Here is a 57,131-nt window from a genome sequence, read left to right on the forward strand (position 1 = left end):
GGGGCAGCTCCGTAAACGGGAGCTGCCCCAACAGTTACGCACTATTCGCCGGTCTCGACCTGGCGCCCCGACTGGTACCACGCCATCGTTCCACCGGCCACCGAAACGGCATTGATGCCGCGAGCCTGCAGATACTCAGCGGCTTGCAAGCTCCGACCACCGACGGCGCAGATGATGTACACCGTTTCCGCGTCCGGAATTTCACCCACGCGAGAGACGAATTCGCTGAGCGGAATGAGCGTCGCACCGGGAACTCGGACCTGAGCGAACTCGTCGGCCTCACGGACGTCGATCAACGGCTCACCCGCTGCCAAAGCCGTGTCCAGTGCATTCAAATCGACTTCCAACATTTCTTCTGCGCCTGCCTTCGTGTTCGCTGCTGTCCGAATAGACGGTACCCGCGCGTTTTCGTGCAGCTCCCTTTACGATCTGACAATGACCAATACGGTTCCCGAAAAGTCCGGTTTTTGGAGTCGCCCCACCGTGTGGAAAGTGCTCCTGCTGATCGTCGTCTACCTGGCGTTCTATCTTGCTGTCGGGCAGGTTACCTCCAGGGTTTTTACAGACCAGATCGAGCCGGACAATGTCGTGGCAAGCGCCTCCAGCATCCTCCTCGGCGTCGCATTGCCCATCGCGATCGGCGGGATCGCCCTGCTGGTTTTCACGACAAAGGTCGGCTGGCTGCGCGGCGTCTTCGGCCCACAACCCATTCGTGGGCGGGGTTGGATGTGGATCGGTCCGATCATCGTGGTCGCCGCCATTGTTGCGCATCTGGCGGGAACCGATTGGAGCGCCTGGACCACCGGCGAGGTAATCGCCCTGCTGGTGCTCGGTGCGTGCGTCGGCCTGACCGAGGAATTGGCCACCCGTGGCCTGGCAGTGAAGATGTTGCGCGACGCCGGCCACCGGGAACGCTTTGTCGCCGTCGTGTCTTCACTGGTGTTTGCACTCATGCACACCGTCAACCTCATCGCCGGGATGAAGGCGTCAACCGTTCTGGTCACCGTGGTCTACACCTTCGGTTTCGGTATGTGCATGTACCTGACAATGCGTGTGACGGGCACGATCTGGGCCGCAATCGTGTTACACGGCCTCACCGACCCCACCACAATTCTCTCGACCGGCGGGCTGGACACTTCGGTGACCACGGAAGTGAGCGGCGCCGCCGCCATCACCTCTCTACTGACGGTCCTCTTGGTCGTCTTCGGGGTGATCGCCGTCTTCCTCATTCGAGATCGAATCGGCGAAGATCGGCACACACCCGTCTCGGCCTGACCGACCGCGACCGTACAAGACATACTTGTGCCCATGCCTTCTCGAACCACGTACTCGTTCGCCGTCGTGACTGCATCGTGTCTGCTGGCACTCTCCGGTGCCGTCACTCATGCCACCGCGGGGGTTCCGACAACTCCCGAAGTCGCGACCACCGAATCCATCGCGTCGGAATCGATCAGCGATCTGTATGCAGCCAAGGGTGCGCATGAAGTGGCTGCCGATTCAGTTCCCGGGTACCAACTGTTCTACCCAGCCGACTTGTCGTCTGATGGCAATCGGCATCCCGTCGTCACCTTCGGCAACGGCAGCTATGCGACTTACGAAGAGTACGAAGCGCTCCTGCAGCATCTCGCTTCTTGGGGTTTTGTCGTTGTGGTGGCCGACAGCAGCGTCACCGGCGACGGGACGGAGATCTTGGGGGCTGCCCAGTACGTCGTCGATCAGAACACCAACGCTGAGAGCATTTTTCACCAGCGGATCGACACCGACAACATTGCCTCGGTCGGACACTCCCAGGGCGCCGGTGGCGCGATCAACGCGGCAACCCAGTCCGCGAATCTGATCACCGCCACGGCGGTACTCGATTTGCCTGACCCGTGGTGGGCCTCGCGACCTGTCGACGTGATCGACGTGGCCCAGTTGACCGGACCGACGTTCTTCATGACCGGCGCCGACGACCCGGTCTCCACCGCCGATCCGCAAGCTGAGTACTTCGACAAAACCGCCGGACCGGCGGTCCGCGGCAGACTGCTTGGCGTCGGCCACAATTGGGCCGCAGATGGCGAAGGATTCCGGGGCTACCTCACCGCGTGGCTGAGATTCACCCTGAGCGGCGACCAGACTGCCGCACGTGCATTTGTCGGCGACTCGGCGGAAATCCTCACCGATCCCCGTTGGGACCGGCAAGCGATCAAGGGTTTGTGATGACGATCTTGCCGTAGGCCTGCCCGGATTTCTGCTGCTCGAAAGCGTCAGCGAGGCGGTCGAGGCTGTAGGAAGAATCTATGACGGGACGAAGCGCCAGGCTCTCCAGCCCGGCGACCATCTCCTCCTGATGTGCACGACTGCCCACCAGAACACCTTCGATGGTGACCTGTTTGGTCAGTAGCGAAGTCAGGTCGATCGACGACGAGGGGCCGTTCATGATGCCAAGCGCGCAGATTCGCCCGCCTGGTCGGACTGCCGCCAGAGATTGGCCGAGGGTGGACGGCCCGCCGACGTCGAGGACGAGGTCGATCCCGCCGCTGAGCCGCATCGCTTCCGAACCCCAGTCCGGGCGCTCACGGTAGTTGACCACGTGATCGGCACCGAGCTCGACCAATCGTGCCATCTTGTCGGGGGCCGACGACGTTGCGATCACCTGAGCTCCAACAGCTTTGGCCAGCTGGACGGCAAACAGCGCCACCGTGCTGGTCCCAGGGATCAACACCGACGACCCTGGGATGATCGGGACTCCGGCAAATAGTGCGCGCCACGCTGACAAACCTGCGGTGGGCAAGGTAGCGGCTTCCTCGTAGGTGTAGTTTCGCGGCATCACTGTCACAGCAGATACCGGCACGGTGACGGTGTCGCGGGCGAACCCGTCGACACCGTCACCCGGCGAATTTCCGAATCCGTCGAAATCCGGTGTGCCGCTCCGCCAATGCGGCAAATAGGTGCTCATCACGCGATCTCCGACGCTGAACTGCGTTACGCCGTCTCCGACCGCAACGACCTCCCCGGCAGCATCGGACAACAGGATCCGCGGACCGTCGGTTGCTATCTCTCCGGTCGCCACGAGGTAGTCATGGTGGTTGAGCGAATTCGCGTGGATCGCGATCGTCACCTCACCCGCACCCGGGCCCGGGGTCTCGATCGTCCTCGATTCGAGGTTGTTCAATCCTCCAGGCGGGAGTACGTACACGGCGCGGTTGGTCATGGTGTGGATCCTCGCACGAATGGTGATCGGGTGACGTTCGGAAAGGGTTCTGCTGCTCAGAGGAGAGAAGCGGTGAACCCTCCGTCGAGAACCAGGCTGCTGCCGTTGCACCACGACGACTGGTCGCTCGCAAAGAACACTGCGGCGGCGGCAACTTCCTCGGTCCGGCCGTAGCGCGTCTGCTTCGTGACCATCAAGTCGTCGAATCCCCCGGACTCGAGGCCGAGGGCATTCTCGAAATCCTGCTGGTGACTCTTGACCAGGTCGGTATCGATGAATCCGGGCAGCAATGCATTCGCGCGGATTCCGTGGAAGCGAAGTTCGGCTGACAGGGTTTCGGTGAGATTGCGAACTGCTGCTTTGGCTGCGGCATAGCTGCCGATCAAAGGCGAGCCGGTGGTCGACGAGATCGACGAGATGTTCACGATCGAACCGCCACCGGATGCGACGAGAGCGGGCAGCGAATGACGCACTGTCAAGAACACTCCATCGAGGTTGACCGACATCACTTTCCGCCAGTCCTCGAACGAGGTCTCGATCAGCGGGGTCGTGGTGGCGATACCGGCGTTGGGTACTACGACGTTCAGTCCGCCGAACTCTTCGACCGCTCTGGCGACGAGATCCTTGACCTGCTGTTCGTCGGTGACATCAGTTGTGACAGCGATAGCTCCGTCGATCGAGTCCGCCACTGCCTGTGCTCCGCCACCGTTGATGTCGGAGACCACGACCCTCGCGCCCTCCGCCCCGAACGCCCGGGCAATGGCGGCGCCGATTCCGGCACCTGCGCCGGTGACAATTGCAACTTTGTTCGCGAGAAGATCGGACATGTCAGCGTTCCCCTTCAATTCTCGGTCGGGACGTAGAAAAGCAATTCGGGTCCGGTGTCGCCGGTGGTCGCGATGGCCTCGGACATGTCGAGAGTTCCGTCGTCCAAAGCACTTCCCAACGCCTGCGCGGTGCCCGCGAGATCTTCCGTGTCGAGTTGATAGATGCTCAGGTAGCGGCGCGCGGGCAATGCATCCTCGGGCAGCAACTGCACATCCGCCAGGAAGAATCTGGAGGCGGAGACAACTCCGGGCACTCGTTCGACGACCTGCGGAATATGCACGTCGTCGTACCAACGGTTGAACGCATCCTCCGAAGACGGATCGGCGGGGTGTACGTGTGCGACGAGAATCGCTGTGCTCATGAAGTTCCTCTTCGACTCGAAGTGCTTTTGGTTCAGCGCGTTTGGAAGGCGACGATATTCACGCGCAAGGCAACTGACCGCGGCTGCGTGTGGTGAATCGATCGCGCTCAAGCGACAACCCTAGGGAGCAAATGTGACCCGCACCATATGCTCGGAGGTCAGAGTTGAGCTCCACATTTGTCCTCTCGGCACAAAACTGTCTCTCGGCACTAACACGGTGGCCAGAATCAGGCGTTAACGGAAGTCTCGCGATTTGGCCGTTACTCGCAGATCCATCAGCTGCATCCGGTCTGCCACGACGGTGACAGCGCCTTCTGCATTCTGCACCTTCCCTCGAATAAGCAACGCCGGCGCCGTATTTGCCAATTTTCGGTACTTTGCCCACAACCCCACCGAACACACGACGTTGACCATGCCGGTTTCGTCCTCGAGGTTGATGAACGTGACGCCCGCAGCTGTGGCCGGACGCTGCCGGTGTGTGACTGCTCCCCCCACCAGCACACGGTCACCGTCCGGGATGTCGAGAAGTCTCGACGCCGGCACCACGCCGAGCGCGTCGAGCTGTGGGCGGAGGAATTGTGTCGGGTACGTGTCGGGAGATACTCCTGTCGCCCAGACATCCGCCGCCGCTAATTCGACGTCGCTCATGCCGGGCAGGGTGGGAGCTGTGACCGACGCACCGATACCGGGCAAGCGGTCGGGGCGCTCCCCCGCCGCAGCGCCCGCTGCCCACAGCGCTTCTCTACGCGAGATACCGAAGCTGGCTAGCGCACCGGCGGTCGCCAGCGATTCAGCTTGTGCGGTAGTCAGTTCCACCCGCCCGGTCAGATCGAGAAACGACGTGAACGGTCCACCGAGGTCGCGCTGTTCGACAATTTTCTCGGCGAGTGCATCGCCGATGTTGCGCACTTCCCCCAGCCCCAGCCGAACCTCGAATCCACCTGCCTCGACGGTGGCATGCGCGAGGCTGACATTGATGTCTGCACCGTGTACCTGCACTCCGTGCCGGCGCGCATCGGCAACCAAGGACTGCGGCGAGTAGAAACCCATGGGCTGCGCGCGCAGAAGTCCGGCGCAGAACGCAGCGGGATGATGAAGTTTGAACCACGAGGAGTAGAAGACCAGCGCGGCAAAACTCTGTGAATGGCTTTCCGGGAAACCGAAATTAGCGAATGCATACAGCTTTTCGTAGATCCGGTCGGCAACCTCGTCACCGATGCCGTGTAGGTCTCGCATGCCCTGATAGAACCTCGCGCGCAGTTGTTCCATCTTCTCGGTGGAGCGTTTCGATCCCATTGCCCGACGCAATTGATCGGCCTCGGACGGCGTGAAGCCCGCAACGTCGACGGCCATCTGCATCAACTGTTCCTGGAACAGCGGAACCCCCAACGTGCGTTCGAGTGCCTTCTCGAGCGACGGATGGTCGTAGGACACAGGTTCGAGTTTGTTGCGCCGACGAATGTACGGATGCACTGATCCGCCTTGGATCGGCCCCGGACGGATGAGCGCGACCTCGACTACCAGGTCGTAGAAGTTTCGAGGCTTCAGACGCGGCAGTGTCGCCATCTGCGCACGTGATTCCACTTGGAACACACCCACCGAATCTGCCCGCTGCAACATCTCGTACACCGCTGTTTCCGACAGATCGAGTTGCGCCAAATCGACTGTGATGCCTTTGTGTTCGGCCACCAGATCCATCATGTAGTGCAAAGCTGAGAGCATGCCGAGGCCGAGCAGATCGAACTTGACCAGCCCAGCGGCAGCGCAATCGTCCTTGTCCCATTGCAGGACACTGCGATTGGCCATCCGCGCCCACTCCACCGGGCAGACGTCGGCGATGGGACGATCGCAGATGACCATGCCGCCCGAGTGGATACCGAGGTGCCGCGGATAGCCTTCGATCTGCGCCGCCAGTTCGAGTACCGGACGCGGAATATCGGTATCCGCATTCTTGTCGATACCACCCCACCGGCCGACCTGCTTACTCCACGCATCTTGCTGGCCCTGCGAAAAGCCCAGCGCCCGAGCCATGTCCCGCACCGACGACTTTCCTCGATAGGTGATGACATTGGCTACCTGCGCGGCATACGTACGCCCGTACTTCGCGTACACGTGCTGGATCGCCTCTTCCCGGCGATCCGACTCGATGTCCACGTCGATATCCGGCGGGCCGTCACGTTCGGGCGCAAGAAACCTCTCGAACAGCAGTTTGTTGCGAACCGGATCGACATTGGTGATGCCGATCGCGTAACACACCGCCGAGTTCGCAGCGGAACCTCTTCCCTGACAGAGGATGTCGTTCTTCTTGCAGAACGACACGATGTCATGCACCACCAGGAAATATCCGGGAAAGTTCAATCCCTCGATGATGGCAAGTTCATGTTCGAGCTGTTTGTATGCCTTCGGTGCACCTTCCGGCGGTCCGTAGCGTTCCAGCGCCCCCACCATGGTGAGCTCACGCAACCACGACGCCTCGGTATGCCCGGCTGGCACGTCGAACGGTGGCAATTTGGGCGCGATGAGCTTGAGATCGAAAGCGCACTCACGACCAAGATCGGCGGCACCACTGACAGCCTCGGGATAGAGCGAGAACAGTGCCGCCATCTCCGCGCCGGACCGCAGGTGCGCTCCGCCGGTAGGGGCCAACCATCCTGCTGCCTCGTCCAAGCTTTGACGCGACCGCACAGCCGCCATTGCCATGGCGAGGCGTCGACGCGGAGGAGCGGCGAAGTGCGCGGCGGTGGTCGCCACCGTACGTAGTCCATGCTCTCTCGCCAATTCGGCCAGAACGGCATTGCGCTCGTCGTCCTCCGCCAACCCATGATGAGTGAGTTCCACCGACACTCGCTCCGCCCCGAAACGCTCGACCAGATCCCCCAAGGCATCCGCCGCTGCTTCGCGACCACCCGACGTCAAGGCTTGCCGCACATGACCTTTCCGGCACCCGGTCAGGATCTGCCAGTGGCCACCGGCCGCTTCGGTCAGCACGTCGTAGTCGTACTGCAGTTTGCCCTTCTCGCCGCCCGCCAGATGCGCGGCAGCGATCTCCCGCGAGAGCCGGCGATACCCTTCCTGCCCACGGGCAAGTACCAGGAGGTGCGTTCCACCGGGATCTGCCGTGCCGGTTCTGGGTACCGAATCCAGAGACAACTCGGCCCCGAACACGGTGCGCATTCCCCATTCACGTGCGGCTTCCGCAAACCTCACCACGCCGTAGAAGCCGTCGTGATCGGTGACGGCGATAGCTTCGAGCCCGAGACGCACTGCTTCCTCGACCAGCTCTTCCGGCGGTGATGCACCGTCGAGGAAACTGAAGGCCGAGTGAGCGTGCAGTTCTGCGTAAGGAACTACACCGGCACCACGGGTGAGCTCGCCCGCGTGGTACTCGCCGCGCTTTCTTGACCAGGCGGGGCTGTCGCTTCCATCGCCCGGAAACAAATCCTCATGTTCCACACGGCCGGGTCGTCCGGAAAGCACCCGTTCCATCTCGGACCACGTCGGCGGCCCATTTCCCCAACCCACACTGACCTCGCACCTGATCGAGTCGGCCGTCAGGGACGACCGACTGCTCGAGGATGCCGAAAGGGAAGACGCACCACATGCATCGAACTGATGTTCGATGTAGATTCAGTCTGACAGGTCACTCACCCACAGTCAACAGAGCGAATCTCAACCCTCACCGTCTCGTCACATTCAGATGTACGCATGTCTGCACTCCGTTCACTTTCGCCCCAGATCATTAGCGGCGTTCATAATCTCCATCCATACTGTTTCCAGGAGTACTACTCGTATGTCGTTCTCGCGCAACACACGTAGGTTGACGGCCGTCGCCGGCGCCGTCGCCGTTCTGGCCGCTGCCGGCTGCAGCAGCAGCGCCGACGAGGCCACCGGCTCGAACGGCGCGACCGTCGATCGCGCCGCGACCGGCGAACTGTCCTCGAACGGTGGCGCTCGTCGCATCGACGGTGATCAGTCGGCCGCAGTGCGCGACGCCGTCAATGCCTCCGGCGCGAAGAACGTCATCCTCCTGATCGGGGACGGCATGGGCGACTCGGAGATCACCGCCGCACGCAACTACGCCGAAGGCGCTGCGGGCAGCTTCCCCGGCCTCGACGCCCTGCCGATCACCGGCCAGTACACGCACTACGCACTGACCAAGGACGGCAAGCCCGACTACGTCACCGACTCCGCAGCCAGCGGATCGGCATGGTCCACCGGCACCAAGACCTACAACGGCGCGATTTCCGTCGACATCAAGGGGCAGGCCCAGTCGACCGTCCTCGAGATCGCCAAGGCGAACGGCAAGGCCACCGGCAACGTCTCCACCGCCGAGGTGCAGGACGCCACCCCCGCAGTGCAGGTCGCGCACGTCAGTGGCCGCAAGTGCTACGGACCGGAGGCGACGTCCAAGTCCTGCCCGGAGAACGCCCTCGAGAACGGCGGCAAGGGATCGATCAGCGAACAGCTCCTCGACACCCGCGCCGACGTCACCTTTGCCGGCGGCGCCAAGTCCTTCGCCGAGACTGCGAAAGCCGGTGACTGGCAGGGCAAGACACTCAATGAGCAGGCCGCCGCCCGTGGCTACCAGCTGGTGAAGAACGCCGCCGAGATGAACGAGGTCGGCAAGGCCGATCAGGATGCACCCGTGCTCGGCTTGTTCGCCGACGGCAACATGCCCGTCCGCTGGGAAGGCTCTGTCGCCACCCGTGACGGTTACCTGCAACCCGCCGAAACCTGCGTCGACAACCCCAAGCGAACCTCCGACGTGCCCAAGCTCGCGGACATGACTCAGAAGGCCATCGACCTACTGAAGGTCAACGACAACGGATTCTTCCTCCAGGTCGAAGGTGCCTCGATCGACAAGCAGGATCACGCAGCCAACGCATGCGGTCAGATCGGTGAAACCGTCGACCTCGACGAAGCTGTGCAGAAGGCACTCGAATTCGCGAAGACCGACGGAGAAACCCTGGTCATCGTCACAGCCGACCACGCTCACACCAGCCAGATCGTCACCAATGTCAGCGCCGACGACATCGCCACCATCGCCAAGGACCAGAACATCCCGGTCGAGCGCGCCCAGGAAATCGTCTACCCCGGCCTGACCCGCAAGCTGACCACCAAGGACGGCTCGGAGATGACGATCAGCTACGGAACGTCCGAGGATCCGGCCGTCGAGTCCGAAGGACACACCGGAACTCAGTTGCGCGTAGCAGCTTTCGGCCCGCATGCGGCCAACGTCAGCGGTCTCACGGACCAGACCGACCTGTTCTTCACGATGACCGACGCGCTGGGACTCGACCGTTCCAAGGTCGCAGCTCACTGATCCGATAACACCTGAATCCGCCCACCCACAGTCACACCAGAGCAGCCAAGGCGCGCACCCGATCTTCGGGTGCGCGCTTCGGGCAACTGGTGCATTTGCCTTCACCGGGTACCTCGTAGATCAGGCAGCACGACGCCCGCTGCGTGAATCTGCGTCGCCCGAATGCCACCGGCGTCAATGGATTACTTACGCGCACAGCAGATTCTCTGCGATCCACATCCACGAAACGCGGGACCGGAATGCCCGGGTTCTCACCGCGGAGAACTTCGATCAGACCGGCCGCAAATGCACTTCCGCGCTCCCGCGCATTACCGGCGGCATCGAGGCTGCGATTGGCGATGGAGTCCGTTGTGATCGCCCACAGCGCCTGCTGCCGAACGCCGGACACCTCCGCGAGTACCTCGATCACGGGATTGAGCGAGCGGAACATCGCGTGGCCCAACTCCGCCACACTCCGCGAGATCGGAATGACCGATCCGGCAGCAAAACCGCCCAGATAGCCGTTGTCACGCAAGAAGATCCGCCCACCGTCCAACGATGGATCGGCCGCGAACCCGGTGACCATCCCGGTTCCGATCGGAATGCCGGTCAGCGTCGAGCTGGCCGAGTACCACCACAACGTGCCGTTCACTCGACTGTCCGCACTCCCCCATCGCTCTGCCGTATCGGCGACACGTGCTGCCAACCACTGGGGGTCGGTCATCAACACCGCGGGCACCGTATCCGGATACGCGCTCAGGTTGTCGAAGAACGGCACAGCTACTGCCATACGGGCGTAGATCCCGGCCACCGATTCCGTCATGCCAGCCCCAATATCTCCATCCGCGGACGTACTCCGCGTTCGACTCGCGCCCTGATGCCGAAAACCTCGGCCAACAACGGCTCGTCCAACACCTCGACCGTAGACCCACACGCGCGGAGTTCACCTTCGGTGAGCACGGCAAGGTTGTCGCAGTACTCGACTGCCAACCGTAGATCGTGCATCGTGACCACAACTGCGAGCCCCGCCGACGTAAGTTCGGTAAGCAGTTCCATCACGATCAACTGGTGACGAAGATCGAGATGATTGGTCGGCTCGTCCAACAACAGAACCTTGGGCTCCTGAGCCAATGCGCGAGCTATCGAGACACGTTGCCGCTCACCACCCGACAGGGTCGATACGTCTCGTCCGGCAAGCTCGACCAAACCGACCTGCTCGATGCACCGGTCCACGATGGTGGTATCGCGCTCCGTGCTTCGGTCCAACCAGCTGCGGTGCGGAGTTCGTCCGAGCGCGATCGATTCACGAACCGAAAGTCCTGCCGAGACAGTGGGTTCCTGAACACTTGCCGAGACAGTTCGGGCGATGTCCTTACGCGAGAGCGTCGTCGAGTCGACTTGATCGATCAGAACTGCGCCACCTGTCGGCGTCAAAGCGTTGTAGCAGCAGCGCAGCGCCGTCGTCTTGCCACTGCCGTTCGGCCCGACCAAGCCCAATATTTCACCGGACTTGACTGCGAAAGTGATGCCGCGCAACACTTCGCGATTTCCGAGCCGCGCCCGGGTCTCGACGAGTTCGAGCAGGGGCGCAGTTTCGGAGTCTTTCGGGAGTGTCACTGTTCTGGCCTGTGTCACTGTTCGAGCCTCCGATACTGCCGGTAGAGCATCCAGACGAAGATCGGTGCACCCACGAGGGCCGTGATCACTCCGACCGGAACTTCAGTGGATTGTGCCACCGAGCGCGCAGCGGTATCTGCGGCAACCATCGCGACGGCGCCCAGCAGGGCTGCAGCAGGGAGCAGTCGAATTGCTCTGGTGCCGACGATGAAGCCGGCCAGATGCGGGATCAGCAGACCGATGAAACCGATTCCACCGGCAACGCTGACTGCTGCGCCCGCCAGTACGGAGACCGCGAGCAAGGACAACACACGGAACCGTCGGACGTTCATACCGAGTGCAGCAGCCCCGTCGTCACCGGTCTGCAAAACGTCCATCCATCGCGAACTGAACAGAAGGGCTGTGCCGACGACGGCCAGTGTGATCGTCGGGAAGATCAGCGTCGACCATCGTGCATCACCGAATCCGCCGGCAATCCAGTGCATCACCGACGTCACGTGCCGATCATCGGCCAATACCAGGATGCAAAAGGTGATGAGCGCCGAGAATATCTGGGCGAGCGCGACACCCACCAAAATGATCGCGGTCGGCTGCGGATACCGGCCGCCGATCAGCAGTGCGAGAAACAACGGGATCATCGCCCCGACGAATGCTGCGACCGGAATCGTGAAAACCCCGAGGAGGCCTGCGCCGAAACCCAGCACCGACACGAGCACCACCATGAATCCCGCGCCCGACGAGACTCCGAGCAGATACGGATCGGCAAGCGGATTACGGGTGACAGCTTGAGCAACTGCACCTGCCATGGCCAACGAAGCACCCACCACCGCGGCAGTGAGTGCACGTGGCAGGCGGGAGTCGATCACGATCGACTCCCGCGCCGCGGTCCACCACGTCTCGAAAGTCCCTGGCGCCAAACGGGCTCCGACTATCGCCCAGACGTCACCGACGGGAATGCGAACCGATCCCAAGGAGACGGCCAACCCCAGGACGATCGCCAAGGCGACCGCCAAGCCGACAAGCAGGGCGCCGTACCCGTAACGCGTGCGGGTCACTTCGCCGCGTCAGCGCCTGGATGGAAGGCTGTTGCGATGGTCTGTGCCGAACGCACCAACCGTGAACTCTCGAACAGGTCAGCGAGAGGAACCACGACGAACCGGTTCTGCTGCACAGCAGGGGTGGTCGCCATCAACGGCTGGGCACGGAGGAAGTCGATCTTCTGCTCGGCTGTCTTGTCGCCGTAGTCGATGACCACGATCGCCTGGGGTGCACGCTCGGCAACAGCTTCCCACGATGCGTCGATGTAGGGCTTTGTCCCTTCGGCGAAGATGTTCGAGACGCCGGAGTATTCCGCGACCAATTGACCGACGCCGACTCCGCCGATGGTCGTCGGAACCTGGTCACCGCTGTCGTAGAAGAAGGTCGGTACCGGCGCCGCGTCTCCGACCGAAGCGCGGACGGAATCGAGACCATCGCTGATCTCCTCTGCGACCTCGCGGGCGGAATCTTCGACGCCCAGGACTCGACCGAGTTGCGTGTAGTCGTTCTCGAGCAATCCGATGTCGGGGAACCCGGTGCCACAGTATTCCGAGAAGAGGAAGGTGTTGATTCCGCGCTCGCCGAAAGCGTCTCGGGAACGGCCTTGCTTCTCGTTGAAGGCACTGGTCATTCCTCCGACCACGAAGTCCGGATCGACGTCGAGAACCTGCTCCATGCTGGGGAACGTATCGGAGAGGCTGGGAATCTTGTTGAATACATCGGCGGTCTCGGCAGTTGGCGGGTTGTCGCTGTACGCCCGCCCGACAATCCGATCACCCGCGCCGATCTCGATGAGGGCTTCGGTGACGTGTCCGTTCAAAGACACGATGCGCTGCGGCGGCGAATCGAAGGTCATCTCGCGATCGCAGTTGGTCACGGACACCGGCTGTGCGAAGGATTCCGCAGCAGACGCCGACTCTGATTCCTGACCTTTGGAACAACCTGCCGAAACCAAGGCGACCGCGATGAGAACAGCGGCGGCGCGGGACGGGGAGAACTGAAGTGACACGGGGACCTCGTAAGGGCTCTGAGCCACGAATGAGAATCCGACAGACAACTCCGCCCGCACGCTGATCCTCGGCCAGAGCTCCTGCTGGACTTCCTTTTCGTAGACCACGACGAATGGATGTCGCACACCGCGCGGCGGGTAATCGGGCTTGCCGACACTCGGTGACTACCGAGAATCGACCTACCGTTGCGGGTCAGCGCCGGATTCGGACCGGCTTCCCCCACACGCGTGGCTTGCAAGTGCTTCGAGCAGTATGCATGACGTTTCCGATTCAAGACCAAACGCCCACTACAGTCGATCTGGCCAGACGCCCCCACACACCGGAGTTGATACATGACACGCTGGGCCCAAACCGTCGTCGCCCGGAAATGGTGGGTACTGAGCCTCGCGGTTCTGATAGTTCTCATCAGTGGGGTGTGGGGACTCGGAGTGTTCGGCAAGCTCAGCCAGGGCGGCTTCATCGATCCGGGCAGCGACTCCGCGAAGGTCGCCGACATCATCGAAGACAATCTCGGACCGCAGACCCCGGACATCATCGCGATCTACTCGCCCACGGACGGCAAGACTCTGGACGACATCGGGCCGGCAGTGACAGCCGCCGTCGACCAGTTCAAAACCGAAGTGCCGACCGCTTCGGTGAAATCGTATTGGGGAACAGACGCCGCAGCGAAGGCCAGCCTGCTCTCGAACGACGGATCCATGGCGGCCGTTGCGATCACGTTGGCACCGGACTCGGGCGTCACGCCCGCCACTTTCGCCGATCTCCTGCCGAAGCTCGAAGTCGAAGGTGCCGAGGCACAATTCGCGGGTAACACCGTCGTCGGCGTCGCATTCAACACCAAGCTCGAGAAGGACCTGGTGGTCGCCGAAGCCATCGCCATTCCGATCACTCTGGTGCTGTTGGTCTTCATCTTCGGCGGCATCGTCGCTGCTGCCGTGCCCGTGTTCGTGGGTGTACTCAGTGTCCTGAGTGCTTTGGCGGTTCTGCGAATCCTCACGCTGATCACCGATGTGTCCTCGTTCTCGATCAACGTCGCTTCTCTTCTCGGGTTGGGACTGGCCATCGACTACGGACTGTTCGTGGTCGGTCGGTTCCGTGAAGAACTGAATTCGGGCTCGAACCCGGGAGCGGCTGCTCAGCGGACAGTTCTGACGGCGGGTCGCACCGTCATGTTCTCGGGTCTACTGCTGATCTGTGCGTTCAGCGGCATGCTCGTATTCCCCCAGGCCGTCATCCGGTCTCTGGGCTTCGGCGCGATCGCTGCGGTATTGAGCGCGGCCGTCCTGTCGCTGACCGCTGTGCCTGCGCTGCTTGCCATTCTGGGGCATCGCATCAACGCCCTGACGTGGCGCAAGGATGCGGCGCAACGCGGCGAGGAACGCTCGCGCAAGTTCTGGGGCCGCGTCGTCACGTGGGTGATGAAGCGTCCGGTCGCAGTCTCGGTGACGATCGTGGCTGTGCTGCTCGTGATGGCCTCGCCGCTGCTCGGCGCCCGGCTGGGAGAACTCTCGTACACCGCACTACCGGACAACGACCCCGCTCGCGTCGCAATGGACACGTTGGTCAACGACTTCCCGCAAACCGGAAACGGCGCAACGATGATCCTTCAGGCCGAGGACGGGAACACTCTCACCCCGGCCGAAGGTGCAGCGATCGCCGAGTCCGCCGGTCAAGTCGAGGGCATCGGTCAGGCGACCGTCGTCGCGAGCACCAATCAACTCGTCGCGGTTCAGGCTCTCTACAGCGAGGGCTCTACACCCCAATCACAGAGCGCCGCAGTGACAGATCTGCGTGCGATCTCCGCTCCCGACGGAACGGTGCTGCTTGTCGGCGGCGGTCAAGCCATGGTCGACGACGGCAACAACGCCGTCCTGCACTGGCTACCGGTGATGATCCTCATCATGGTCGGATCCACCCTGATCCTGTTGTTCCTCGCGTTCGGTTCGGTGGTGCTGCCGATCAAGGCGGTGCTGATGGCAGCCCTGAGTCTCGCGACCACCTTCGGTGTCCTCACCGTCGTCTTCCAGGACGGACACGGCGTCGAACTCCTCGGGGTCAGTCAAACTCCGCTGGAGGCGACGTTCGTCGTGCTCATCCTGGCGGTGGTCTTCGGATTGTCCACGGACTACGAGGTTTTCCTGATGTCACGGATGGTCGAGGCCAAGAACGCGGGAGCGACGACAGAGGAAGCGGTCAAGTTCGGAACCGAGCGCACCGGCCGCATCGTGACGGCTGCCGCCTTACTCCTGATAGTGGTGACGGGGGCCTTCGCAATGTCAGGGCTGTCAGTGATGAAGTTCCTGGGCGTCGGCATGATCGTCGCGCTGATCGTCGACGCGACCATCATCCGCATGTTGCTCGTGCCCTCGCTCGTGAAGTTGATGGGCGAAGCGAACTGGTGGGCTCCTGTGTGGATGAAAAAGGTTCACGCGAAGGTCGGCATCGGCCACTGATCGCGACTGGATCATGTCGCTGAAGAGTCCCTGGGATCCTGCGGAGAGCCGTGTTTGACTAGGGGTCGTGGATGACTTACCTGAGAGTGTTGTGGTCGGCTCGGCAGTGTTTTCGCGTGTCGACTCGGACGATTCGTTGGCGTGCTGGACATCGATCATCGATGTCCAGGGGGTCGGTGACTCCAGGCCGGTGAGTCTGGTTATCGAGCCGGCCACCGTGCCGGAGTCTGCGGTGTGTGAGCTCGCTGCGACCGTGATGGCCCGGTTCGGTGAGTTTGCCGAAGTCGCCGCCGATTACCTGCGTCAACAGCTGCGTGGGCCACAGTTCGGCCTCCGCCACTCCGAACTCGTGGAGTTGGACGCCACGGAGTCACTGTTCGGCGAACCTGAGGCGGTGATCTGGGCTGACGGAACCTGGCTGCTGCGGTTCGCTGAGTCAAAGCTCGAGATGGCCGATCCTTTCGGGATCGGTGTTCTGTTCGAAGGAACGACTCCGTATGCGGTCGAGGACTTGTCGGGCGCTGAACCGGCCTAGGGTTTGCCGGCCTGTCCACGCCATCGCCTCGACGATGGTGCGCCGGTCTACTGGCGGACGGCGCATGGCCTTCACACCCTCGGAACAACGGCCGCCCACATCTCATCCGAAATCACGTCACGCGACGCAAGGACGAGCGCGCACCCCACTGCGCCCGAAACTCTTCAGCAACAGACCTAGTGGATTTCCCTGATCGGGCAGTCGTCCTCGAGGATGACTGCCCGAACGTCTAAATCGCTCCGCAGGGCGATGTTCTCCGAAGCTGATTTCGTCAGACTTGGAGCATGACAATTTTCGAATGGATCCTTGCAATCCCCGCTCTTGCGCTTGCCGTCGCGTTCTTGTTCTCCGGAATCATCTCCGCAGGCATCGACTTCGACGCCGAGGATGGTGTCATGACGCACTGATGTTCGTTTCCCTCTAGCCGCTGATCTTACTTTGGAGTAAGTTACCGACTATGGCCACTTACATCGTCACTGGCGGTACCGGATTCCTCGGACGAGCTGCACTGCCACTCCTGCTCGAGCGTGATCAAACTGCTCAGATCCATGTGCTGGTCAGAGCCGGTTCTGTCGCCAAACTCGAAGAACAGGTGTTGGCAATTCCCGGCGGCGATCGCGTGCATCTACTCATTGGAGATCTGACCGAGCCGGGACTGGGCATCGACTCTCCCCCGCCTGCCGACCACGTCCTTCACCTCGGCGCGATCTACGACATCACCGCCGGAGACGAGCAGGCTTCGACGAATGTCGAGGGCACACGCTCCGTGGCCGACCTTGCTGCGAAACTGGGAGCCACCCTTCATCACGTGTCATCAGTCGCAGTTGCGGGCGACTACCCGGGAACCTTCAGCGAAACCGATTTCGATTGCGGTCAAGGCTTTCCCACTCCGTACCACCGAACCAAGTTCGAGGCCGAGAAGCTCGTTCGAGAACGAGAAGGCCTCACCTGGCGTGTTTATCGGCCGTCTGCCGTGGTCGGCAACTCCGTCACCGGGGAGATGGACAAGATCGACGGTCCGTACTACTTGTTCCCAGGACTGGCGCTACTCGCGAAACTACCTGCAGCACTCCCCGTCCCGATCCCCAACCTCGGCGCAACCAACGTGGTGCCCGTCGATTATGTGGCCGCCGCCCTCGTCGAATTGATGCACGCGCCCGGCCATGACGGCGAAGCATTCCATCTCGTGAATCCGAAACCTCAACCGGTACGCGAAATCTATGCCGGACTCGCCAAGGCCGCCGGAGCGCCCCGGCCCGCACTCAGCCTGCCGGGCGTGATCGCAAAACCCTTTGTCTCACCCTTGCCGATGGACTCGGCAGAATCGGCACGGAAGGTCTTCCTCGATCGCATCGGCATGCCTGCAGCATTACTCGACAACATGACGATGGCGCCGACCTTCACCTCGGAGAGAACCGTTGCCGCCCTGGCCGGATCGGGACTGGCGGTCCCCGAGTTCGGGTCGTACTCCACTGTGTTGTGGAAGTACTGGCGCGCAAACCTCGATCCCAATCGCGCACGACGTAACAGTCCCGAAGGACCACTCGTGGGTCGGATCGTTCTGATCACCGGAGGCTCTTCCGGAATCGGCAAGGCATCGGCCATTGCCGCCGCTCAGAAGGGCGCCACCGTTCTCCTGATCGCACGCCGCACCGACGAACTCGATGCCGCAGTACAGGAGATTCGATCAGCCGGAGGCAAGGCGTTCGGTTACCCCTGCGACATCACCGACGACGAGTCGGTCCAGCACACGATCAAAAGCATTCTGACAGAACACGATCACGTAGACATGTTGGTAAACAACGCCGGCCGATCCATCCGGCGCGGCATTTACCACTCCACTGATCGTTTCCACGACTACGAACGAACGATGGCCGTGAACTACTTCGGCGCTGTGCGATTGGTGCTCGCCTTGTTACCGACCATGCGTTCTCGCCGCTTCGGCCACATCGTGAACATCAGCAGCGCGGGAGTCCAGGCGGCAACGCCTAGATTCTCGGCCTACGTGGCGAGCAAGGCCGCCCTCGACGGTTTCTCGGACGTAGCCGCCTCTGAAACCCTGGCGGACGGAATCACTTTCACGACCATCCACATGCCGCTGGTCGAAACACCGATGATCGCTCCGACCGGCGAATACAACAACGGCCCGATCACCAGCCCGGAAAAGGCTGCGGCAATGGTGATCCGCGCGCTGATCGACCGCCCCAAACGCATCGACGTACCACTGGGAACCCTGGGTGATCTGGGAACCCTGTTCGCACCGCACACCAAGGACCGAATTCTCAACCAGATGTACCAGGCCTTCCCCGATTCTCCGGCGGCAAAGGGTCAGGTAGACAAGGAAACTCCGGCAGACGCTCCGGCAACACCGGCGCGACAGCACCACTCGCGCTCGCGCATCCGCAAACTCGGCCGTCGGGCCGCCCGACTCGTGCCCGGTACGCACTGGTGACCGGTGGTGTGACTTCGCCTCGGAGCGTTTCGGCCAGCGGAACGAGTCTGCAATGCTAGTCATCAGAATCTATCCAGACCATGGTCATCCCAGTTCGCTGTGGCCTTCGTGTGAACTGGTCATCATTCAGGCGGATCAGCCCTTTGTTCTCCCGAGCCAAATGGGGATCAACGATGAACTCGGAGAGAAAATACTGGCGTGGACTGATCGCTTCCAAAAGTTCTTTGTGACCGAGATCGACGGCTTCGCGATGCGACCGCGGTGGAATCCAGGGATCAACGTTTTCGACTGGTACGACGAGGGCTATCAGATCGTGGGCGAACTTCGGGCACAGTTTCCGGACGTGCATGTCAAGCCTGAATTTGCCCAGTACGTCTTTTCGGTCAACGAGCGTCGGGAAAGCATGGGGCTTGCGCCGGTCAGCCTTCCGAACGAACCCAAGGCCGGGCATATGAGCATCACTGAACTCCTGCACCCCAAGTGAGTTTCAGAGCCATGGCAATGAATGCGATCGATACTGCGGCAGTGATCGAGTTTTCCCATCCGAGCGCGAAGTAAACTGCGGAAGAATCGAAATCCACTGCCTTGCAAGAGGCTACGGGAAACGGGATCCAAGCCCATCCTGCTTCTTCGAGCAATCCGCTTCCATACGAACTTGATCTACAAAGCTCCGATGCGGACGCTGGGAACCCCCAACGTGAGGTCACTCCGAAACTTGCGATCAATCCAATGACCCCGACTACCAGCATGAGTGCGGGAACATTGCGAGTGATAGGTGACTTGTCTCGGGGTGAAGTCATTGGAACACCGTACTTCGGCTTTCCGTCAGTTCGCTGACACTGCACATTGTTCCGAGTACGAGATGAATTAGCCGACGACCCTGCGGATCTCATTCTCGGAGGCATTGGCGCCCGTGCAGACAACAGCAACGCGCTTGCCAGCGAAGGCGTTCGGATGCGCATAGACCGCAGCAAGTGCGGCCGCACCGGCGCCTTCGCTCAAAGTGTGAGCGTCGTAGAGCAACGCCCGCTGCGCGAGGGTGATGTCGTCATCCGTGACGAGCAGGAAGCCTCCTAGCCGTTCACGCAAAACACGTTGTGTCAGTGCGAACCCGGCACCGGTCGCAAGCCCTTCGACACGGGTGGTGTTCGGGCGCTCGACGCACGTGCCGGAACTCCACGAGTCATGTGCGGCTCGTGCGGCCTCAGACTGCACTGCGAACACCTCGAGGTGCGGTGCAAGCGCACTGGCGACGAGACACGCCGCCGCCGCACCGCTGCCGCCACCGACTGGGACCACCACCGCGTCCAGATCAGGTTGTTGTTCGAGGAGTTCGACGTAGGCCGTTGCAACACCGGCGAGGATTGCCGGCTCATTGGCGGCGCTAACGAGACGCAGGCCGTCACGTTCGCTGATGAAATCGGCATGAGCACGTGCCTCGTCGAAGTTCACACCGTGCTCGATGAGCTCGGCTCCGAGCATGCGGACAGCGTGAGCCTTGACTGGATTCGCCCCAACCGGCATGACGATCACACACCGCACGCCCGCACCCGCCGCGGCATACGCCAAGGATTGAGCATGGTTTCCGGTCGAGTAGCCGACAATCCCCCGCGCCCGCGTCGCCTCATCCAGTCCTGCCACCAGGTTCAGTCCGCCGCGAACCTTGAACGCACCCGTGGGGTGCACGTTCTCGTGTTTGACGAACAATTGGCTGCACGAGCCCGCACCCAAGGTCGGGTGCGATATCAGGGGCGTGACCGGTAGATGCCGACGGACGACCTGACTGGCACGCTCGATGTCTGCCCATACGGGTGGATGTAGCTGGTTTGATGCCGTGAGATCAGATGCCGGTGCCATGTGATTCACCCTGCCAAACACCGATTCATAGATCCAATACGTGTTTTCGTCCAAAGCATCGAAATCTTCTATGATTTTGGCATGCTCGATCTAATTCGGCTGAGGGTCCTGGTCGCTGTTGCACAGGAAGGGTCGGTGACAGCCGCCGCCGATTCTCTCGGTTACGCGCAGCCCTCCATCAGTCACCACCTTCGACAGCTCGAATCGGAAGTCGGGGTTCCACTGTTCCAGCGAGCGGGTCGTGGACTGCGCCTGACGGACGCCGGCGCAGTGCTGGTTCGGCGAGCCACCGAGATCCTCGGCCACGTCGACGCAGCGGCAGCCGAAGTCCAGACGTACGCAGGACTGAGGGCCGGGCGGGTACGACTGGCCGCATTCCCGTCAGCCCTGGCGAGTTTGATTCCGCAGGCGATGGCAGCGTTCACGTCCCAGTACCCCGATGTGTCCATCAGCCTCGTTGATGCAGAACCACCCAAAGCACTTGCACTGCTTCGTAACAACGATGTCGACGTAGCTGTTGTCTTCGCGCACGAGGACACCCCTGAAGTCGGGCTCAAGCATGTCGCGCAGACGGCTTTACTGGAAGATCCGTTGTACCTGATCACCTCTGCGCGGAATGCAGATGCCGCCAACGAGATCACGGACTACGCCGGTGAGACCTGGATTGCCGGTTGCCCGAGCTGCCGAGCCCACCTCCTCACCGCTTGCAATCGAGCTGGATTCATTCCGCGGATCGAGTTCGAGACCGACGACTACGTCGCCGTCCAAGCCCTGGTCGCCTCCGGAAGCCGGGTAAGCACCCTTCCGGCCCTCGCCCTCCAGGCACATCAGAACCCGAGTATCCGCGCACACCGCATTCCCGGCGAGCGACGCACTGTCTCCGTCGCAACCTACGGCAAACCTCCACTTGCTCCCGCGATCGACGCGTTCGTCAGAACTCTGACAGCGATATCCGAATCCATGCGTGAGCGCGTCGAATTGGATGGGCACCAAGATAACCGGTGACCTCAGGTCCGGCCGACCACCGCGACTATCAGTGCGGCAAGTTCGCTTCGAGCATCGTCGGGCGAGAGCGCTCCCGCTACCGCCGCATGCGAGAGTGCCTCTGCAGCACCGAATATTGCGGTCATCGAAGGTTGCGCAAGTCCTCCGCCCGCACCAAAGGGAGTCAGCACCTCCCGACATCGTTCGGAATAGGCGTGTTCCGATTCACGCTTGACCCGCTCCAGCTCGGGCGAACCCTCCAGCGCTGCAAGCACACCCGTCAGTTCACGCCCCTGCGCCAGCGAACATCCGACGTAGGAGTCGGCGATGGCATTCGCGCGTCCGTTCAGAGACTCATCCGCGGCATCGAGATACTCCTCGAGCATCACCGTCTGACGATCGTCGAATTCCTTGAAGAGCGCTGCCAACAACGCGGCGCGAGAGGCGAAATGGCTGTATACAACTGGCTTTGCAACGCCGGCACGTTCAGCCAACCGACCAAGGGTCAGCGCGTCCGCACCCTCCTCTCGCACCAATGCCCACGACACCTCCACGAGTTGTTCGTACCTGCCGGCTCGCGACAGTCTCGTACGTGCCATCGGACACCTCCTTGCGCTATATACCAATAGTAACCTACTCTTAGTACATAAGCGCACCATCTACCGAAGGACGCTCATGACCACACTCGTCGTAGTCTCCCACCCCGATCCCCAGTCACTTACCCAGCATGTCGCCCGTTCTACTGCCGACGCGATCCGCGACCTGGGCGGCGACGTCGACTTCGCGGACCTATATGCCGAGAATTTCGATCCCCGATTCGCCGAAGCCGATGTGAACCTGTTCCGCGGCAAAGGGACTCCCCCGGCCGACGTTGTAGCCGAGCAGGACCGAATCGATCGTGCAGACGATCTGATTCTCGTGTTTCCGATGTACTGGTGGTCGATGCCCGCACTACTCAAAGGTTGGATCGATCGAGTCTTCGTCAGCGGATGGGCGTACGAATTCACCCCGGGAAGCGAATTCGTGAAGAAACTGGACCGACTCACCGTCCACCTGATTCCAGTCGCAGGTGACGACGCCGAGAGTTTCGACCGACACGGCGTGTACGAGGCCTTCCGGACACAGATCGAACGCGGAATCATCGAATATTGCGGTGCCACACTGGGATCGACAACCTTCGTTCACGAGTCGGACACGAAGAGCCGAGACGTCCTCGCCGCAGAAATCCACGACCTCAGCGAAAGCATCGCGTCCCGTGTCGCCTACCCTGCGACCGCGACTTCCCGTTGACGGTCAAAAACGGTCAACTGGCGCTTGACCGGCCCGTGGCCGCCCAGTAGCGAAGCGTGTCTCCCGAATGGCCGAGGTTGCGCGACAACTGATCAGCTGGGCGCACGCTATCGAGAAGTCCCCCACACCCTTCGATAACATTACGCGAACCCGCGTTCGTTTCGTCGCAGGTAATCAGGACGCGACTGAGCCCCACCGGGTCGCCGGCATACGTGAGCACTTCCCCCAGAGCAGCCGACGCTATCCCTTTCCGGCGTTCCGACGGCCTGACCCCATAGCCGATATGACCACCGACATCGGCCAAGAACTCATTCAAGCTGTGCCGCAACTGGATAGCACCGAGATACCTGCCGTCTCGAACGATCCACCAGTTGGTTGCCGGGACAATGTCGGGCCCCGGCAACGCCTCGGGCTGCGCCAACAACTCCTGCACCCAGTGCCCGAACCCATCGCGGGATGCAAGGTCGAGATCCAGACGTTGCGCAACTCCCAACGCCGAACCGGGCTGATCCGCCTGCGGTCCACCCCACTCGTCACGCGACTCCAACCAGGACACCCACAAGGCCTCGTCAGGCGCAACCAAATCGACTGTCATAGCAGCGATGCTACGTCGCACCCGCAATGGTCGAGACTTCGCCTCAATCCATCGCAAAAGCACATAGTGTCGATGTATGAGTGGACGATTCACAGCTGGGGTCTTTATCGTCGTCGTCAGTGTCGTCGCCGTTGCGTTGGTTTGGACCGGCGTTCGAGACTATGAATCTTTCACTCCACCGGTCGCGACGGCGGTCGATTGGGCAGACTGCCTCGCCCCTGATATCACCGCCGCGCTCGTAGCCCCCGAGGCACGCGACAGCAGCATCGCACTTCGCCCCGAGGGAAGTGGTTACCCGCCTCCTGATTTCAGCCCCGTTGCCGTTGTTCGATGCGAACGCGGAGAAACGTCCGACGGTGGGTTGACCATCGACTCCATACGCCTCGAGGGGGACATCCACGCGGTGGACGATGCATTCCGCGAACAGTCTCGTCGATTTCCTGCCAACGTCCGGGCCGACTGCGCGTACCGTCTCGTCCCGCCAGCCGGTTTGTGGCTGGTAGACGAAGCAGGAGCAGCCATACGCCCTACCTGGCCGACCGCGCCCTGCGGACTGCAAGAGAAACCACACGCAGCCCTGAGCCAACTACATGAGATCAGCCGCGCGCAGCATCCGGTCGACGGCATCTCCTCCGATGACGCCGGAACCTGCGCGGAGTCGATCGGACAACCGTTCGCGACGACCACTGAAGCTGACATGAGTCGCATGGCAGAACACGAAGACACTCACGCGCGCCCACTGACGGAAACAGCTTTGGCTACACCGATTTCCGACGTCGGCAGACTACTGGTGTGCCGCTATTCCACCGAACCGCCGCTGCCCGAGTCCCGAATCCGCCTGTCACGCCAGCAGAGTACTGATCTGATGGAGGTTGCATCCACCGCGCCACCTGCAGGCCCATGCGATCTCGTCGCCCATCACATCGCTTCGATCGACGTACTTCGTCCCGACGGATCGGGCGGCACGCGGATGGCAGTCGAACTCGACGGATGCCAACGCGTAAACCTCCTCGGACAACGTCAATTACCGCCCGCAGTCATTGCGCTCCTGTTGCAGTAGCGATGACCCACACCCGAGTTCATCGAGACTGATCGTAGAAAACCGACGATGAAATCACAGGTCTCGAATCGACGTGACGACAACCGGCCTGACCGGCTTGGGCGCCGCGCCGCAACTCGGTGGACGCGGCGCGAGTTCGGAGACTGCAGTCTCCACGGCCCATTGCCGGCCGTCCACATGTGCGACGACGCATGTCCCGTCACTCGCCTGCTCGATGACAGCCAAGTCGTCGATTCCGCAGGTTATTTGCTGTCGCACAGCAATTTCCGAAGCCTGCCCCGCAGGAGACCAACAACTCCGTCCACGCAGGCCTGGCAAATGGACCTGATCTCGGGAAGCCACCTCCACGGCCGTGACACTCTCACTTGCCGACAGACGGCCGTACGTATTGCCGCTCGGCAACAGGATCATCGACGGCGCGAATCGGTGCCCGCCGGTATGCGAACACTCCCACACCTGGGGTCCGAAGGACGACATCAGCGCTGCGGCGATCGGCCTGCCGAATACAGCGCAGCACTGGTCGCGCTTGCCGTGTGCGCAAACCAATACGACTGGCTCGGTCACTTGCTCGCCCAGTCCTGGTGGCGGCCCATCCAACAAGAAGAAATCGACGTCGAGTAATTCCATCGGCGAATCGATGTGCAACCTTTCACACCATGAGTCGCTCGGATCGGAGCGCACAAGCAGGACGGTGTGTCCATCAGTCATCGGATCGGTGCGCCCGGGTCGCCGAACGAACATGATTCGTACGTTCGCTGCATCGGCTCGGCGGCTCAGCTCGGCGGCAAGCTCCTCCCCCAAGGCCGTACCGTCCAACACGTCACGACCCCACGCGGCATTGAATTCGAGGCATACCCAGCCCTGCACGACGGCAGCGCTGCCTGCCAGCGGCTCATCGACAGCAGACAGTGCGGAACAGGTTTCGGCTTCGATCACGAGGCCCATTGTGTCAGCCTCGCTGGGTGTCGATTCGCAAGTCCCTGTGGCCCAGTGACGCGGCAGCTCAATAGAACTTCTTGCCCTCCGCAAGCTGGTTCACGAACTTCTCGATCCGCCTGGCTCGCGTCTCCGGACGCTTTGCCTCCTGCAGTCGGTACGCGATGGTGAATCGGTTGGTGGAATTGAGCGTCGCGTAGAACTCACGAGCCTTCGGGTTTTCCGCGAGCGCATCGAGAAAGTCTTTCGGTACCTCGGCCTTGGCTGATCCCTCGTACGCGCGATCCCATCGACCGTCGGCCTTGGCCTTCTCGATCTCGGCGATGCCGGAAGGCTCGAGAAGTCCCGCAGCGTCGAGGCGGGCGACTATCTCGACGTTGCGTTTGGACCACGGACTCCGCGCGGTGCGTCGCGAAAACTTCTGTACGAAGAAATCGTCGTCGATTCGCCGTGCGAGGCTGTCGATCCAGCCGAAGCACAGGGCAACGTCCAACGCTTGGTCGTAGTCGATCGAACTGTGCGACGAGGTCTTCTTGGCCATTTTCAGCCAAAGGCCGGGGACCAACTCGTGGTTCTCGGACAGCCATCGACGGAACTCTTCTCCGTCAGCGAAGTATTCGGTGCCGAGTTCGACTGCCATCAGTGCTCCTCATTTTCGCGATACCCATACTCTGACAAAACCCTGCGACAAATATCCGAGAGTTCCGAGTGCGAGCACCCATTTGGCAATACTGACGGTCGAAGCGGCGCGAACCCTCGAGTCGGTGATCCTGTCGCGATGATCGAGGAAATGGAGTCCGACCACGTTCTCGACGTAGTCGCCGGCCGCCGACAGTACCGGCACTACGGCAAGGGCGCGCCGAGTTGCCGGGGAAAGGGGAACCCGCTCCCCGAGCCTCGTGCCCGCTGACCGCAAAGCCATCGCGTAGATCGCGGGATGTACGAAGTCGGGGTAGTAGTGACTACGAAATCGTGCCGTGGCCTCGTCGTCCATGGAGTCCAAGATCTCGACGTACCGGCGAGCGGAGAACGCCGTCTGCACTTCCAATACTTTGGGAGCCACCGGCCCGAGTAGGCGAGCAATATTCGCTTGTGAGACAACAAAAGCGGTGGTCCACAGTGCCATCGCCTTCGCAGGTCCAGTTGGTGCCATGCCACGATCGTGCCATCTTCGCACAACAGAACGGAACGGCCCGACGGAAGAGCTCGCCGAGAATGTGAATGAGGTTGTAAAAAGCGGGCATTCCGTATCGATCATCGGTCCGATAGCGGGGAGCGCGCATGTCGCCCAAGTCCAACCCGACTGTTCTGTTCATCCACGGACTTTGGATGCACCCGACCACCTGGGACCCCTGGGCGCAGGTTTTCAACGCGCAGGGATACCCCACGATGGCGCCGGGGTGGCCAGGGGACGCGTCGACCGTGGGTGAGACGCGTGAACACCCGGAAGACATCGCGGGACACGGCATCGAGGACGTGACGGATCACTACGCCAAGGTGATAGCCGATCTCGACGAACCACCGATCGTGGTGGGGCATTCGTTCGGAGGTTTGATCGCGCAGAAACTTCTGGGCCAGAAGCTGGCGACCGCGGCAATTGCCATCGACCCGGCTCAGCCCAAAGGGGTGTTGAAACTTCCCCTCGTTCAACTGGGCAGTGTTTTCCCGGTCCTGTCCAACCCCGGGAACTACCGGAAGGCGTACTCACACAACAGAGAGTCGTTCCACAAATCCTTTGCCAGCGCCGTGTCCAAGGACGAGTCCGACGCCTTGTTCGAGCAGTATGCGATTCCCGCCCCTGGTCGGCCCTTGTTCGAGGCAGCACTCGCCAACTTCGCGCCCCACAGCCCCGCTGCAGTAGATTTCAACGCCCGCCGCGGGCCACTCCTGATGATCGGCGGCGGCAAGGATCGCACAGTCCCGAAAGCCAGTTCGGACAGCTCGTTCAAGAAGTACGCCAAGGCCCCGACGATCAACGAATACAAGGTCTTCGGCGATCGAGGTCACTCGCTGACCATCGACCACGGCTGGCGTGAGATCGCGGACTACAGCCTTGCCTGGCTCGACAAGCAGGGCATGAGCCCGCCGCAAGGCAAGCACGAAAGTCAGTCTCAGCCGAAAGCTTGAAAACGACGGCGGTACACCTGCGGCGAGATTCCGAGATGCGTCGAAAATGCTCGTCGTAGGGATTCCGAACTGCCGAATCCCGCCAATTGCGCGGCTTCGGTCACCGAGTGGCCGGCATCGAGGAGCGCTTTCGCGGAGTCGAAACGGATCAACTCGACGTATTTGGCCGGCGTCGTACCGAGTTCTTCCCGAAAGAGCCTCGTCAGATGCCGTGGGCTCAGGTGCGCCAGGGCAGCCAGTTCGTCGACCGAGTACTCCCCCGCCGGATCGGCGGCCACCGCCTCGACCACTGCGCGAAGCGCGGGCACCCGGGGCCGCGGCCCGCTCAACGACGGCGAGAACTGTGACTGCCCACCTGGACGTTGGAGAAATACCACCAGAAGCTGTGCGACACGTCGGGCCATTTCTGCACCATGATCTCGCTCGAGCAATGCGAGCGCGAGGTCGATCCCGGCGGTCACACCCGCAGACGAGAACACCGTGCCGTCCTGGATGAAAATGGCGTCGGGAACTACCGTGATCTGCGGATAGGCGCGCGCCAGCGTTGCCGTGTGTTGCCAATGCGTCGTTGCGCGGCGTCCATCGAGCAGTCCACTCGCCGCCAGGATGAATGTCCCGGTACAGATCGAGGCAACCCGACCCGAACGTCCCGCAAGATCGCTCGCTGCCTCACGCAATTCCGGACTCACCGGCATCGACGGGAACACGTCGCCACCCATGACCAGCAACGTGTCGAAGGAACCGGAATCTGCGACGTCACAGTCGACCGGAATGCGCATGCCGGTCGACGAGTCGACATCGTGTCCACCCACCGAGCAGATCACCAACTCGTAGTTCGCTCCGCCGCGATTGGCCTCTGCGAACACCTCGCTCGGACCTGCGACGTCGAGCAGTTTGACGCCGTCGAACACCAGGACGGCAACTCGATGCACTGCGGTCACGATCGCTCCCCTTCGTCCTGATCTGTGGACAGTATGGCCGAGATCAGGGTGCGCCCGCGTGCGTGCTCGACCGACACTGGGACAGACCGAGAAATTCGCAGCAGCGACGAGCAGAGCAGGTACCGATGAACACGATCATTGCCGGTGTGAAAATCCCCGATTCGAAGATGGCTGCCGACGCCACCGAACTCGTCCGAGATACGGCGTCCGAGTTACTGTTTCACCACTCGCGACGCGTCTTCCTCTTCGGATCGCTGCAAGGCGCGCGTTTGGGACTGCACGCCGACCCTGAATTGCTATACGTCGGCGCCATGTTTCACGACCTGGGGCTCACCGAGAAATTCCGGGACAGTACGGCGCGATTCGAATTGGACAGCGCGGACGAAGCGCGGCGATTCCTCACCGGCTACGAAGTCGACGAAACCGACATCCGCAAAGTGTGGGAAGGCATCGCTCTACATACGACGCCCGAGGTCCCCTCGCGGCTGGAGCCCGAAATCGCCTTGGTGACAGCGGGTGTGGAGACCGATGTACTGGGAATCGGATACAGCGAACTCGACCGGGCCGACATCGACGCCGTCACCGCGGCCCACCCCCGTCCGGATTTCAAGAATCAGATCTTGAAGGCCTTCACCGACGGCTTCAAGCACCGTCCCGAAAGTACGTTCGGGACGGTGAACGCTGACGTACTCGAACATTTTGTGCCGGGATTTCGGCACATCGATTTTGTCGAGGTCATCCAGAACTCGGCTTGGCCCCAATAGAATTCGCAGTCATTTGGCCGCCTCACTCATCGCAGCGGCATCTTCTGCCCCGAACTTTTCCTCGAGGGTCTCCGGCGAATAGTCGAGGTCGATCTCGGCGACGTCGCGCCCGCGTGCAGACTCGATCGCCGAAAGTCGGCGCTGTGCACGGTCTGCGGCATACTCGAGGAACTCCTGATTGTCCAAACCGAACGGCTGCACCTCGAATTGATCGTTGACCCAGTTGATCATTCCGAGGGCCATGGGCATGAGTTCACCCATCCGCTGCTGGACGACGTCCCAGTTGTGATCGTCGGCGGCGACGTGCCTTCGGCAGGTGAACGTCCCCCAAGCCATGTGCCGTCGTTCGTCGTCACCGATCTTTCGCACCAATTGCTGCATGCCAGGGAGGATTCCGCGCGTCGCACAAACTTTCTGCCAGGCGTAGTAACCCGTCAGCGCCAGACTGCCCTCGATGACGTGGTTGTACGTGACGCTGGCACGCACCTGGTTGACCGGGCTGGGGTCTGTCTCGAGAATGCGTAGCGACGACGGCAGCTCCTCGTAGAACAGTTGCCGGTAGTACGGATTGTCAGCGACGTAGGAATGCAGGTCACTGGTCAATCCCACTTCGTCCATCCACAGCCGAAACACCTGGGTGTGCTTGGCTTCCTCGAAACAGAACTGCGTCAAGTACATCTCGTCGCCGAATCGTCCCTCGGTCGACATTGCTTTCATGAACGGTTGAATGTCTTCGGTGACGGCTTCTTCACCGGCGATGAACTGCGCACACAGGAAGGTGGCGCTGCGCTGTTGTTCGCTGGTCAGCTCCTGCCAGTCACGGGCATCCTGCGAAAAATCGAGGTCGGTTGGGTTCCAGAATTTGGCGTTTCCCTTGGTGAACAATCGGAGTGGGAACGAATCCCAGTTCAACCCTCCCGACCGAAGAGAACTGAAACCTTCTCGCCCCGGCGAGGTGACAGTCATGACATTCCTTCTTCCCGAACCGAAGACAGATGCCCCACCAGCATGCCCGCAGAACTGAAACGTGAATCAGTTTTGACGAAATTCGATCTATTCCTTCAGGGAAACACCCTTGGTCTCCATCACTGCGAAGAGCTTGGCGTTCATCTGAGCTGCCAGATCCGGCCGATACGAACCGATGTTGAGCGGATTGGCGAGATTGTTCAGTTCCAAGGGGTCGGCTTGTAAGTCGTACAGTTCGTATTGCGGCGCAGCAACTCCCGCAGGATCGAAGTACATCGTGTACTTCCAGCGGCTCTCGCGTATGCACCGAATGTGGTTGGGCTGCGTGACGATGTTCTGACCGTCGGGCGTCGCACAGTTCTGATCGTCGTAGGTGAACAGAATCGTGTCCTGAACCTGCGCGCTGGGACTTTTCGGATACGCCGCAGCGTCGACGATGACCGGTGTCAGATCGGTACCCAGGAAGTTCCACGATTGACGCGCAGGCGCTTGGGCGAGTGTGGCGAGAGTGGGCATCACGTCGATCAACGACGCCAGGGCGTCGGTGCGAACGGGTTCGGGAAACAGCAAGGGGTTGCTGATGACCAGTGGAACGCGCAGTGTTTCCTCGTAGGCGTTGAACACTTTCTGCCGCAAACCTCCGTGGCTCATCCCCATCTCCCCGTGATCGGACATCCGAACGATCACCGTGTCGTCGAGCATCTGTGGAGTGGCTTCGATCGCGTCGAGCACGCTGCCGATGTGTTCGTCGACCACCTTGTGCATATAGGCGTAGAAGTTGATGTAGTTACGCGCCTGATCGGGTCCGAGCAGCGGCCCGAGCCCGGCTGCCAACAGCAGTTCCGACTGAACCTGGGCTGTCGGTTTGTGATTGAGCGCCAGGATCTCGTCGAAGGTGGGCGGCAAGTCGATACCCTGCTCGAAGGCGCCCGGCGCGTCCGATCCGTAGTTGTCGCACGTGCCGTTCATCGCGTTCCACGTCTGGGGGTACGCGAGGACATCGTGCGGGTTCACGAACGAGACGATCAGCGCCCAAGGCTGTCCGGATGCGACTGCGGGTCCGGAGAGAAACTCGACAGCTTCCTCGGCGACACGGCGATCATGGTCTGCGCACCCGCCACCGAAGTGATCCGGATTGGTGTCCTGGCCCGCGTCCGGCGGAATCCACCCCTCGAAGCCGAATCCTGCCACGTCCGCGCTTGTCGGATCACCACCCTCGACGCCTTTGCTCAGATGCCATTTCCCCCGGTACTGGACGTTGTAGCCGGCCGACGCCAGCAGCTTTGCCATGTTCTGTTCGGAGACCTGCAACTGTGGCTCGGTGGGTGAGACAGTGCCACCTTCGGTGAGCGTTCTGGTGACCCCGTGCTGCGCGGGGTAGAGGCCGGTGAAGAACGTACTGCGACTGGGCGAGCACATCGCGGTGTTGCACACTGCCTGGTCGAAACTCAGCCCGTGATCGGCAATCCTCTTGCGGTTGGGCAGATTCTGTTCAGCCCAGCCTTGGGGCCAGTACATCGGCCGGCGTTCCTGATCGGTGACGATGACAACGATGTTGGGTTTCTGCGGAAACCGATCGGCGGGTGCTGCTTGTACCGGCGCCGCGCTCACCGCGCCGGCCGCGACGTCTGCCACTCCCGCGAGGACAAGGGCACCGACGCCACCGAGGAACGTCCGGCGCGGCAATGAATGACAATGCGGGGCTGGAACGTTCTCTGGGTTCACGGGCGTCGTCCTCTCGGAGGCGTTGTCGCCCCAGAGTTGACCGAATCACTCTTCGCTACACATGCGCGAGCAAACTGCCCGTGCGCTGATCAGTTCGATAACCCGATCCGCACAGCGCAGCGGATCCGGTGTCCGGCCGATACCGAGGGTGTCGACTATCGAAATCGTCCTTCGCACATCAGCCTCCTCGACACCCCACGACCAACCGAAGTCGTGATTCCAGAGCAGAACTGCGTTCTTCCCCGGATGGTGCCTGGCATGAACGGGAAGGACGATCACCGCATCCATGCTCGGCCACTGCGGCCATCGGACGGTCTCACCGTGAACGGACCGTGCTACCGCGTCGATGTATTCGTGTGCGGACCAGTCGTTGCCGTTGGTATGCATGGAAGTACATTCGGTGCCACACACGTTTCGGATGGGTTCGTGGCATCACCGATCGAGTATTGCGCTTTCAGGAAATGAACGGCAACACAACGGATTCGAATTGGCGATGACCGTCGCGGTGGACACTGTGGCCGGTACGGAAAGAGACCAATTCGCAGCGTGCGACGGTGGCTGCAACAGCGTCGAGGCGAACAGGATCCACCATCCCGCCCAGACCTCCACGCAGGAACAACATGTCAGCCTCGATGAGCGGCAACCGATCCCACCACTGCGGATCCGGTCGGCGGAACTGCTCGAGCGCGGACCGCGTCATCGAGCGATCGAACGTCAACGCGGCTCGCGGATGCCGCACCAAACTTGTTGTGGCGTGCCACAGTTCTGGGACACTCGGCAATTTCCTCGCGAACACCTGTTCTGGGTCACCCGCGCGTAATGGTAACGGCGCTTCCTCGATGACCAACTTCCGCACCGCAGTGGGACGTTTCTGCGCGATCAACGACGCCGCGTGCCCGCCGAGCGAGTGGCCGACCAGATCCACCTGCTCGAGTTCGAGATGATCACACACGTCCATGACGTCGTCCGCGAACTCCTCGAACAGATACGACGACGCACGAGCGCTCCGGCCGTGGCCGCGAAGGTCGACCGAGACAACTCGCCGGTTGCGTGATCGCAAGGTCCGCGCGAACTTGTCCCAGGTACCGCTGTCGCCGCCCATCCCGTGCACGAGGACTACCGGAGGCAGATCGGCCACACTGGGATGCGAGCCGGAATCGCGGTAGCTGATCTGGACCCCGCCGGCACTTCGTACGTTAGCGACACTCACGAGTTCCCAGGATAGACCCGTCCTCGCGGATTGCTGACGCGGTCAGCCGAGGCTGCAACTCCCCTGGTCGCGTGACCTCGTCGTAGCGACCGAGTCCGATCCTCGCGATGTTTCGCAGCGACTCGCTTGCATCGGCGAAGTAGCCGCAATGCCCTCGAACGGCTCCGGTACCGAAAACAATGGCTCCGTGCTGCGCCCGAACTGGAGACGGGCCGTGGCCGATGCGGCCGATCTTGACGCGTGGGAAATAGCGGATCCAGTCCGACGGACCAAGCGCAGCCCAGAGATCTCCGGCAAAGCACAGGTCTTCGCGCGAACTGGTCCCCATCCCCGGACTACCCAGCACCACGCAATCGTCCACTCGCGCCGACGGGAGAGCGAGTCCGCACACCACGGCCCCGTAGCTGTGTCCGACGAGCGTCACATGCGCCGATCGCGGCAGGATACGAGTCAACCGCGCCAGATCTATCGCACCAAGTTCTGCAAGTGTCCGGGAGAACGACTCGAGAAATCCCCACGGCGTCCGATAACCGACCCACACGATCACCGCGACGCGGTCGTTCGGCCCGAGCGTTCGGAGCATCCTTCCCAGTGTCCATCCGCTCGCGCGTGGTCCTGTCGGACGGTTCTCGTCGAAGTAGTTTCCCAGTCCGTTGTCGTTGCCCGGCACGAAGATCATGATGTGCTCGGCTGTGGCGACATCGCCGAACACCTCCACGATCCGGCCTTCGCCGGTCTCGTCGTACGCCAGAAGTTGTGCGTCGCGTAGCTCCATCGACTCGTAGTGAAGTCGATCGGTTCCGGAAACGTCAGCTCGACCCGCCGTTTTCATGACACTCCTCGCGAAGAGTTGCAACGACGAGAATCATTGCAACAGTGAGTTTTTGAATGTCATCAACGCTAGGCACCCGATGGCGTCAGTGCGATGGCGCCAGCGCCCCTACTGTTCGTACAGTCGACTCGACCATGTCCGGTACAGCTGGCTGTACCTACGAGCTCATTCGTACACGCCCTCCACCGACCATCCACCGCCTTCACAGATCATCAGCAACGCCCGCGATTCCTCCAACAGCACCTGAGCCCGCGCGGCCGTGCGCGCCGAGGCTGCGTCCCACCATCGCTCGTCCACCGGCCAGGGCCCGGCCCATCCCTGCACTGCCCATTCCTTGCTCCCCCACTTCAGCCTTCCCGGCTGCGAGCTGAAGACACCGCGCTCAGTGACGTACACGGCGTTGCCGGCCACATCCTCCAGCCATACCTTGGGATTGTCGACGAAGATCGACCCCGGAGACGGCTGCGGCAGACGACCAGGCCACGGGGCTGTCGGATCATGAGCAGCTACCCGCTCGTCACCCAAGGGCAACAGGGTAATTCGCTCCGAGGGCCCTCGACCACCGCTCAGGACACCGACCTGAACCGATTCGCCGCCCAGAAGACCTTGCACGCGCACCAATGCTCGCCTGGCCCGCTCCTCCTCGTCGCCGACACCGCCCCACAGCCCCAACTGCAAAGCGCCGGCACTGACCACCTCCACCGGTTCCAGACGCAACACCGCTATGCCTGCGGTCGGCCGGGTCTCACTGCGCCCGGTGAGCCAGCCGTCCAGTTGCCATCGCACTCGATCGGCCGTTCCCTCCGGTGTCAGAGGTTCGGCGCAACGCCAAGTCCGAGAAAGATTTTCACCGTTGCCCGTGCTGGCCGAAATCGACAGGCGGGTACACGCCACTGCGGCAGCCGACAATTTGTCGTGCAGGAGACTCGCCAAGGCGCGCCCGGCAAACGCTGCGGCATCCACCCGCTCGATCGACGGATCGTAATGCTGCTCCACTTCCAGATCCGGCGGAAGCGTCCGCGCCGACGGTGGCCGCTCGGGTTCACCGCGCGCCGCACGATGCGCGAGCACCGCATCGGCCCCGAAACGCGAAGCGACGTCCACTGCCGGTAAATCCGCGAAAGCACCGATGGTTCTGATCCCGAGCCTGCGCAGCAGATCCACCAACTCCCCGCGATGCGGCGCAGACAGACTGGGCTCGGCCGCCAACTCCGGCATGGGTAGCGGCGCCAGAAACCGTGCCCCCTCCCCCGGCGGCACCAGCGCTGCCCGGCGCGCGGCAATGACCGCTGTGGACAGTTGATCCGCCACACCCACCTGACTCTCGACGCCCGCAGCAGATGCCTGATCCACCAATCGTTCCGCCGCGGCTTCCTCCGAACCGAAGTACCGACTGACACCTCGCGCACTGAGCACCAACAAACCAGGACGAAGTACCTCGACGCCCGGTGCCACCGCATCAATGGCCGCGGCGACCGGCTCGAACAATCTGGCGTCGCGTTCCGGATCTGCCATCGCCACATACAGTTCCGGGCAGCGGGCCTGCGACTCGCGTCGGCGCAGGCCTCGTCGCACTCCCTCCGCGCGGGCCGTCGCCGAACATGCGATCACCCGATTACCCGAGGTGACCGCGACAGGATGCGTGGCAGGAAGATCGGCAAGCGCTGCCGCTGCCACCGCCGGCCAGTCCGGGCACCACAACGCCAGAACTCTGCTCACAGTGACACCACCCGCGACGACACCACCCGCGACGACACCACCTGCTCCGACACGGCCTCGACCGGCCGGGAAGGTACCCACTCGACCCGCCCGGCTGCACTACAGATGTCCAGACGCGTGGTCCGGGGCTGGAACGAGCGCCCCCGAGCACGAACCGCGAGGCTCAGGGAACTGAGCCGACCACGCCCCAACTCACGGCCCTGACCGAACCCACCGTAACCATGAACCCGAGCGTCCAACCGAACTTCGGCCCCGTCCCAGTGACCTTCGGTGACAACAAGAGTCGAGCCCTTGCTCCGGGCGCGCGCCACCACCGCTCGCGCACGCGACGGGGATACCGACGCACCCGCCAATCCCAGAATCACCAGATCCATACCGTCGAGCAGCACAGCAGCGATCTCGACCGGATCCGGCCCAGGCGCCGGAATGAGCGCCAGACGTTCCAGTTGCGCACCCATCTCGTACGCCGCCAGCAATCCCAGTCGAGGTTGCCCGATGACTGCCACATGCCCCCCGGACGCCGTCACGGACGCGACCAATCCCAAGAGCAAGGAAGCAGCGCCCTCGACGGACACCACGGTTCCGCGCACCAAACCGCCCTGCGGTAGCAATGCCCCGATACCTTCCGGCACTGGGAGAACACCAGCCTTGTGCGCGCGGTCCACGACCGGTATTTCCCGGTCGGCAACACTCTCGAAGGCTGCTGCACTTGTCCCGGAAACACCAGCCACGGAAACACTCGGTCCCGAAAACGACGTATCGCCGCGAGAGGGAATGGACGCGATCTGTCGGCGGAGCTGTGCCAGCCGATCCTGACGGGACAACCCCGCCGCATCTGCCGACAGCTCCACCAACTCGGTCACCTCGGTCATCCCCATCCTCCGGAACACCGGAAAAACTCACTCGGCAGCAATCCATAACCAGCCGGCAAACCGCGGGGAAGTCGGGTCTGACATGCATCCAACGAACAGCAATTTCGAACATATTTTCGAACTGTTTTCAGTAAACCGTGTCACCCCCGACACGTCAAGCAGAGCAAAAAACCCAGTTCACAGGAGCCTCGAGCGTCACAGTGGCATCAATCCATTAACCTTGAGATGTGACAGCTCAGGAGCAGACCGGGAGGGGCATCGGGCCCGAATACCTGCTGGCGGGGCGGTACCGACTCCGCTCCAAGATCGGCGACGGAGGCATGGGCGCCGTCTGGCTGGCCCGCGACACCCTCCTCAGCCGTGACGTCGCGGTGAAACAGGTCACAAGCACGGAAGGCCTCGACACCGAAACGGCCGAAGAGGTCCGTGAACGTACATTGCGCGAAGGCAGGAACGCCGCAAAGCTCACCCACCCCCACTCCATCGCCATGTACGACGTCGCGATCGAGTCCGGTGAACCGTGGTTGGTCATGGAGTACTTCCCCGCCCGCAGCCTCGCCCAGGCGATGAACTTGGCCGACACGTTGCCACCGCTGGAGGTCGCGCAGATCGGCGCGCAGATCGCTGCGGCGCTCACCGAGGCGCACGCCGCCGGCATCGTCCACCGCGACATCAAGCCCGGCAACATCCTGATCGCCGACCGAGGCAAGTCTCTCGGCACCGTCAAGATCAGTGACTTCGGCATCGCCCGCGCAAAGAGCGACGTATCCGACACCCAGGACGAGGTCATCACCGGCACTCCCGCGTACTTTGCACCCGAAGTTGCCCGCGGCGACGATCCCACCGAGGCCAGTGACGTCTTCTCACTCGGGTCGACGCTCTACACGGTGATCGAGGGTCAACCGCCCTTCGGCATCGACTCGGACGCCATCGCTCTACTGCATCGTGTCGCCAAGGCCGAGATCTACCGACCCACCAAGTCCGGACCGCTCACCGACGTTCTCCTTCAGCTCCTCGAGCCGGACCCCACCCGTCGGCCGACGATGGCTCAGGCACGCGACGCGCTCGCTGCAGCCGCGACGGGCGGTGGCACGATCGAGCAGTTGATCGACGCTCCCGTCTACTCGTCCGAAGGCGCCGTGCCGGCGTGGGCTCACCGCACCACACAACTCGCCGACCCACACCGCCGCAATCGCCTGACCGGCTCCACGATCACCGGACTGCCTGCAGTGCAACAGAACACGCCACTGCGGAACGTCCCCAGCCCCATGGACATGTTCTCCTGGCCGCCGCGGATACCGACCGGCCCCGCCGATGCCAGCACCCGCGACAAGGTAGTGGCCTGGGCTCCCCTCGCCATGACAGGCATGGTTGCCGTCATCATCTTGGCCGCACTGATCGTCGTCATCCTGGTATTCACGGCCTGACCGGACGCTCTACGCGGGCAGAATGTTTGCGTTGAGGTGAAACACGTTGTCCGGGTCGTACTTCGCCTTGACGGCGGACAATCGCGCGTACTTCGCCGCACCGTAGGACGCTCGCACTCGGTCCTCGTCGACATCGGTCATGAAGTTGACGTACCCGCCTTGATTGGACGAGAACGGACGCAAGGCTTCCCAGGTCTCACGCACCCACGATCGATCCAATTCCAGTGTCCCGGCATCGGTGGCCGTAGCCGTCATGTTGCACACGTAATGTGGTGTGCGAGAACCACCGAACGCAGTGTCGTCCTCGCCGACGGAGGTGAAAGCTCCCTGCAGCGGAAAGATCGGCATGAAGGACATCGGCGACGATTTCTTGCCCGCTTGCTCGGTCAGAACATCGATCACGGCGTCGGAGAAATCCACCAGGTCCAAGGCCTTCTCATAGGCGTATGCACCCCATGGTTCCGATTCGTCGAGCATCGACTGTAAACCGATGTACGGGAGCGGGGTGACGAACTCGAACAGCGTCGGCACGCCCTCTCGAATCGGCGCAATCGCGTTCGAGTGTTCCTCTTCCGATCCGAAACCGGCTACCAGCAACGCGTATCCGGGCAGCAGGTGAAACTGATCCGGAACAAACGGTGCCGGAGGCGCGGACAAACCGACGGCAACCATCGCTCCGGCATTTCTCGGCAGGGCAGGCACCACTTCGCGGCACAGACGAAGCGCTGCGGGTCCGTCCTCCATCCCCCAGAAGAACAGTCCCAGATGCACTTCCGGACCGATCTCGCTCAGACGGTACTCGAACTCGGTGACCACTCCGAAGTTTCCGCCGCCGCCGCGCAGCGCCCAGAACAAGTCGCTGTGATCGTTCTCGGAGGCCCGCACGATCGAACCGTCGGCGAGCACCACCTCTGCCGACACCAGATTGTCGATCGCCAGGCCGAGCGTGCGCGTCAACCACCCCATGCCGCCGCCGAGGGTCAGGCCACCGACGCCGGTATCACTGATCACTCCACCGGTCACTGCCAATCCGTGTTCCTGCGTCGCGGCGTCGAGGTCGGCAATCGTCGCACCACCACCGACCCTGGCTCGCTTCGCGGACGGGGCGACACTGACTACGTTGATCGCACTGAGATCGATCATCACACCGCCTTCACACACCGAGGTACCTCGGTAGGAATGCCCACCGCCTCTGACCGAAACCTCCAACGAATGGGCTCTGGCAAATGCAAGTGCCACAGACACATCCGACGCCGACCGGCACCTGGCGATCACCGCCGGACGATGATCGATCTGCCCGTTCCAGATCGACCTGGCGTCGTCGTACTCCGGATCTCGGGGGCTGAACACAGAACCCGTGATCGCCGATTTCAGTGGCGCGAACTCGACCGTCGTCATCATGCACCGCCCTCATCGGGTGTCGCGGTGAGAAGCAGGTACTCCCACTCCATCACGAACGGCTCGCTTCCGCTGCCGTACTTCTTTGCCAACTCGAGCAGATCGCGATCGAGCGCCTGCGTGCGGTCAGGATCGTCGGCGATGTTCCGGTACACCGCGATGGTCGGGCCGTAATTCTTCTTGAAGAAATCGCGGAAATCTTCCGGCCCGCTGAATGTGTCCACACGAAGTACGTCTTTCCTTGCGGCAACATCGCCGAGCAGATCACGAACATGGTTCTCGTCGCCCCACAAAGGCGCCGGCTGCGAACCAGGAGGCGGGGGCGGTGCATACGGCTTCATCGTTTTGAACATCTCGCCGATGAACCCCGTCGGAGTCCAACTCAGCACTCCGATCTTTCCGCCGGGTCGGCATACTCGCAAAAGTTCGTCCGCGGCGCGCTGATGATGCGGGGCAAACATCACACCGACGCACGAGAGCACTACGTCGAACTCGTTGTCGCCGAACGGAAGAGCCTCGGCATCGGCCTCCTGCCAATCGAGTTCGACACCCGCGAGCGCCGCGGCCTCCCGTCCTGCCACGAACAGTTCGGGAGCCAGGTCGGTGGCGATCACCTGCGCACCCAGCGCAGCCGCCGGAATGGCGGCGTTGCCGGACCCCGCCGCGACGTCGAGCACCCGATCTCCTTTCTGCACGCCGCATTCACGCACCAATACAGGTCCGAGTTCCGCGATGACCTGCGTCGCCACCGCCGGATAGTTACCAAGCCCCCACATTGCCCGGTGCTTGGCCTTCAGCTCCCGGTCCAACCCGAGAGTCCCCGTTGATTCACTCATTACCGTTCTCCTTCAATAATTTTCGTACTCGGAGCCCGACAGCGTTCATGCCGTTACTCCGACGCTACGACGACGGTTCGCTCCTCTCCAGTACGAAATCTGTACCGGAGCACCCCGGAGGCCTACGATCGAGAGATGGGGTCCTCGTACCACCAGTTCTGCCCCGTCGCCAAGGCGATGGAGCTACTCGACGAGCGGTGGACACTGCTTCTCCTCCGCGAACTGATCATGGGAAGCGAACATTTCAACGATCTCCGCCGCGGGCTCCCGCGAATGTCACCGACTCTGCTCTCGACCCGGCTTCACCAACTCGCGGTCGCCGGCATCGTGGAGCGAGAAGAAACCGACTGTGTCGTCAGCTATCGTCTGACCGACGCCGGCCGCGAACTGCGCCCTGTGGTCGAAGCTCTCGGCATCTGGGGTACCAGGTGGATCGGTGAACTGGGCGACGAAGATCTGGATCCGAAACTGCTGCTGTGGGACATGCATCGCCGCGTGGATCATTCCGTGGTGCCTGAAGGCAAGACCGTGGTGCACTTCGCATTCTCCGGAGTACGTGGACATTCGCGGAACTGGTGGCTCGTCATCAATTCCGGTGAGGTGGACATGTGCGATATCGATCCGGGTTTCGACGTTGCAGTGTCGGTCTCTGCGGGCTTGCGACAGATGACCGAGATCTGGCGAGGTAACCTGACCTGGTCGGACGCCATACGGTCCGGTGACGTCACCATTTCTGGGCCTACCGCGTTGCGTCGTAGCCTGCCATCGTGGTTCGAGCTGTCGACTTTCGCGTCGATCCCGCGCCCCGCGTAGCGCGCGCTCACCAGCCCCGTTCCGTCCTGTTACAGAGCTGTTGCAGACCGTGACACCGTCGACGAACGGTGACCACCTGCCGGTGACACTGACCGAGAAGTCTCTGTTGTATGCCCAGCCACCGCGGAATCATCCGCTTCGTCGCACTCGGTGCAGTCGTGCTCGGTGCGGTCGCGCTCAGCTCCTGCTCGTACACAGAAGAAGCACAACCGAAGAGCGGTAACTACCTTGCCACTCAGCCTGATTCAGGACCTTCAGGCGGCGAGATCGAGGACGGCATCAGCTTGCAGGACACTCATGTGCCAGCGCTTGCCCGTCTCGATTCCGCACTGCTCGCGGCGCTCCAGTCGGCAGCGGCCGACGCACAGGCATCCGGCGTGGACATGCACGTCACGTCGGGTTGGCGGTCCGCGGCATACCAACAGCGACTGTTCGACGAAGCCGTCGTCAAGTACGGCAGCGTGGACGAAGCGTCCAAGTGGGTGCACTCGCCGAGCCTGTCCAAGCATGTCAGTGGACAGGCCGTCGACATCGGACCGACCGACGCCGACGACTGGCTCATTCAGCACGGCAGCGATTACGGCCTCTGCCAGACCTACGCCAACGAGATGTGGCATTTCGAATTGGCAACCACTCCTGGCGGGGAATGCCCGCCACAACTGAGCAACCCCTCGGACGAGAGAGCGGAAGGCTGATCATGACACGAGTCAAGCCAGCGAGACTGATTGCCGCACTGGCAGTCTTGATCCTCGGAGTCGTCGAATTCGAATTGGCGGTCAACACGACCGGTGGTCAGATCGTCGACCAACAACTCATGGTGGGCGCGGCCACCTCCGAACGCCTCAGCGTGTTCTCCGCCGAGTTCATCGGCCTCGTCACCCCGATACTGATAGTGGGAGGAGTGCTCGTGGCGCTCATGATCACATTGCGCAACAACCCGATTGCGCTAGCTTTACGCGTCGTCGTCGTGACCCTCGGCCCCATCACGACAGCCTGGGTTCTCAAACAATCGCTGAATCGACCGGACCTGAACGGCCTGGTGATGCACAATTCCTTCCCCAGCGGCACTTTGACGGCCATAGCTGCTCTGGTCTGCGCGATCGTGATCGTCACGCCCTCGAGGTGGCGGGCGGTCGTTGCGGTCAACGGTGCGCTGATCACCATCGGAACCGCGATCTCGGTAGTCGTGCTGCAATGGCACCGCCCGAGCGACGTGATCGGTGCACTACTGCTCGTCGGCTGCTACACCCTCGCTGTGTCGGCATTTCCCTTGAACACCAGCGTCGCCCGGCATGCGGTGCTGGCAGACTCAGGCAACGAGCGACTCTCGCGAGTGTGACCCCTGTACCCTTGGCTGACCGAGATTTCTCCGACCGCAGAAGGCCCCTGATCATGGCGAGTCCAAGGTGAGCTCATGGTGAGCATTCTTTTCATAGAAGACGATCCAGCCGTGGCCGAGGCAATCACGTTGGGACTGAACCGACTCGGGCACGACGTCAGCCATCGCCCCGACGGTAACGGTGATTTCGACGACGCCCTGGGTGCCACGGACCTCGTCCTACTCGACCTCGGGCTGCCGGGTGCCGACGGTTACGAGATCTGCCGACGTATCCGCACACGAAGTTCGATCCCGATCATCATTCTGACCGCTCGATCCGACGACATCGACACCGTCGCCGGCCTGGAAGCCGGTGCCGACGACTACGTCGTCAAACCGGCCAGTCCGCGCGTCCTCGACGCTCGTATCAAAGCCGTCGTGCGGCGCTCGGCACCCGCAACGACGCGCCCGGATGCGACGCCGGGTGCAGAGACGTTCGGCGACCTGGAATTGGATCGGTCGTCGCTGCAGGTCCGCAAGGCCGGGATGCTGCTGACCCTCACCCCGACCGAACTCCGACTGATCCTGGCGCTGACCGAGAACCCCGGACAGGTCCTGAGCCGCCGACAGTTGTTGTCCGCAGCCTGGGACCAGGAGTATCTGGGTGATTCCAGAATCGTCGATGCAGCAGTGCAGCGGCTGCGCGGAAAGATCGAGGACGACCCGGCCGCACCGACCGTCATCGAAACGGTGCGCGGGTTCGGGTATCGCTTCAACACCAGCCCAGCCCGATGAGACCGACCTGGCTTCAGGTCGACGGTCTGCGAACCAGGCTCGTGCTCGTGTTCATCGCAATCGTCGTGATCATCGCCGGGGCAACCGCGGGTGTCGTCTCGTTCATGGCGCGGTCGTGGATCTATTCCAACGCTCAGGATGTCGCGACCGCACAATTTCGCGACGAACTGCAATACGTCAACGGAACACCGGTAGACGAGTTGACGCCTGCCAACCTCCAACAGATCTTCCAGTCCGACATGACGCTGATCGTCGACGGCGAAGTCATCCGTCAAGGATCCGTGGATGCGGCGACCATTCCGCCCAGCTTCGACGAAGGTTTGGACAGTCCGAAGCTGATCCGTTTCGAGAGGCTCGACTCCCAGCGCATCATGTTGGGAATGTCCGTCAATGTCGTGGACATGAGCGCGGACGACAGCTACGACAACGAGACATTGGTCAAAGCCGTCACCATCCGGCCGCTGGTAGGAGTGCAGGACAAGTTCGACGACCTGCTTCGAGCTGTCGGCCTCACCCTCGCCGCCGGTGTGTTGGTGAGCGGACTACTCGGGCTGTGGATCGCGTCGACGCTTGTCCGTCCGCTCAAACGCCTGGACAAGGCGGCCGCCCGCGCTGCCGACGGCGACCTCAGCGTCCGACTCCCCGAAGACGGAGTAGCCGAACTCGCCCAGGTCACAACAACGTTCAACAACATGGTCGCTCGCAACGAAGCGGTCATCCGCGGTCTGGAAGAATCGGAAGAGCAGTCGAGAAGGTTTGTCGCAGACGTCTCCCACGAGCTCCGGACGCCGCTCGCAGCACTGGTGCCGGTCAGTGAGATCCTCCGTGAAGAGATCCCCAATCTTCCGCCCGACGCCGCCGCTGCCGCGCGCATCGTGAGCAGTGAGATCGGCAAGCTCACTCGACTTGTCGAAGACCTCATCGAAATGTCTCGCCACGACTCTCAGCAAGCGCACCTCGTCCTCGACGACGTCGACCTCGTCGAATTGACCGAGCGCACACTCGAGAGCCGCGGATGGACAGACACCGTCGAACTGCGCGCACCCGAAAGTGTCAGCGCCAGAGTCGATTCGCGTCGGATCGACATTGTCGTCGCCAACCTCGTCGGCAATGCACTGCGCCACGGAGCGCCCCCGGTTCGCGTCGAGTTGAGCGTCGAATCCGGTTTCTCCGTCATCACCGTCGTCGACCACGGCCCCGGCATCTCACCCGAAGACCGGCAGGCGATCTTTCGGCGGTTCTACAAGGTCGACACCGCGCGCGGACGCAGCGAGGGCAGCGGACTCGGACTCTCGCTCGCCGTCGAGAACGTGCACCTGCACGGCGGCACCATCGGCGTCGACCAGGTGGATGGTCGCACGGTCTTCACGGTTCGCCTGCCCCGTCGCTGACCCCTTCCCGAGCGAACGTACCTTTCGGCGCACCCAAGGCGATCGTCGTACCGTTCGCTCGAAAAGGGATGGGCACTTCGCACCCTGAACCGTCCGCGTTTAACCAAATAATGGGATTCTGGTTTCAACATGTGAAACCACGGGAGTAGCGTCGGCATCGTCGAACAGCGCAGAGATCGGAGGGGCACCATGACGCAGGCGTCGCGGCTGGAAAAGACGGCCGTCTCCCCGAAGGCGTGGACGATGCTCGGAATCGGCGTCGCAGCCCAGGCCGCAGGCACTGTCTTCGTCAGCACCCCCGCCTTTTTGATCCCGCTGCTGCATTCCGCGCACGGCCTCTCGTTGACGCAGGCCGGAACTCTGGCCGCTGCACCCACTTTCGGCATGGTTCTCACGCTGGTGGCGTGGGGAGCCATGGCTGACAGATTCGGCGAGAAATGGGTCATCTCCATCGGGCTCGGCCTGACGGCGATCGCCGCGCTGGCCGCGACCACCACCGACAACTACACCCTCCTCGGGATCGCATTTCTGCTGGGCGGAATGGCTGCGGCGAGCACCAATGCTGCCAGTGGACGTGTTGTGGTCGGCTGGTTTCCCAAGGATCGGCGCGGCCTCGCGATGGGAATCCGGCAGATGTCACAGCCCCTGGGCGTGACCATCGCGTCGCTGACCATCCCGACTCTCGCTGCGAACGTAGGAATCGGTTCGGCCGTCGGACTGTCGGTAGCTCTCAACGGCGTTCTCGCCCTGATCTGCGCCGTCGCATTGATCAATCCCCCGCGGCCGGCGGCGCGGCCCACAGACATCCCGGTCGAAACGGTAAATCCTTATCGCTCGAACTGGTTCCTGTGGCGCATTCACGTCGTCTCGGCACTGCTGGTGTTTCCGCAGTTCACCCTCTCGACATTCGGTCTGGTCTGGCTGATCAGCGAGCAAGGATGGGACGCTGCGCCCGCTGGGCTCCTGATCGGGATCTCCCAGTTCGTGGGTGCACTCGGACGCATCGTTGTCGGCATCTGGAGTGATCGTGCCGGAAGCAGAGTAGGCCCGCTGCGGTTGGTTGCCGTCTCCGCGTCTGCGGTCATGTTGGCAATGGCGGCAGCCGGCGCAGCGCCTTGGGGCGTTCCCGCCTTGATCCTGCTGCTGGCAACCACTGTCAGCGTCGCCGACAACGGTTTGGCATTCACTTCCGTGGCCGAAGCTGCCGGGCCGAAATGGCAAGGAAAAGCATTGGGCGCACAGAACACCGGGCAGTTCATTGCCGCGTCAGCAGTGGGCCCGGTGGTCGGTGCGCTGATCGGCGCGGTCGGCTACCCGCTCGCCTTCGCGATAGTCGCGGCATTTCCCGCCGCAGCAATTCCCTTGGTGCCCAGCCGCGATCGCGACATCAGCGTCTAGTCCCTCATCGGATTCGGTTGCACTGCAGGTCCCGTCAGATCACAATGCGGCTTGCAGGCAACCGAATCCGCTTCCTGAACAGGCTCTACTGTCGGAGTGCGGATCAGCGTCGCGGCGATCGCTGCACCGACCAACAGCAGTGCCACACAGATGTACATCGCGTACCGGAACCCGTCGGAGAAACTCGTCGGATCGACCAGACTTTCGGCGTCGATACCCACGAGGGCAGGCAAGGCCGCGACGGCAAGAAGTTGGCTCGTGCGAGCAACGGCATTGTTCACACCGGATGCGATTCCGGACTGCTCCACCGGTACCGAACCAAGCACCGCGGCGGTCAACGGCGCGACCATCACCGCCAGGCCGAGCCCGAACACAAGAACTCCCGGCAGCACGACGGTCAGGTACGACGCATCCGGGCCGATCCGCGTCATCAACACCAACCCCACCGCGGCAACGGCGGGCCCGACCGTCATCGGCAACCGCGGTCCGTGCGTCTGCGCGTAACTGCCCGCGCGCGAAGACAACAGCAGCAATGCCAAGGTGATCGGTACCGTTGCGACGCCGGCAGCCACCGGCGAGTACCCGGCAACCAATTGCAGTTGCAGCACGAGCAGGAAGAACACACCGCCCAGCGCCGCATAGACCGCAAGGGTCACCAGATTGGCCGCGACGAACATCTGCGAACGGAACAGGGACGGCGGCACAAGGGCACTCGGTGAGCGTCGTTCCACCACGACGAACAGGCAGAGCACGATCACTCCGATCAGCCCGACTATCGGGTTGACCTCGATCAGCCCGTACGTCAGTGCGCCGAGACCGACTACTGCGCAGGCAGATCCGACCACGTCCAGGTGCTCGGGCGGATGCGGGTCGCGGCTCTCCGGTACATGGCACACCGCTGCCCACACCACGACGATCGCCAGCGGGATATTGAGCAGGAATACCGATCGCCATCCCGCCACTTCCACCAGCCAACCACCGAAAAGCGGTCCGATGGCGCCGGCAACACCACCTAAACCCGACCACAATCCGATTGCCGCGCCGCGGTCCTCCTCACGAAGTGACGCGGAGATGATGGCAAGGCTGCCAGGTGTCAAGAGCGCAGCTCCCACTCCCTGCAGGATTCGTGCAATCACCAGAAACGTGATGTCCGGTGCAATTCCGCAGAGCAACGACGCGACCGCGAACCAGACCGTCCCCCACACGAATACCCGTCGCCGACCCCAACGATCACCGAGCGCTCCCCCGAGCAGAATCAGCGACGCCAAGGCCAAGGTGTAACCGCTGAGCGTCCACTGCAGTCCGGCGACACCGGAACCCAGTTCTTCACCGATGTGAGGAAGAGCAATGTTGACGACGGTGCCGTCGAGGAGAGCCATGCTCGAGCCGAGAACGGTGGCGGCGACAACCCAACGCCCACGCTTCGACGCGAGCGCCAGTGGTTCCGTCATCGGTCCATGGTGCGCCTTCACACGCAATCGCGAAAGAGCGCGCGGGAATTCAGTCGATCTGGCGACGATGTGCCCAACGCGTCAACGCATTGCGATTGGACTGCTGAGTCTTTCGCAGGACGTTCGATGCGTGAGTCTCGACCGTCTTCACGGAAATCACCAGGTCCTCGGCGATTTCACGGTAGGTGTACCCACGTGCCAGCAATCTGAGCACTTCGAGTTCTCGCGGAGTCAGCGAGTCGAGTTCCGGATCGAGTTGCGGTTCGGGTGCATTGGAACGCCCGGTGAAGGAGTCCAGTACGAAGCCTGCCAGGCGAGGCCCGAACACTGCGTCACCACCGGCAACGCGTCGTACACCCTCGGCCAGTTCGGATCCCGAGATCGTCTTGGTCACGTACCCGCGCGCGCCGCCGCGGATCACCGCGATCACATCCTCGGCCGCATCGGAAACGCTGAGCGCCAAGCACACCGGGCCGGAATCGATTCCGCGCAGAACTGCCACTCCACCACCGTCAGGCATGTGGACATCGAGCAGAACGACATGCGGTTTCGTCGAGTTGATACCCGCGATCGCCTCAGCGACGCCACCGGCTTCACCGACTACGTCCATGTCTGCCTCGCGCGAGAGTTCCGCCCTCACCCCGGAGCGGAACACTGCATGATCGTCGACAAGAAATACGCGGTACGGGGGCGGCGCAAGCGAAGTCACTGGGGCTGTTCCTCGGGGTTGTCGACACGGTCAGCAGTCTGGTCCCACTTTAGAGCAGAGTCACCGAGCGGCATGTGCACGCGGATCTCGGTGCCCTTTCCGATGTCGGATCGAACCACGACGCGGCCACCCCGTCGCTCGATGCGACCACGAATCGACTTGGCCAAACCCTGACGGTCCTCCGGCACCGCATTGACGTCGAATCCGACTCCGCGATCACGAACGAACACACTGACCTGGTCGCCCTCGACCTCGGCGAAAAGATTGATTTCCTTCTCCCCCGAGTGCTTTGCCGAGTTCACGAGAGCTTCACGCGTCGCACCGAGGAGCGCGGTGAACGCTTCCTTGGGCAGACCGTTCTCGACGCCTTCGCCTTCGAGTTGTACGTCGCCGACCGTGACGGGGCGGACCGTGACGCCATGCTGGTCCTCCACTTCACCGGCGATGATCTTCAGACCTTCGGTCAGGCTCGTGTGGTCGATATCCCCGCCGCTGAACAACCACTTGCGCAGCTCACGTTCCTGACCACGGGCCAGGCGCGCCACCTCTTGCGGATTGTCGGACTGCTTCTGAATCAGCGCCAACGTCTGAAGTACGGAGTCGTGCAGATGCGAGGCGATCTCTTCACGTTCGTCGTTGCGAATTCGGGCCGCACGCTCGGCGCCGAGAGCCCTCCACATCCGCAGCCACAGCGGCACCGTCAACAAACCGACACCGATCAGCGTCACCACCACGGCCAGCAGGGACGAGCGCAGTGCTTCGAGGTCGACCTGAGCGAGGACGACGACGCCGAGACCCAAGATGATCAAGGTCGCTCCCCCGACCACCCGCGCCCACGTGAGAACGGTAGGCCGCTGCGGCAAGCCGATGACGGTCCGGGGACCGTCGGAGTCGAACTCGCGCCACACCAAAGCGGCACCGATCGCGACGACGAAGAACGGTGCGAGCACCGAACCCGCCGTGCCGCTGAACAGCCAGGACAACGCGGCTGCGCCGCCCAATCCGAGTGCGATCAAGCCGTACGCCCGCTGCCGCTCGGCCGCGGACGGCTTCTGGGTGTCCGTGCCGGCTGAGGTGAAGATCCAGAGGGCGCCGTAAATCACGATGCCGGATCCGGCCATCGCCGCCAGAATCGCGAAGGCGACTCGAACCTTCAGGACGTCGATCCCGAGATGATCGGCGATACCGCCTGCAACACCGGCGACGATGCGACCGCCGGAGCGCCGCTCCAGCTTTCGCAATGGAACACCGCCCGGAATGGGCACACCCTTCTTCATGGGTACGGCATGCACCGGTACCCCGTTGACGGGCGGGCCTCCCGTGAACCCGGGAGCGGGACCGCTCACGAACGGCGGATCTGACAGATATTGCACATAGTCGATACTGGCACGAACCACTCGCAGTCACATCAGGGTCCAACCCTGAATCAGGGCGGCGCCCCTGGCCCCGATCGTCACAAAGATCAGGGTTGGCCCTGATGCGCGGAGGCCGCCCCGGAAGCCAGGATTGATTCATGAACAATCCGACTTTCCAAGAACAGATCCAGGATCTGTGGCGGACCCGCCCCGTGCGTCTGCCGGCACAAGGTCACGTGGCCGGGGTATGCGCCGGAATCGGATACCGGTACGGCATCGACCCCATTCTGGTACGTGTCGCGTTTGTGGCCTCCACTATTTTCGGCGGCTCAGGCATCCTTCTCTACCTCGCCGGGTGGTTGGTGCTCGCCCGCGCCGGTGACGGATCGTCCCCCGCACAGTCGTTGATGGGCCGCGGACACAGCTCCGATTCCAGTACCAAGACCATCGTCTTGTTGGTGGCTCTCGCCATCGCGGCTACGACCGTCGGGCCTGTCGGCGTCGGCCTGGGTGGTTCCGGTCTGATCGGGCTGATTCTGATGGTCGGAGGCCTGTGGCTGCTCTACCAACGAGCGCCGGTCCCACCTGCACTGCCACAGAGCACGTCACCGTACGTCGGCGCGGGTACCGCGTATCCAGGCACGGGATTCACGCCCGGGCCGTTCACTCCCGGATACTTCGCACCCAATCAGCCGCCCGTGTACACGCCGTACACAAAACTCCCCGACAGCTACGTGCCCGAGGAACGGCCGGCCGAACAGTCACCGCAATCTCAGGCCGATCATCCGACGATCAACCTGTCGAAGGACCCGAGCGCTTCAGCCGCCGCCAATCCGACCGAGGTGATGGGCGAGGCCGCCATCACACCGCCCTCCTGGGATCCGCTCGGCGTCGCTCCGTTCGCCTGGGATCTCCCGGACCCGGCAGTCAAAGCCACGCCGCTGCTGCCTTTGCCACCACGTAAGCGTCGCTCGCGATGGACGCTGACAGTGCTCGGACTCGCGATCATCGTCGCCGCCGTCACCGGGGCAGCGGGCGCGGCAACCGGCAACGAGTGGTTCACTCCCGGCCGAGTCGGTGCTGTCGGACTCGCCGTCATCGCGCTCGGCCTGATCCTCGGGGCATTCTTCCGCAAGGGGTACGGCCTGCTGGTCGTCACCGGACCGCTCGTGGGTTTCGTGCTTCTCGCCTCGTTGGTCTACCCGATCGATTTCGACGCCTCGGGTGAGCAAAGATGGACTCCGGCAACCGCTTCCGAGTTGGAGCCGTCGTACTCGGGAGCCTTCGGAAGCTTCACTCTCGACCTCAACGGGGTCAAGTTCACCGAGGACAAGACCATCGACGTCGCGGCGTCGTTCGGTGAGTTCACCGTCATGGTGCCACCAACCGTCAACGTCAAGAACAGCTGCACCGTCGTCATGGGTGACGGATCCGGTTGCCTCGACGGCGGAGTACACCCGGGCCGCGAGGCGACACCGGATTCGCCCACACTGACCATCAACGCCAAAGCCACGTTCGGCAGTCTGAAGGTGACGCAATCATGAGTGAATACGACGAGACCACAGAGCACGACGAGACCCGAGAATCCAAGCGCCCCTCGGCACTTCTGCTGATCGCCGGACTGGCCGCACTTCTGGTCAGTGTGTGGGCGTTGGTCGGGCCGTTCTCCCTGGCGCCGGCAGCGAACATTCAATTCCGTTGGCTGTTCGTCGGTGCCGCCGTCGTGGCAGGACTACTGCTGGTGATTCTGCCGAATCGGCGCAACCGGAAGTAAAACTGCTGTGCGCCTTTATTAACCGCGGGGGGTTAATAAAGGCGCACAGTTGTTTTTACTCCCACTCGATAGTTCCCGGCGGCTTGCTCGTCACGTCGAGGACTACGCGGTTCACGTCCGCAACCTCGTTGGTGATTCGAGTCGAGATGCGCTCGAGGGTCTCGTACGGCAGACGCGTCCAGTCCGCGGTCATCGCGTCTTCACTCGAGACCGGACGCAGCACAATCGGATGACCGTACGTCCGGCCGTCACCCTGCACGCCCACGCTTCGGACGTCGGCGAGGAGAACGACCGGGCACTGCCAGATGGTTCCGTCCAAGCCTGCAGACGTAAGCTCTTCGCGCGCAATGGAATCTGCCTGACGCAAGATCTCGAGGCGATCGCGGGTGACCTCACCGATGATGCGGATACCGAGTCCGGGACCGGGGAACGGCTGGCGTCCGACGATCTCTTCCGGCAGGCCGAGTTCGCGGCCCACTGCACGGACCTCGTCCTTGAACAGCAGACGCAACGGTTCGACCAACTTGAACTGCAGGTCTTCCGGCAGCCCGCCGACATTGTGGTGGCTCTTGATGTTTGCAGTTCCCGTGCCGCCGCCCGACTCCACGACATCCGGGTAGAGCGTGCCCTGGACGAGGAAGTCGACGGTCGCACCATGAGATGCGTTCTCGCCCAGAACATCACTGACTGCGCCTTCGAAGCTACGGATGAACTCGCGGCCGATGATCTTGCGCTTGGTCTCGGGATCGGTGACGCCTGCCAACTCACCGATGAAGGTGTCCGCGGCATCCACGGTGATCAGACGAGCGCCGGTTGCCGCGACAAAATCCTGCTCGACCTGCGTGCGCTCACCGGCTCGCATCAAACCGTGATCGACGAAGACGCATGTCAACCGGTCGCCGATTGCGCGCTGAACCAAAGCCGCAGCGACAGCGGAGTCGACGCCACCGGACAGACCGCAGATGGCGTGTCCGTCTCCGACCTGCTCGCGAACCTGCTCGATCAGCGCATCGGCGATGTTCGACGCCGTCCACGCTGCCGGAATACCGGCAATCTCGTGCAGGAAGCGGCTCAGGACCTGCTGACCGTGCGGGGAATGCAGAACCTCAGGGTGGTACTGCACACCGGCGAGCTTGCGGGCGCGGTCCTCGAACGCCGCGACGGGAGCACCGTCGCTGGTCGCGGTCACCTCGAAGCCGGAAGGCGCTTCGGTGACGGCGTCACCGTGGCTCATCCATACCGGCTGCGTCGAGGGAAGACCGTCGTGGAGCAATCCGCCGGATACCGCGATGTCGGTACGGCCGTATTCGCGGGTACCGGTCTCGGCGACGGTGCCGCCCAGGGCGCCTGCCATTGCCTGGAATCCGTAGCAGATTCCGAAAACCGGAATGTCGTGATCGAACAGTGCGGGATCAAGCTTGGGAGCACCGTCTGCGTAGACACTCGAGGGCCCACCCGAGAGCACAACAGCCAAGGGGTTCTTGGCCACGATCTCCTCGACGGTCGTGGTGTGCGGAATCACCTCCGAGTAGACCTTGGCTTCGCGAACTCGCCGTGCGATCAACTGCGCGTACTGCGCCCCGAAGTCGACGACAAGAACTGGTCTCTGCTGCTCGATATCTGCCACAGGTGCAGTCTAATCGCCGCAGCCAGCGCTTCTGCGCATGCATGGACTCAGCCCGCTACTCGGCCGAGCGAGCGCGAGGTACGTCACTACAAAGGCCGCCCCTCAGAACTGCGCGGCGACCTCGCGCGGATCTAGACCACCGTCCAGGTCAACGGCGCCCCAATCACCCGCACCTTAGCTTCGGCAATCAATTCGGCAGCATCACCGCAGGCCAGAGCCCGAAATGGACGAAGGGTGAATTTTCTGGACGTTTGACCGATTCGCCTGAACCAAACGTCCAGTAAAGGTAATCTCGCCCGTCAAGTGATCAGGATCACGATCGCAAACGGCCGGCGCCGCCGAACGGCGCTCACCTCGAGGAGGACCTGTGCGTCGATTCATACGACGACTCGCCATACCTGTCGCAGCTGTGACGGCTGCCGCCGGACTTCTAGTCCTCGGCACGCCGGCCACTGCTGACGAAGCCCCGCCGACCACTTTCACCGGCACGACCGACAACCTGATCTTCACGAAGAGTGTCATCGGGAACGCGGCAGTTCACCCAGGCGACACCGTCACGTACAAGACCGAGATCAAGCACAACGAAAGCGGCATCGAACGGTCGATCGCAAAGATCCGTGACATCCCGCCCGCAGGATTCGTCCTCGTGCCGGGCAGCGCCAAGGCCACCTACCTGGGTGTGACCAACCGGGCCACGATCACCAACGAATCAGACGGCGGAGTCTCCGCGAAGTGCTCGAGCGGCTGCACCTTCCTGGTCGGTGGATTCGTCGTCAAGAAGAACCAACCCGTCACACTGGAAGCGACCTACACGGTCCCCGTCGGCACAGCATTCGGGACGTACGACAGCGGCATGCTCTTCGACGTCAACGCCTTCAGCACACAGCAGGGCCTCAACCCGATCAACGTCAACGTCCAGGTAGTCGACCCGTCTGTCGCCACCGGAACCACACTGGTTGCACCGGCAACGGCGAAGGTCGGCACGCCGGTCGACCTGACCGCGACAGTTGCGCCGTCCGACGCGAGCGGCACCGTCCAGTTCAAGGACGGCGGCAACGACATCGGCTCACCGGTCCCGGTTTCGGGCGGTAGCGCCACCCTCTCCCACACTTTCGACAGCGTCGGCGCCCACGACATCACCGCCGCGTACAACGCCGGTCCGGGATTCCACAGCTCGACCTCCGGAGTCCAGACCGTCGACGTCTCCGCGGACACCACCACCACGATCTCGGCCCCGAACGCCGCGCTGGTAGGTGACAGCATCACCGTGAGCGCTGTCGTCACACCGGCAAACGCCGTGGGCACGGTGCAGTTCAAAGACGGCGAGACCAACCTCGGCGCACCGGTGGCTGTAGTCAACGGGACGGCTTCCCTGACCCGCAGCTACGACGCTTCGGGCACCCACAGCTTCACCGCAGTGTTCACCGGCGAGGCCGGTTACGGCGATTCCGTCTCCACCGCAACCCAACTCGACGTCAGCGATCCCGACTGGGGAACCACGACCACAGTTGTCGAACCACTCACCGCTGTTGTCGGTGAACCGACCAACCTCTCGGCCACCGTCTCCCCCATCCCGAGCAGCGGAACCGTGACGTTCAAGGTCGACGGCGCCGAGGTCGGTACCGCACCGGTCGGCACGGGTGACGGCGTCGCGATCCTCCCGCACACCTTCGCATCAGCGGGCGCTGCAGCCGTGACGGCAGAGTTCTCCGGCGGAACCGGATTCATCGGCTCCACGTCCACGTCGTTCACTGTGAACGTCACCGATCCCGAACCCGCCCGCGCCGACACCACGACGTCTCTGACCGTCAGCGGCTCGGCTCAGGTCGGAAAGGCATTGCAGCTCAAGGCCACCGTCGCACCCGGAACAGCAAACGGAATGATCCAGTTCAAGTCCGGCACGACGCCCATCGGCGCACCCGTTGCCGTCGTCAACGGCGTCGCGACACTCACGCACACCTTCGACGACGAGGGAACGTTCGGCCTCACTGCCAACTTCGTCGGCGACGCCGGTTGGAAGAACTCCGTCTCCGGCCCGACGGTCGTGCAGGTCGGCACCGCACCGACCGACGGCGGCGGCACCGGAAGCGTGGACACCGGTTCGCTCAGCGGCCTCATCCCGCTCTTCGGAAGCTAGTCCCCCACATCAGCTTTGGACACCACTCCCGTACCCAGCTCAGGAGAATCCATGTTCGTGTACTCCAGACGTCGCATCGCGGCGCCGATCGCCGCCACGGCACTCGCCAGTGGCGTCATCCTCGCGGGAATCCCCGCATCAGCGGCCCCCGTGACAACAACCTTCGGCACGAGTTGCCTGGCAACCCCGTCCGCTGTCGCCGGTCCGACCACGCAGTCACAGTCCGGCTCGGTCATCGTCGACGCACCGGAATCCATCGGCGCCGGTGAAACCTTCGAGGTCACCATCCAACCCGGCCCCATCGCCTTTCCCGGCTCCGCTTCGGGGGCGACCGTCCAGAACGTCTCCCGCATCAAGGTCGACGTCGACGTTCCTGCGAACGCCACCCTGGTGGAAGCCACCATCGTCCCCGGCACTTCGGCGGGGCTCAGCGGTGTAGCGCCGAACATCCTGCGCGTCAACGAGAACGGCAACGTCGATCCCAACGGAACGATTCTGCGCCTCTCCGGAAACAACCAGGTCATCGGAAACAGCCCCAGCTCGAGCATCAACTCCGAGGGCGGCATCGTCGTCAAGGCGACCGGCAAGAACGTCGATGGTTCCAACAATGCCGACGGCTACACGCAGTTCCAGCTCCCCCAGGTCAAGGCAGTTCTCAAGGCCGGCGATTCAGGGGACGTCGCGATGAAGGTACGCACCGGCGGCAGCGCGGGAGCGTGGAACAACGATCGCAACTTCCTCACGTTCCTCCCCAAGGCCACCCTGGTCATCACCGCCTGGGCACCCACGCGATGCACCCCGCGTGACGCCGAGAACGGTCCGCTCAACAGCGGCGCAGGCCCCCTCGCCACGACGCGGATCATCGAGGCGGACAAGGCAACCACCACCACAGTCGTCGGACCGGCCAACGCCAAGAACGGAACTCCCGTCACCCTGTCAGCCAACGTGAGCGGCGGCGCAAACGGTGGAACCGTCCAGTTCTTCGACGGCGACAACCCACTCGAGGACGCCGTGCCGGTAACCGGAGGGTCGGCCAGCATCTCCCCGACCTTCACCGAGGACGGACCGCACTCCATCACCGCGAGCTACAGCGGAGCCCCTGGGTTCCTGGCGTCGACGTCGGCGTCGGCCAAGATCGTGACCGTCACGACCGATGCACCGCCGGACGCCGTGACCACTACCGCCACGGTGTCGCCGTCGACCGCGAAGGTCGGACAGGACGTCAACCTGACTGCCAAGGTCGATCCGCAGGGTACCGGCGGCACCGTCGATTTCATCGTCGACGGCACCGAAACGGTCAGTGCTCCGGTCGGAACCGACGGAGTTGCCGTCGCTCCGTACACCTTCACCTCGACCGGAACGCACAAGGTTGTCGCGAAGTTCACGGGCTCACCAGGATTCGCGCCGTCCGCTGCCCCGGCATTCCCGGTCAGTGTGACGACGCCGGCTCCGGCTGACGTCGAGACGACCACGATTCTCGACGCCGTCGGAACTGTTCAGAAGAACACCCCGGTGACGCTCAAGGCAACGGTCGATCCGTCCGGCGCCACGGGCAAGGTCCAGTTCAAGGTCGGTGACACCCTCATCGGTGGACCGGTCGACGTGGTCAACGGTGTCGCAACGGTACCGGCGACGTTCTACAACTCCGGGACCTACAGTGTCACCGCCGAATTCGTGGGCGCTTCGGGCTACACGGCCTCCGCATCCGCGCCGCAGACCCTGACCGTCCCCGGCGATACGGACGGCGGGCCCGGAGGCGGGACCGGCAGCCTCGACCTCGGCACTCTGTTCGGGTCGCTAGGAGGCTGACACTCTGAAACAGAGATGGGGCGTGTCGTCGAATCCTCGACGACACGCCCCATCTTCGTTCGCGGCGAACTATCCGGCTGCCGGCTCCGCCGGAACAGCGGTAGCTGTCTTGCCGCCGGTGATCTTCACGATCGGCAGGACCAGCGCGGCCGGAGCCGACGCCGGCACCACAGGCGACTTGGGTGCAATCGGAGCCAAACGCTCGTAGCCGCTGCCCTGGGCGGGA

54 protein-coding genes and 1 riboswitch (1 of these 55 running past the window's edge) are annotated in these 57,131 nt (G+C 62.6%); of the genes, 24 read left to right on the forward strand and 30 right to left on the reverse strand.

What is annotated here, in order from left to right; genetic code table 11:
• Positions 1 to 41: 41 nt before the first annotated feature.
• The gene (locus P3G66_RS08260; protein ID WP_003940684.1) at positions 42 to 350 is read right to left on the reverse strand and encodes a rhodanese-like domain-containing protein; all 309 of its coding nucleotides are present in this window, start codon (positions 348 to 350) and stop codon (positions 42 to 44) included.
• Between the two features lie 85 nt (positions 351 to 435).
• Here P3G66_RS08260 and P3G66_RS08265 point away from each other — a divergent pair, with 85 nt between their 5' ends.
• Positions 436 to 1,275, forward strand: coding sequence for a CPBP family intramembrane glutamic endopeptidase (locus P3G66_RS08265; RefSeq protein WP_275231506.1), 840 nt, complete (start codon positions 436 to 438; stop codon positions 1,273 to 1,275).
• Positions 1,276 to 1,308: 33 nt separating this feature from the next.
• Entirely contained in the window at positions 1,309 to 2,199 is an 891-nt protein-coding gene (locus tag P3G66_RS08270; protein ID WP_276116377.1) for an alpha/beta hydrolase, read from the forward strand.
• Here P3G66_RS08270 and P3G66_RS08275 read toward each other — a convergent pair.
• The 4 genes from P3G66_RS08275 to P3G66_RS08290 all read right to left on the reverse strand — a co-directional run bounded on the left by P3G66_RS08275 (position 2,186) and on the right by P3G66_RS08290 (position 7,904).
• Complete coding sequence (locus P3G66_RS08275; RefSeq protein ID WP_007727420.1) at positions 2,186 to 3,193, reverse strand: NAD(P)-dependent alcohol dehydrogenase; 1,008 nt, start codon at positions 3,191 to 3,193, stop codon at positions 2,186 to 2,188. The genes P3G66_RS08270 and P3G66_RS08275 overlap by 14 nt on opposite strands.
• Before the next feature lie 56 nt (positions 3,194 to 3,249).
• On the reverse strand, positions 3,250 to 4,020 hold the full coding sequence (locus P3G66_RS08280; RefSeq protein WP_030535097.1) for a glucose 1-dehydrogenase: 771 nt from the start codon (positions 4,018 to 4,020) through the stop codon (positions 3,250 to 3,252).
• A gap of 14 nt (positions 4,021 to 4,034) precedes the next feature.
• A complete protein-coding gene (locus tag P3G66_RS08285; RefSeq protein WP_204855628.1) occupies positions 4,035 to 4,382 on the reverse strand; it encodes a hypothetical protein in 348 nt (115 codons plus the stop codon).
• A 234-nt stretch (positions 4,383 to 4,616) separates the two neighbouring features.
• Positions 4,617 to 7,904: an error-prone DNA polymerase gene (locus P3G66_RS08290; protein ID WP_218680014.1), complete on the reverse strand. Its 3,288-nt coding sequence runs from the start codon at positions 7,902 to 7,904 to the stop codon at positions 4,617 to 4,619.
• A 268-nt stretch (positions 7,905 to 8,172) separates the two neighbouring features.
• Between P3G66_RS08290 and phoA the strand changes: the two genes are divergently transcribed.
• Positions 8,173 to 9,705 (forward strand): alkaline phosphatase, encoded by a 1,533-nt coding sequence (phoA, locus tag P3G66_RS08295; protein ID WP_003940796.1) that lies wholly within the window; start codon positions 8,173 to 8,175, stop codon positions 9,703 to 9,705.
• 31 nt (positions 9,706 to 9,736) lie between these two features.
• Here the strand turns inward: phoA and P3G66_RS08300 are convergent, their stop codons facing one another.
• Genes P3G66_RS08300 through P3G66_RS08315 form a run of 4 tightly spaced genes read right to left on the reverse strand, consistent with a single transcriptional unit; the run spans position 9,737 to position 13,348 of the window.
• A complete protein-coding gene (locus P3G66_RS08300) occupies positions 9,737 to 10,507 on the reverse strand; it encodes a (2Fe-2S)-binding protein (RefSeq protein WP_003940787.1) in 771 nt (256 codons plus the stop codon).
• Positions 10,504 to 11,301 (reverse strand): ABC transporter ATP-binding protein, encoded by a 798-nt coding sequence (locus tag P3G66_RS08305; protein ID WP_276116408.1) that lies wholly within the window; start codon positions 11,299 to 11,301, stop codon positions 10,504 to 10,506. Before P3G66_RS08305 ends, P3G66_RS08300 begins: the two co-directional genes overlap by 4 nt.
• A 14-nt stretch (positions 11,302 to 11,315) precedes the next feature.
• Positions 11,316 to 12,356, reverse strand: a complete 1,041-nt coding sequence (locus tag P3G66_RS08310; RefSeq protein WP_116056951.1) for an iron ABC transporter permease — start codon at positions 12,354 to 12,356, stop codon at positions 11,316 to 11,318.
• Positions 12,353 to 13,348 (reverse strand): ABC transporter substrate-binding protein, encoded by a 996-nt coding sequence (locus P3G66_RS08315; RefSeq protein WP_029254958.1) that lies wholly within the window; start codon positions 13,346 to 13,348, stop codon positions 12,353 to 12,355. The genes P3G66_RS08310 and P3G66_RS08315 overlap by 4 nt, the downstream gene beginning before the upstream one ends.
• A gap of 115 nt (positions 13,349 to 13,463) precedes the next feature.
• Positions 13,464 to 13,610: riboswitch (cobalamin riboswitch) on the reverse strand.
• Between the two features lie 71 nt (positions 13,611 to 13,681).
• Between P3G66_RS08315 and P3G66_RS08320 the strand changes: the two genes are divergently transcribed.
• The 5 genes from P3G66_RS08320 to P3G66_RS08340 all read left to right on the forward strand — a co-directional run bounded on the left by P3G66_RS08320 (position 13,682) and on the right by P3G66_RS08340 (position 19,273).
• Positions 13,682 to 15,802, forward strand: coding sequence for an MMPL family transporter (locus P3G66_RS08320; RefSeq protein WP_276116378.1), 2,121 nt, complete (start codon positions 13,682 to 13,684; stop codon positions 15,800 to 15,802).
• A gap of 67 nt (positions 15,803 to 15,869) precedes the next feature.
• Entirely contained in the window at positions 15,870 to 16,337 is a 468-nt protein-coding gene (locus P3G66_RS08325; protein WP_223304434.1) for a hypothetical protein, read from the forward strand.
• Positions 16,338 to 16,621: 284 nt separating this feature from the next.
• Positions 16,622 to 16,744, forward strand: coding sequence for a hypothetical protein (locus P3G66_RS08330; RefSeq protein WP_003940840.1), 123 nt, complete (start codon positions 16,622 to 16,624; stop codon positions 16,742 to 16,744).
• A gap of 50 nt (positions 16,745 to 16,794) precedes the next feature.
• Positions 16,795 to 18,789: an SDR family oxidoreductase gene (locus P3G66_RS08335; RefSeq protein ID WP_276116379.1), complete on the forward strand. Its 1,995-nt coding sequence runs from the start codon at positions 16,795 to 16,797 to the stop codon at positions 18,787 to 18,789.
• Positions 18,790 to 18,841: 52 nt separating this feature from the next.
• Positions 18,842 to 19,273 carry a hypothetical protein gene (locus P3G66_RS08340; protein ID WP_256938646.1) on the forward strand — a complete coding sequence of 144 codons (432 nt, stop codon included), beginning with the start codon at positions 18,842 to 18,844 and terminating at the stop codon, positions 19,271 to 19,273.
• A gap of 383 nt (positions 19,274 to 19,656) precedes the next feature.
• Here P3G66_RS08340 and P3G66_RS08345 read toward each other — a convergent pair whose 3' ends face one another.
• A complete protein-coding gene (locus P3G66_RS08345) occupies positions 19,657 to 20,646 on the reverse strand; it encodes a pyridoxal-phosphate dependent enzyme (protein WP_218680971.1) in 990 nt (329 codons plus the stop codon).
• 81 nt (positions 20,647 to 20,727) lie between these two features.
• Between P3G66_RS08345 and P3G66_RS08350 the strand changes: the two genes are divergently transcribed.
• Positions 20,728 to 21,651: a LysR family transcriptional regulator gene (locus P3G66_RS08350; RefSeq protein ID WP_276116380.1), complete on the forward strand. Its 924-nt coding sequence runs from the start codon at positions 20,728 to 20,730 to the stop codon at positions 21,649 to 21,651.
• A gap of 2 nt (positions 21,652 to 21,653) precedes the next feature.
• Here the strand turns inward: P3G66_RS08350 and P3G66_RS08355 are convergent, their stop codons facing one another.
• A complete protein-coding gene (locus P3G66_RS08355; RefSeq protein WP_042449699.1) occupies positions 21,654 to 22,229 on the reverse strand; it encodes a TetR/AcrR family transcriptional regulator in 576 nt (191 codons plus the stop codon).
• A 76-nt stretch (positions 22,230 to 22,305) separates the two neighbouring features.
• Between P3G66_RS08355 and P3G66_RS08360 the strand changes: the two genes are divergently transcribed.
• A complete protein-coding gene (locus P3G66_RS08360; protein ID WP_050656865.1) occupies positions 22,306 to 22,920 on the forward strand; it encodes an NAD(P)H-dependent oxidoreductase in 615 nt (204 codons plus the stop codon).
• A gap of 13 nt (positions 22,921 to 22,933) precedes the next feature.
• Here the strand turns inward: P3G66_RS08360 and P3G66_RS08365 are convergent, their stop codons facing one another.
• Positions 22,934 to 23,515 (reverse strand): GNAT family N-acetyltransferase, encoded by a 582-nt coding sequence (locus P3G66_RS08365; RefSeq protein WP_050656866.1) that lies wholly within the window; start codon positions 23,513 to 23,515, stop codon positions 22,934 to 22,936.
• Between the two features lie 76 nt (positions 23,516 to 23,591).
• Between P3G66_RS08365 and P3G66_RS08370 the strand changes: the two genes are divergently transcribed.
• Positions 23,592 to 24,575, forward strand: a complete 984-nt coding sequence (locus P3G66_RS08370) for a hypothetical protein (protein WP_054828059.1) — start codon at positions 23,592 to 23,594, stop codon at positions 24,573 to 24,575.
• Positions 24,576 to 24,629: 54 nt separating this feature from the next.
• Here P3G66_RS08370 and P3G66_RS08375 read toward each other — a convergent pair whose 3' ends face one another.
• Genes P3G66_RS08375 through P3G66_RS08385 form a run of 3 tightly spaced genes read right to left on the reverse strand, consistent with a single transcriptional unit; the run spans position 24,630 to position 26,664 of the window.
• Positions 24,630 to 25,520, reverse strand: a complete 891-nt coding sequence (locus P3G66_RS08375) for a sucrase ferredoxin (protein WP_058226415.1) — start codon at positions 25,518 to 25,520, stop codon at positions 24,630 to 24,632.
• Positions 25,521 to 25,578: 58 nt separating this feature from the next.
• The gene (locus P3G66_RS08380) at positions 25,579 to 26,151 is read right to left on the reverse strand and encodes a YdeI/OmpD-associated family protein (protein WP_042923448.1); all 573 of its coding nucleotides are present in this window, start codon (positions 26,149 to 26,151) and stop codon (positions 25,579 to 25,581) included.
• Positions 26,152 to 26,160: 9 nt separating this feature from the next.
• On the reverse strand, positions 26,161 to 26,664 hold the full coding sequence (locus P3G66_RS08385; RefSeq protein ID WP_030535111.1) for a hypothetical protein: 504 nt from the start codon (positions 26,662 to 26,664) through the stop codon (positions 26,161 to 26,163).
• 128 nt (positions 26,665 to 26,792) lie between these two features.
• Here P3G66_RS08385 and P3G66_RS08390 point away from each other — a divergent pair, with 128 nt between their 5' ends.
• Entirely contained in the window at positions 26,793 to 27,638 is an 846-nt protein-coding gene (locus P3G66_RS08390) for an alpha/beta fold hydrolase (RefSeq protein WP_042923446.1), read from the forward strand.
• Here the strand turns inward: P3G66_RS08390 and P3G66_RS08395 are convergent.
• Positions 27,623 to 28,579, reverse strand: a complete 957-nt coding sequence (locus P3G66_RS08395; protein ID WP_030535113.1) for a GlxA family transcriptional regulator — start codon at positions 28,577 to 28,579, stop codon at positions 27,623 to 27,625. The two genes, P3G66_RS08390 and P3G66_RS08395, sit on opposite strands and share 16 nt — an antisense overlap.
• Positions 28,580 to 28,704: 125 nt before the next feature.
• Between P3G66_RS08395 and P3G66_RS08400 the strand changes: the two genes are divergently transcribed.
• Positions 28,705 to 29,343, forward strand: coding sequence for an HD domain-containing protein (locus tag P3G66_RS08400; RefSeq protein WP_030535114.1), 639 nt, complete (start codon positions 28,705 to 28,707; stop codon positions 29,341 to 29,343).
• 9 nt (positions 29,344 to 29,352) lie between these two features.
• Here the strand turns inward: P3G66_RS08400 and P3G66_RS08405 are convergent, their stop codons facing one another.
• The 7 genes from P3G66_RS08405 to P3G66_RS08435 form a co-directional block, all read right to left on the reverse strand.
• Positions 29,353 to 30,309, reverse strand: coding sequence for a R2-like ligand-binding oxidase (locus P3G66_RS08405; protein WP_003940790.1), 957 nt, complete (start codon positions 30,307 to 30,309; stop codon positions 29,353 to 29,355).
• A gap of 87 nt (positions 30,310 to 30,396) precedes the next feature.
• Positions 30,397 to 32,034 (reverse strand): sulfatase-like hydrolase/transferase, encoded by a 1,638-nt coding sequence (locus tag P3G66_RS08410; RefSeq protein WP_276116382.1) that lies wholly within the window; start codon positions 32,032 to 32,034, stop codon positions 30,397 to 30,399.
• Positions 32,035 to 32,079: 45 nt separating this feature from the next.
• Positions 32,080 to 32,421, reverse strand: a complete 342-nt coding sequence (locus tag P3G66_RS08415) for a DUF6292 family protein (protein ID WP_276116383.1) — start codon at positions 32,419 to 32,421, stop codon at positions 32,080 to 32,082.
• A gap of 67 nt (positions 32,422 to 32,488) precedes the next feature.
• Positions 32,489 to 33,244, reverse strand: a complete 756-nt coding sequence (locus P3G66_RS08420) for an alpha/beta hydrolase (protein WP_030535116.1) — start codon at positions 33,242 to 33,244, stop codon at positions 32,489 to 32,491.
• Positions 33,231 to 34,076: an alpha/beta hydrolase gene (locus tag P3G66_RS08425; RefSeq protein ID WP_276116384.1), complete on the reverse strand. Its 846-nt coding sequence runs from the start codon at positions 34,074 to 34,076 to the stop codon at positions 33,231 to 33,233. The genes P3G66_RS08420 and P3G66_RS08425 overlap by 14 nt, the downstream gene beginning before the upstream one ends.
• Before the next feature lie 165 nt (positions 34,077 to 34,241).
• Positions 34,242 to 35,795 (reverse strand): DNA polymerase Y family protein, encoded by a 1,554-nt coding sequence (locus P3G66_RS08430; protein ID WP_003940966.1) that lies wholly within the window; start codon positions 35,793 to 35,795, stop codon positions 34,242 to 34,244.
• Positions 35,792 to 36,667: a hypothetical protein gene (locus P3G66_RS08435; RefSeq protein WP_054188133.1), complete on the reverse strand. Its 876-nt coding sequence runs from the start codon at positions 36,665 to 36,667 to the stop codon at positions 35,792 to 35,794. The genes P3G66_RS08430 and P3G66_RS08435 overlap by 4 nt, the downstream gene beginning before the upstream one ends.
• A gap of 227 nt (positions 36,668 to 36,894) precedes the next feature.
• Between P3G66_RS08435 and P3G66_RS08440 the strand changes: the two genes are divergently transcribed.
• Entirely contained in the window at positions 36,895 to 38,094 is a 1,200-nt protein-coding gene (locus P3G66_RS08440; RefSeq protein WP_003940952.1) for a serine/threonine-protein kinase, read from the forward strand.
• Between the two features lie 9 nt (positions 38,095 to 38,103).
• Here P3G66_RS08440 and P3G66_RS08445 read toward each other — a convergent pair whose 3' ends face one another.
• Positions 38,104 to 39,495, reverse strand: a complete 1,392-nt coding sequence (locus tag P3G66_RS08445; protein ID WP_047270191.1) for an FAD-binding oxidoreductase — start codon at positions 39,493 to 39,495, stop codon at positions 38,104 to 38,106.
• Positions 39,492 to 40,328, reverse strand: coding sequence for a class I SAM-dependent methyltransferase (locus tag P3G66_RS08450; RefSeq protein WP_054827674.1), 837 nt, complete (start codon positions 40,326 to 40,328; stop codon positions 39,492 to 39,494). The genes P3G66_RS08445 and P3G66_RS08450 overlap by 4 nt, the downstream gene beginning before the upstream one ends.
• 135 nt (positions 40,329 to 40,463) lie before the next feature.
• Between P3G66_RS08450 and P3G66_RS08455 the strand changes: the two genes are divergently transcribed.
• The 6 genes from P3G66_RS08455 to P3G66_RS08480 all read left to right on the forward strand — a co-directional run bounded on the left by P3G66_RS08455 (position 40,464) and on the right by P3G66_RS08480 (position 46,043).
• Positions 40,464 to 41,141: a helix-turn-helix domain-containing protein gene (locus P3G66_RS08455; protein ID WP_003940889.1), complete on the forward strand. Its 678-nt coding sequence runs from the start codon at positions 40,464 to 40,466 to the stop codon at positions 41,139 to 41,141.
• A gap of 110 nt (positions 41,142 to 41,251) precedes the next feature.
• Positions 41,252 to 41,836: a M15 family metallopeptidase gene (locus P3G66_RS08460; protein WP_003940687.1), complete on the forward strand. Its 585-nt coding sequence runs from the start codon at positions 41,252 to 41,254 to the stop codon at positions 41,834 to 41,836.
• A 2-nt stretch (positions 41,837 to 41,838) separates the two neighbouring features.
• Positions 41,839 to 42,480 (forward strand): phosphatase PAP2 family protein, encoded by a 642-nt coding sequence (locus P3G66_RS08465; protein ID WP_003940956.1) that lies wholly within the window; start codon positions 41,839 to 41,841, stop codon positions 42,478 to 42,480.
• Positions 42,481 to 42,555: 75 nt separating this feature from the next.
• Positions 42,556 to 43,254 (forward strand): response regulator transcription factor, encoded by a 699-nt coding sequence (locus P3G66_RS08470; protein ID WP_058039028.1) that lies wholly within the window; start codon positions 42,556 to 42,558, stop codon positions 43,252 to 43,254.
• Positions 43,251 to 44,645, forward strand: a complete 1,395-nt coding sequence (locus P3G66_RS08475) for an ATP-binding protein (protein ID WP_003940854.1) — start codon at positions 43,251 to 43,253, stop codon at positions 44,643 to 44,645. The genes P3G66_RS08470 and P3G66_RS08475 overlap by 4 nt, the downstream gene beginning before the upstream one ends.
• A 189-nt stretch (positions 44,646 to 44,834) precedes the next feature.
• Positions 44,835 to 46,043 carry an MFS transporter gene (locus P3G66_RS08480; RefSeq protein ID WP_276116385.1) on the forward strand — a complete coding sequence of 403 codons (1,209 nt, stop codon included), beginning with the start codon at positions 44,835 to 44,837 and terminating at the stop codon, positions 46,041 to 46,043.
• Here P3G66_RS08480 and P3G66_RS08485 read toward each other — a convergent pair.
• The 3 genes from P3G66_RS08485 to P3G66_RS08495 are packed head-to-tail and all read right to left on the reverse strand — an operon-like array spanning position 46,040 to position 49,480.
• Positions 46,040 to 47,494 carry an MFS transporter gene (locus tag P3G66_RS08485; protein WP_276116386.1) on the reverse strand — a complete coding sequence of 485 codons (1,455 nt, stop codon included), beginning with the start codon at positions 47,492 to 47,494 and terminating at the stop codon, positions 46,040 to 46,042. The two genes, P3G66_RS08480 and P3G66_RS08485, sit on opposite strands and share 4 nt — an antisense overlap.
• A gap of 49 nt (positions 47,495 to 47,543) precedes the next feature.
• A complete protein-coding gene (locus P3G66_RS08490; protein WP_003940972.1) occupies positions 47,544 to 48,203 on the reverse strand; it encodes a response regulator transcription factor in 660 nt (219 codons plus the stop codon).
• Complete coding sequence (locus P3G66_RS08495; protein ID WP_037125680.1) at positions 48,200 to 49,480, reverse strand: ATP-binding protein; 1,281 nt, start codon at positions 49,478 to 49,480, stop codon at positions 48,200 to 48,202. Before P3G66_RS08495 ends, P3G66_RS08490 begins: the two co-directional genes overlap by 4 nt.
• Positions 49,481 to 49,716: 236 nt before the next feature.
• Between P3G66_RS08495 and P3G66_RS08500 the strand changes: the two genes are divergently transcribed.
• Positions 49,717 to 51,102: a PspC domain-containing protein gene (locus P3G66_RS08500; RefSeq protein ID WP_276116387.1), complete on the forward strand. Its 1,386-nt coding sequence runs from the start codon at positions 49,717 to 49,719 to the stop codon at positions 51,100 to 51,102.
• On the forward strand, positions 51,099 to 51,332 hold the full coding sequence (locus P3G66_RS08505; protein WP_003940832.1) for a hypothetical protein: 234 nt from the start codon (positions 51,099 to 51,101) through the stop codon (positions 51,330 to 51,332). The genes P3G66_RS08500 and P3G66_RS08505 overlap by 4 nt, the downstream gene beginning before the upstream one ends.
• A gap of 55 nt (positions 51,333 to 51,387) precedes the next feature.
• Here the strand turns inward: P3G66_RS08505 and guaA are convergent, their stop codons facing one another.
• The gene (guaA, locus tag P3G66_RS08510) at positions 51,388 to 52,959 is read right to left on the reverse strand and encodes a glutamine-hydrolyzing GMP synthase (RefSeq protein ID WP_007727510.1); all 1,572 of its coding nucleotides are present in this window, start codon (positions 52,957 to 52,959) and stop codon (positions 51,388 to 51,390) included.
• A gap of 367 nt (positions 52,960 to 53,326) precedes the next feature.
• On the opposite strand from guaA, the gene P3G66_RS08515 reads away from it, so the two are divergent.
• Both P3G66_RS08515 and P3G66_RS08520 read left to right on the forward strand, forming a co-directional pair.
• Positions 53,327 to 55,096 (forward strand): Ig-like domain-containing protein, encoded by a 1,770-nt coding sequence (locus P3G66_RS08515; protein ID WP_081557615.1) that lies wholly within the window; start codon positions 53,327 to 53,329, stop codon positions 55,094 to 55,096.
• Between the two features lie 51 nt (positions 55,097 to 55,147).
• Positions 55,148 to 56,905 (forward strand): Ig-like domain-containing protein, encoded by a 1,758-nt coding sequence (locus P3G66_RS08520; RefSeq protein ID WP_058039025.1) that lies wholly within the window; start codon positions 55,148 to 55,150, stop codon positions 56,903 to 56,905.
• 69 nt (positions 56,906 to 56,974) lie between these two features.
• Here P3G66_RS08520 and P3G66_RS08525 read toward each other — a convergent pair whose 3' ends face one another.
• Positions 56,975 to 57,131, reverse strand: partial view of a GMC family oxidoreductase gene (locus P3G66_RS08525; RefSeq protein ID WP_276116388.1) — the final stretch only. Its footprint extends 1,598 nt past the window's final position; only the last 157 of its 1,755 coding nucleotides appear in the window; its start codon lies off the right edge, out of view — the gene reads right to left on this strand; it ends in the stop codon at positions 56,975 to 56,977.

The sequence above is a fragment of the Rhodococcus sp. C3V genome, assembly GCF_029269915.1.
GTDB classification, from domain to species: Bacteria; Actinomycetota; Actinomycetes; order Mycobacteriales; family Mycobacteriaceae; genus Rhodococcus_F; species Rhodococcus_F qingshengii.

Excerpts from the sequence above, each read along its gene's own strand:
- P3G66_RS08450 (WP_054827674.1), bottom strand. The coding sequence starts at position 40,328 with ATGAGTGAATCAACGGGGACTCTCGGGTTGGACCGGGAGCTGAAGGCC.
- P3G66_RS08425 (WP_276116384.1), bottom strand. The coding sequence starts at position 34,076 with ATGAAAACGGCGGGTCGAGCTGACGTTTCCGGAACCGATCGACTTCAC.
- P3G66_RS08520 (WP_058039025.1), top strand. The coding sequence starts at position 55,148 with ATGTTCGTGTACTCCAGACGTCGCATCGCGGCGCCGATCGCCGCCACG.
- P3G66_RS08280 (WP_030535097.1), bottom strand. The coding sequence starts at position 4,020 with ATGTCCGATCTTCTCGCGAACAAAGTTGCAATTGTCACCGGCGCAGGT.
- P3G66_RS08455 (WP_003940889.1), top strand. The coding sequence starts at position 40,464 with ATGGGGTCCTCGTACCACCAGTTCTGCCCCGTCGCCAAGGCGATGGAG.
- P3G66_RS08260 (WP_003940684.1), bottom strand. The coding sequence starts at position 350 with ATGTTGGAAGTCGATTTGAATGCACTGGACACGGCTTTGGCAGCGGGT.
- P3G66_RS08385 (WP_030535111.1), bottom strand. The coding sequence starts at position 26,664 with ATGGCACCAACTGGACCTGCGAAGGCGATGGCACTGTGGACCACCGCT.
- P3G66_RS08275 (WP_007727420.1), bottom strand. The coding sequence starts at position 3,193 with ATGACCAACCGCGCCGTGTACGTACTCCCGCCTGGAGGATTGAACAAC.
- P3G66_RS08435 (WP_054188133.1), bottom strand. The coding sequence starts at position 36,667 with ATGACCGAGGTGACCGAGTTGGTGGAGCTGTCGGCAGATGCGGCGGGG.
- P3G66_RS08380 (WP_042923448.1), bottom strand. The coding sequence starts at position 26,151 with ATGGCAGTCGAACTCGGCACCGAATACTTCGCTGACGGAGAAGAGTTC.
- P3G66_RS08360 (WP_050656865.1), top strand. The coding sequence starts at position 22,306 with ATGACCACACTCGTCGTAGTCTCCCACCCCGATCCCCAGTCACTTACC.
- P3G66_RS08500 (WP_276116387.1), top strand. The coding sequence starts at position 49,717 with ATGAACAATCCGACTTTCCAAGAACAGATCCAGGATCTGTGGCGGACC.
- P3G66_RS08495 (WP_037125680.1), bottom strand. The coding sequence starts at position 49,480 with ATGAAGAAGGGTGTGCCCATTCCGGGCGGTGTTCCATTGCGAAAGCTG.
- P3G66_RS08335 (WP_276116379.1), top strand. The coding sequence starts at position 16,795 with ATGGCCACTTACATCGTCACTGGCGGTACCGGATTCCTCGGACGAGCT.
- P3G66_RS08270 (WP_276116377.1), top strand. The coding sequence starts at position 1,309 with ATGCCTTCTCGAACCACGTACTCGTTCGCCGTCGTGACTGCATCGTGT.
- P3G66_RS08355 (WP_042449699.1), bottom strand. The coding sequence starts at position 22,229 with ATGGCACGTACGAGACTGTCGCGAGCCGGCAGGTACGAACAACTCGTG.
- P3G66_RS08370 (WP_054828059.1), top strand. The coding sequence starts at position 23,592 with ATGAGTGGACGATTCACAGCTGGGGTCTTTATCGTCGTCGTCAGTGTC.
- P3G66_RS08475 (WP_003940854.1), top strand. The coding sequence starts at position 43,251 with ATGAGACCGACCTGGCTTCAGGTCGACGGTCTGCGAACCAGGCTCGTG.
- P3G66_RS08460 (WP_003940687.1), top strand. The coding sequence starts at position 41,252 with ATGCCCAGCCACCGCGGAATCATCCGCTTCGTCGCACTCGGTGCAGTC.
- P3G66_RS08470 (WP_058039028.1), top strand. The coding sequence starts at position 42,556 with ATGGTGAGCATTCTTTTCATAGAAGACGATCCAGCCGTGGCCGAGGCA.
- P3G66_RS08300 (WP_003940787.1), bottom strand. The coding sequence starts at position 10,507 with ATGACGGAATCGGTGGCCGGGATCTACGCCCGTATGGCAGTAGCTGTG.
- P3G66_RS08390 (WP_042923446.1), top strand. The coding sequence starts at position 26,793 with ATGTCGCCCAAGTCCAACCCGACTGTTCTGTTCATCCACGGACTTTGG.
- P3G66_RS08340 (WP_256938646.1), top strand. The coding sequence starts at position 18,842 with ATGCTAGTCATCAGAATCTATCCAGACCATGGTCATCCCAGTTCGCTG.
- P3G66_RS08405 (WP_003940790.1), bottom strand. The coding sequence starts at position 30,309 with ATGACTGTCACCTCGCCGGGGCGAGAAGGTTTCAGTTCTCTTCGGTCG.
- P3G66_RS08320 (WP_276116378.1), top strand. The coding sequence starts at position 13,682 with ATGACACGCTGGGCCCAAACCGTCGTCGCCCGGAAATGGTGGGTACTG.
- P3G66_RS08480 (WP_276116385.1), top strand. The coding sequence starts at position 44,835 with ATGACGCAGGCGTCGCGGCTGGAAAAGACGGCCGTCTCCCCGAAGGCG.
- P3G66_RS08505 (WP_003940832.1), top strand. The coding sequence starts at position 51,099 with ATGAGTGAATACGACGAGACCACAGAGCACGACGAGACCCGAGAATCC.
- P3G66_RS08485 (WP_276116386.1), bottom strand. The coding sequence starts at position 47,494 with ATGACGGAACCACTGGCGCTCGCGTCGAAGCGTGGGCGTTGGGTTGTC.
- P3G66_RS08465 (WP_003940956.1), top strand. The coding sequence starts at position 41,839 with ATGACACGAGTCAAGCCAGCGAGACTGATTGCCGCACTGGCAGTCTTG.
- P3G66_RS08375 (WP_058226415.1), bottom strand. The coding sequence starts at position 25,520 with ATGGGCCTCGTGATCGAAGCCGAAACCTGTTCCGCACTGTCTGCTGTC.
- P3G66_RS08400 (WP_030535114.1), top strand. The coding sequence starts at position 28,705 with ATGAACACGATCATTGCCGGTGTGAAAATCCCCGATTCGAAGATGGCT.
- P3G66_RS08265 (WP_275231506.1), top strand. The coding sequence starts at position 436 with ATGACCAATACGGTTCCCGAAAAGTCCGGTTTTTGGAGTCGCCCCACC.
- P3G66_RS08345 (WP_218680971.1), bottom strand. The coding sequence starts at position 20,646 with ATGGCACCGGCATCTGATCTCACGGCATCAAACCAGCTACATCCACCC.
- P3G66_RS08415 (WP_276116383.1), bottom strand. The coding sequence starts at position 32,421 with ATGCATACCAACGGCAACGACTGGTCCGCACACGAATACATCGACGCG.
- P3G66_RS08330 (WP_003940840.1), top strand. The coding sequence starts at position 16,622 with ATGACAATTTTCGAATGGATCCTTGCAATCCCCGCTCTTGCGCTTGCC.
- P3G66_RS08445 (WP_047270191.1), bottom strand. The coding sequence starts at position 39,495 with ATGATGACGACGGTCGAGTTCGCGCCACTGAAATCGGCGATCACGGGT.
- P3G66_RS08350 (WP_276116380.1), top strand. The coding sequence starts at position 20,728 with ATGCTCGATCTAATTCGGCTGAGGGTCCTGGTCGCTGTTGCACAGGAA.
- phoA (WP_003940796.1), top strand. The coding sequence starts at position 8,173 with ATGTCGTTCTCGCGCAACACACGTAGGTTGACGGCCGTCGCCGGCGCC.
- P3G66_RS08285 (WP_204855628.1), bottom strand. The coding sequence starts at position 4,382 with ATGAGCACAGCGATTCTCGTCGCACACGTACACCCCGCCGATCCGTCT.
- P3G66_RS08365 (WP_050656866.1), bottom strand. The coding sequence starts at position 23,515 with ATGACAGTCGATTTGGTTGCGCCTGACGAGGCCTTGTGGGTGTCCTGG.